54 protein-coding genes and 2 pseudogenes (1 of these 56 running past the window's edge) are annotated in these 56,477 nt (G+C 60.3%); 37 read left to right on the top strand and 19 right to left on the bottom strand.

Annotation, left to right across the window (positions count from 1 at the left end; translation table 11 throughout):
- The 7 genes from ROS217_RS05125 to ROS217_RS24875 form a co-directional block, all read left to right on the top strand.
- Nucleotides 1-596: the end of a phenylacetate--CoA ligase family protein gene (locus ROS217_RS05125; RefSeq protein ID WP_009816617.1), read on the top strand. Its footprint begins 709 nt before the window's first position; 596 of the gene's 1,305 nt are visible here — the last part of the coding sequence; its start codon lies off the left edge, out of view; the stop codon is at nucleotides 594-596.
- Nucleotides 593-1,354: an enoyl-CoA hydratase/isomerase family protein gene (locus tag ROS217_RS05120; RefSeq protein ID WP_009816616.1), complete on the top strand. Its 762-nt coding sequence runs from the start codon at nucleotides 593-595 to the stop codon at nucleotides 1,352-1,354. The genes ROS217_RS05125 and ROS217_RS05120 overlap by 4 nt, the downstream gene beginning before the upstream one ends.
- 49 nt (nucleotides 1,355-1,403) lie before the next feature.
- Nucleotides 1,404-2,069: a CDP-diacylglycerol--glycerol-3-phosphate 3-phosphatidyltransferase gene (gene pgsA / locus ROS217_RS05115; RefSeq protein WP_009816615.1), complete on the top strand. Its 666-nt coding sequence runs from the start codon at nucleotides 1,404-1,406 to the stop codon at nucleotides 2,067-2,069.
- Nucleotides 2,069-2,314 (top strand): molybdopterin converting factor subunit 1, encoded by a 246-nt coding sequence (moaD, locus tag ROS217_RS05110; RefSeq protein WP_009816614.1) that lies wholly within the window; start codon nucleotides 2,069-2,071, stop codon nucleotides 2,312-2,314. The genes pgsA and moaD overlap by 1 nt, the downstream gene beginning before the upstream one ends.
- Nucleotides 2,315-2,317: 3 nt before the next feature.
- The gene (locus tag ROS217_RS05105) at nucleotides 2,318-2,761 is read left to right on the top strand and encodes a molybdenum cofactor biosynthesis protein MoaE (protein WP_009816613.1); all 444 of its coding nucleotides are present in this window, start codon (nucleotides 2,318-2,320) and stop codon (nucleotides 2,759-2,761) included.
- A gap of 127 nt (nucleotides 2,762-2,888) precedes the next feature.
- Complete coding sequence (locus ROS217_RS05100) at nucleotides 2,889-3,122, top strand: hypothetical protein (protein WP_009816612.1); 234 nt, start codon at nucleotides 2,889-2,891, stop codon at nucleotides 3,120-3,122.
- Nucleotides 3,098-3,184 carry an SCP2 sterol-binding domain-containing protein gene (locus ROS217_RS24875; protein ID WP_368072256.1) on the top strand — a complete coding sequence of 29 codons (87 nt, stop codon included), beginning with the start codon at nucleotides 3,098-3,100 and terminating at the stop codon, nucleotides 3,182-3,184. The genes ROS217_RS05100 and ROS217_RS24875 overlap by 25 nt, the downstream gene beginning before the upstream one ends.
- Nucleotides 3,185-3,262: 78 nt before the next feature.
- Here ROS217_RS24875 and ROS217_RS05095 read toward each other — a convergent pair whose 3' ends face one another.
- On the bottom strand, nucleotides 3,263-3,766 hold the full coding sequence (locus tag ROS217_RS05095) for a hypothetical protein (RefSeq protein ID WP_009816610.1): 504 nt from the start codon (nucleotides 3,764-3,766) through the stop codon (nucleotides 3,263-3,265).
- A gap of 215 nt (nucleotides 3,767-3,981) precedes the next feature.
- On the opposite strand from ROS217_RS05095, the gene ROS217_RS05090 reads away from it, so the two are divergent.
- On the top strand, nucleotides 3,982-4,977 hold the full coding sequence (locus tag ROS217_RS05090) for an asparaginase (protein WP_009816609.1): 996 nt from the start codon (nucleotides 3,982-3,984) through the stop codon (nucleotides 4,975-4,977).
- Between the two features lie 274 nt (nucleotides 4,978-5,251).
- A complete protein-coding gene (locus tag ROS217_RS05085) occupies nucleotides 5,252-5,503 on the top strand; it encodes an EF-hand domain-containing protein (protein WP_009816608.1) in 252 nt (83 codons plus the stop codon).
- Nucleotides 5,504-5,583: 80 nt separating this feature from the next.
- On the opposite strand, the gene serB is transcribed toward ROS217_RS05085, so the two are convergent.
- Nucleotides 5,584-6,450 (bottom strand): phosphoserine phosphatase SerB, encoded by an 867-nt coding sequence (serB, locus tag ROS217_RS05080; RefSeq protein WP_009816607.1) that lies wholly within the window; start codon nucleotides 6,448-6,450, stop codon nucleotides 5,584-5,586.
- A gap of 158 nt (nucleotides 6,451-6,608) precedes the next feature.
- On the opposite strand from serB, the gene ROS217_RS05075 reads away from it, so the two are divergent.
- From ROS217_RS05075 to ROS217_RS24040, 6 genes are all read left to right on the top strand, one after another.
- The gene (locus tag ROS217_RS05075; protein ID WP_040650365.1) at nucleotides 6,609-7,763 is read left to right on the top strand and encodes a phosphoserine transaminase; all 1,155 of its coding nucleotides are present in this window, start codon (nucleotides 6,609-6,611) and stop codon (nucleotides 7,761-7,763) included.
- Between the two features lie 86 nt (nucleotides 7,764-7,849).
- On the top strand, nucleotides 7,850-9,445 hold the full coding sequence (gene serA, locus ROS217_RS05070) for a phosphoglycerate dehydrogenase (RefSeq protein ID WP_009816604.1): 1,596 nt from the start codon (nucleotides 7,850-7,852) through the stop codon (nucleotides 9,443-9,445).
- Nucleotides 9,446-9,526: 81 nt separating this feature from the next.
- On the top strand, nucleotides 9,527-10,246 hold the full coding sequence (locus tag ROS217_RS05065; protein WP_040651123.1) for a metallophosphoesterase family protein: 720 nt from the start codon (nucleotides 9,527-9,529) through the stop codon (nucleotides 10,244-10,246).
- A 90-nt stretch (nucleotides 10,247-10,336) separates the two neighbouring features.
- A complete protein-coding gene (locus ROS217_RS05060; RefSeq protein ID WP_009816602.1) occupies nucleotides 10,337-11,512 on the top strand; it encodes an acetyl-CoA C-acyltransferase family protein in 1,176 nt (391 codons plus the stop codon).
- Nucleotides 11,513-11,598: 86 nt separating this feature from the next.
- Complete coding sequence (locus ROS217_RS05055) at nucleotides 11,599-13,539, top strand: ATP-binding protein (RefSeq protein ID WP_009816601.1); 1,941 nt, start codon at nucleotides 11,599-11,601, stop codon at nucleotides 13,537-13,539.
- Between the two features lie 3 nt (nucleotides 13,540-13,542).
- Nucleotides 13,543-14,322: a hypothetical protein gene (locus ROS217_RS24040; RefSeq protein WP_157046551.1), complete on the top strand. Its 780-nt coding sequence runs from the start codon at nucleotides 13,543-13,545 to the stop codon at nucleotides 14,320-14,322.
- A gap of 41 nt (nucleotides 14,323-14,363) precedes the next feature.
- Here the strand turns inward: ROS217_RS24040 and ROS217_RS24640 are convergent, their stop codons facing one another.
- Entirely contained in the window at nucleotides 14,364-14,564 is a 201-nt protein-coding gene (locus ROS217_RS24640) for a DUF6471 domain-containing protein (RefSeq protein ID WP_009816599.1), read from the bottom strand.
- 126 nt (nucleotides 14,565-14,690) lie between these two features.
- On the opposite strand from ROS217_RS24640, the gene ROS217_RS05040 reads away from it, so the two are divergent.
- A complete protein-coding gene (locus ROS217_RS05040) occupies nucleotides 14,691-15,653 on the top strand; it encodes an IS1595-like element ISRssp2 family transposase (RefSeq protein WP_009816598.1) in 963 nt (320 codons plus the stop codon).
- Between the two features lie 3 nt (nucleotides 15,654-15,656).
- Here the strand turns inward: ROS217_RS05040 and ROS217_RS05035 are convergent, their stop codons facing one another.
- From ROS217_RS05035 to ROS217_RS05025, 3 genes are all read right to left on the bottom strand, one after another.
- Nucleotides 15,657-16,070: a hypothetical protein gene (locus ROS217_RS05035; RefSeq protein ID WP_009816597.1), complete on the bottom strand. Its 414-nt coding sequence runs from the start codon at nucleotides 16,068-16,070 to the stop codon at nucleotides 15,657-15,659.
- Nucleotides 16,070-16,609 carry a hypothetical protein gene (locus ROS217_RS24035; RefSeq protein ID WP_157046550.1) on the bottom strand — a complete coding sequence of 180 codons (540 nt, stop codon included), beginning with the start codon at nucleotides 16,607-16,609 and terminating at the stop codon, nucleotides 16,070-16,072. The genes ROS217_RS05035 and ROS217_RS24035 overlap by 1 nt, the downstream gene beginning before the upstream one ends.
- Before the next feature lie 254 nt (nucleotides 16,610-16,863).
- Nucleotides 16,864-17,172 carry a hypothetical protein gene (locus tag ROS217_RS05025; protein WP_157046549.1) on the bottom strand — a complete coding sequence of 103 codons (309 nt, stop codon included), beginning with the start codon at nucleotides 17,170-17,172 and terminating at the stop codon, nucleotides 16,864-16,866.
- Between the two features lie 159 nt (nucleotides 17,173-17,331).
- On the opposite strand from ROS217_RS05025, the pseudogene ROS217_RS23415 reads away from it, so the two are divergent.
- Together ROS217_RS23415 and ROS217_RS05010 are read left to right on the top strand one after the other, a co-directional pair.
- Nucleotides 17,332-18,106: pseudogene (locus tag ROS217_RS23415) on the top strand (IS5 family transposase).
- 29 nt (nucleotides 18,107-18,135) lie between these two features.
- Nucleotides 18,136-18,402, top strand: a pseudogene (locus tag ROS217_RS05010) (response regulator); the annotation flags it as partial.
- On the opposite strand, the gene yaaA reads toward ROS217_RS05010, so the two are convergent.
- From yaaA to ROS217_RS04995, 3 genes are all read right to left on the bottom strand, one after another.
- Nucleotides 18,387-19,151, bottom strand: coding sequence for a peroxide stress protein YaaA (yaaA, locus tag ROS217_RS05005; protein ID WP_009816593.1), 765 nt, complete (start codon nucleotides 19,149-19,151; stop codon nucleotides 18,387-18,389). The pseudogene ROS217_RS05010 and the gene yaaA sit on opposite strands and share 16 nt — an antisense overlap.
- Nucleotides 19,152-19,183: 32 nt before the next feature.
- A complete protein-coding gene (gene recQ / locus ROS217_RS05000) occupies nucleotides 19,184-21,220 on the bottom strand; it encodes a DNA helicase RecQ (protein ID WP_009816592.1) in 2,037 nt (678 codons plus the stop codon).
- 79 nt (nucleotides 21,221-21,299) lie between these two features.
- Nucleotides 21,300-21,587: a YggT family protein gene (locus tag ROS217_RS04995; protein ID WP_009816591.1), complete on the bottom strand. Its 288-nt coding sequence runs from the start codon at nucleotides 21,585-21,587 to the stop codon at nucleotides 21,300-21,302.
- A gap of 130 nt (nucleotides 21,588-21,717) precedes the next feature.
- On the opposite strand from ROS217_RS04995, the gene ROS217_RS04990 reads away from it, so the two are divergent.
- From ROS217_RS04990 to mepA, 3 genes are read left to right on the top strand one after another with little or no spacing between them, the layout of a single operon-like run.
- Entirely contained in the window at nucleotides 21,718-22,263 is a 546-nt protein-coding gene (locus tag ROS217_RS04990) for an acyl-CoA thioesterase (protein ID WP_009816590.1), read from the top strand.
- Nucleotides 22,264-22,319: 56 nt separating this feature from the next.
- Nucleotides 22,320-23,699: an MFS transporter gene (locus tag ROS217_RS04985; RefSeq protein ID WP_009816589.1), complete on the top strand. Its 1,380-nt coding sequence runs from the start codon at nucleotides 22,320-22,322 to the stop codon at nucleotides 23,697-23,699.
- On the top strand, nucleotides 23,684-24,607 hold the full coding sequence (gene mepA, locus ROS217_RS04980; RefSeq protein WP_009816588.1) for a penicillin-insensitive murein endopeptidase: 924 nt from the start codon (nucleotides 23,684-23,686) through the stop codon (nucleotides 24,605-24,607). The genes ROS217_RS04985 and mepA overlap by 16 nt, the downstream gene beginning before the upstream one ends.
- Nucleotides 24,608-24,950: 343 nt before the next feature.
- On the opposite strand, the gene ROS217_RS04975 is transcribed toward mepA, so the two are convergent.
- Complete coding sequence (locus ROS217_RS04975; protein ID WP_009816587.1) at nucleotides 24,951-25,397, bottom strand: GNAT family N-acetyltransferase; 447 nt, start codon at nucleotides 25,395-25,397, stop codon at nucleotides 24,951-24,953.
- On the bottom strand, nucleotides 25,394-27,373 hold the full coding sequence (locus tag ROS217_RS04970) for a methylmalonyl-CoA mutase family protein (RefSeq protein ID WP_009816586.1): 1,980 nt from the start codon (nucleotides 27,371-27,373) through the stop codon (nucleotides 25,394-25,396). Before ROS217_RS04970 ends, ROS217_RS04975 begins: the two co-directional genes overlap by 4 nt.
- A 334-nt stretch (nucleotides 27,374-27,707) precedes the next feature.
- On the opposite strand from ROS217_RS04970, the gene ROS217_RS24030 reads away from it, so the two are divergent.
- The 4 genes from ROS217_RS24030 to ccrA all read left to right on the top strand — a co-directional run bounded on the left by ROS217_RS24030 (nucleotide 27,708) and on the right by ccrA (nucleotide 31,703).
- Nucleotides 27,708-28,406 carry a helix-turn-helix domain-containing protein gene (locus tag ROS217_RS24030; RefSeq protein WP_009816585.1) on the top strand — a complete coding sequence of 233 codons (699 nt, stop codon included), beginning with the start codon at nucleotides 27,708-27,710 and terminating at the stop codon, nucleotides 28,404-28,406.
- Nucleotides 28,387-28,785, top strand: a complete 399-nt coding sequence (locus ROS217_RS23140) for a hypothetical protein (protein ID WP_157046548.1) — start codon at nucleotides 28,387-28,389, stop codon at nucleotides 28,783-28,785. Before ROS217_RS24030 ends, ROS217_RS23140 begins: the two co-directional genes overlap by 20 nt.
- Before the next feature lie 119 nt (nucleotides 28,786-28,904).
- Entirely contained in the window at nucleotides 28,905-30,278 is a 1,374-nt protein-coding gene (locus ROS217_RS04960) for a 1-acyl-sn-glycerol-3-phosphate acyltransferase (RefSeq protein WP_009816583.1), read from the top strand.
- A 138-nt stretch (nucleotides 30,279-30,416) separates the two neighbouring features.
- Nucleotides 30,417-31,703 (top strand): crotonyl-CoA carboxylase/reductase, encoded by a 1,287-nt coding sequence (ccrA, locus tag ROS217_RS04955; protein ID WP_009816582.1) that lies wholly within the window; start codon nucleotides 30,417-30,419, stop codon nucleotides 31,701-31,703.
- 71 nt (nucleotides 31,704-31,774) lie between these two features.
- On the opposite strand, the gene yihA is transcribed toward ccrA, so the two are convergent.
- The 7 genes from yihA to ROS217_RS04920 form a co-directional block, all read right to left on the bottom strand.
- Nucleotides 31,775-32,425 (bottom strand): ribosome biogenesis GTP-binding protein YihA/YsxC, encoded by a 651-nt coding sequence (gene yihA / locus ROS217_RS04950; protein ID WP_009816581.1) that lies wholly within the window; start codon nucleotides 32,423-32,425, stop codon nucleotides 31,775-31,777.
- Entirely contained in the window at nucleotides 32,425-33,168 is a 744-nt protein-coding gene (locus ROS217_RS04945) for an MOSC domain-containing protein (protein WP_009816580.1), read from the bottom strand. Before ROS217_RS04945 ends, yihA begins: the two co-directional genes overlap by 1 nt.
- Nucleotides 33,165-35,000, bottom strand: a complete 1,836-nt coding sequence (yidC, locus tag ROS217_RS04940) for a membrane protein insertase YidC (RefSeq protein ID WP_009816579.1) — start codon at nucleotides 34,998-35,000, stop codon at nucleotides 33,165-33,167. Before yidC ends, ROS217_RS04945 begins: the two co-directional genes overlap by 4 nt.
- A gap of 112 nt (nucleotides 35,001-35,112) precedes the next feature.
- Nucleotides 35,113-36,624, bottom strand: coding sequence for a putative bifunctional diguanylate cyclase/phosphodiesterase (locus tag ROS217_RS04935; RefSeq protein ID WP_157046547.1), 1,512 nt, complete (start codon nucleotides 36,622-36,624; stop codon nucleotides 35,113-35,115).
- Nucleotides 36,625-36,665: 41 nt separating this feature from the next.
- Nucleotides 36,666-37,535 carry a tRNA 2-thiocytidine(32) synthetase TtcA gene (gene ttcA / locus ROS217_RS04930; protein ID WP_009816577.1) on the bottom strand — a complete coding sequence of 290 codons (870 nt, stop codon included), beginning with the start codon at nucleotides 37,533-37,535 and terminating at the stop codon, nucleotides 36,666-36,668.
- Between the two features lie 264 nt (nucleotides 37,536-37,799).
- The gene (locus tag ROS217_RS04925) at nucleotides 37,800-37,982 is read right to left on the bottom strand and encodes a hypothetical protein (protein ID WP_009816576.1); all 183 of its coding nucleotides are present in this window, start codon (nucleotides 37,980-37,982) and stop codon (nucleotides 37,800-37,802) included.
- 135 nt (nucleotides 37,983-38,117) lie between these two features.
- Complete coding sequence (locus tag ROS217_RS04920; RefSeq protein WP_009816575.1) at nucleotides 38,118-38,684, bottom strand: TlpA family protein disulfide reductase; 567 nt, start codon at nucleotides 38,682-38,684, stop codon at nucleotides 38,118-38,120.
- 24 nt (nucleotides 38,685-38,708) lie between these two features.
- On the opposite strand from ROS217_RS04920, the gene argH reads away from it, so the two are divergent.
- From argH to ROS217_RS04895, 5 genes are read left to right on the top strand one after another with little or no spacing between them, the layout of a single operon-like run.
- Nucleotides 38,709-40,100 carry an argininosuccinate lyase gene (gene argH, locus ROS217_RS04915; protein WP_009816574.1) on the top strand — a complete coding sequence of 464 codons (1,392 nt, stop codon included), beginning with the start codon at nucleotides 38,709-38,711 and terminating at the stop codon, nucleotides 40,098-40,100.
- On the top strand, nucleotides 40,097-40,279 hold the full coding sequence (locus ROS217_RS24025; RefSeq protein WP_009816573.1) for a hypothetical protein: 183 nt from the start codon (nucleotides 40,097-40,099) through the stop codon (nucleotides 40,277-40,279). The genes argH and ROS217_RS24025 overlap by 4 nt, the downstream gene beginning before the upstream one ends.
- Nucleotides 40,276-40,596, top strand: coding sequence for a DUF2834 domain-containing protein (locus tag ROS217_RS04905; protein ID WP_009816572.1), 321 nt, complete (start codon nucleotides 40,276-40,278; stop codon nucleotides 40,594-40,596). Before ROS217_RS24025 ends, ROS217_RS04905 begins: the two co-directional genes overlap by 4 nt.
- 36 nt (nucleotides 40,597-40,632) lie before the next feature.
- Nucleotides 40,633-41,898: a diaminopimelate decarboxylase gene (lysA, locus tag ROS217_RS04900; protein WP_009816571.1), complete on the top strand. Its 1,266-nt coding sequence runs from the start codon at nucleotides 40,633-40,635 to the stop codon at nucleotides 41,896-41,898.
- A 37-nt stretch (nucleotides 41,899-41,935) separates the two neighbouring features.
- Entirely contained in the window at nucleotides 41,936-44,539 is a 2,604-nt protein-coding gene (locus ROS217_RS04895; protein WP_040651109.1) for a TIGR02302 family protein, read from the top strand.
- Nucleotides 44,540-44,623: 84 nt separating this feature from the next.
- On the opposite strand, the gene ROS217_RS04890 is transcribed toward ROS217_RS04895, so the two are convergent.
- On the bottom strand, nucleotides 44,624-45,568 hold the full coding sequence (locus ROS217_RS04890) for an ABC transporter substrate-binding protein (protein WP_009816569.1): 945 nt from the start codon (nucleotides 45,566-45,568) through the stop codon (nucleotides 44,624-44,626).
- A 331-nt stretch (nucleotides 45,569-45,899) separates the two neighbouring features.
- Here ROS217_RS04890 and ROS217_RS04885 point away from each other — a divergent pair, with 331 nt between their 5' ends.
- The 7 genes from ROS217_RS04885 to ROS217_RS24315 form a co-directional block, all read left to right on the top strand.
- The gene (locus ROS217_RS04885) at nucleotides 45,900-47,201 is read left to right on the top strand and encodes a DUF2793 domain-containing protein (protein ID WP_009816568.1); all 1,302 of its coding nucleotides are present in this window, start codon (nucleotides 45,900-45,902) and stop codon (nucleotides 47,199-47,201) included.
- Between the two features lie 10 nt (nucleotides 47,202-47,211).
- Complete coding sequence (locus tag ROS217_RS04880; protein ID WP_040651108.1) at nucleotides 47,212-47,529, top strand: hypothetical protein; 318 nt, start codon at nucleotides 47,212-47,214, stop codon at nucleotides 47,527-47,529.
- Nucleotides 47,519-47,881: a hypothetical protein gene (locus tag ROS217_RS04875; protein WP_009816566.1), complete on the top strand. Its 363-nt coding sequence runs from the start codon at nucleotides 47,519-47,521 to the stop codon at nucleotides 47,879-47,881. The genes ROS217_RS04880 and ROS217_RS04875 overlap by 11 nt, the downstream gene beginning before the upstream one ends.
- 263 nt (nucleotides 47,882-48,144) lie before the next feature.
- On the top strand, nucleotides 48,145-51,096 hold the full coding sequence (locus ROS217_RS24870; protein WP_009816565.1) for a choice-of-anchor L domain-containing protein: 2,952 nt from the start codon (nucleotides 48,145-48,147) through the stop codon (nucleotides 51,094-51,096).
- A gap of 162 nt (nucleotides 51,097-51,258) precedes the next feature.
- Nucleotides 51,259-53,793: a calcium-binding protein gene (locus tag ROS217_RS04865; protein ID WP_009816564.1), complete on the top strand. Its 2,535-nt coding sequence runs from the start codon at nucleotides 51,259-51,261 to the stop codon at nucleotides 53,791-53,793.
- Nucleotides 53,794-54,015: 222 nt separating this feature from the next.
- Nucleotides 54,016-55,851, top strand: coding sequence for a matrixin family metalloprotease (locus tag ROS217_RS04860; RefSeq protein WP_050766417.1), 1,836 nt, complete (start codon nucleotides 54,016-54,018; stop codon nucleotides 55,849-55,851).
- A 130-nt stretch (nucleotides 55,852-55,981) separates the two neighbouring features.
- Nucleotides 55,982-56,477: hypothetical protein (locus tag ROS217_RS24315; protein WP_009816562.1), on the top strand; the 496-nt coding region annotated here is incomplete at its 3' end.

The following is a 56,477-nucleotide window of genomic DNA, read 5'->3' as shown; positions in this document are numbered from 1 at the left end:
ATGCCAATTACGGCGTCTCGGATGTGTTCTGCAATTTCGCGGCGCAATGCACACAGGACACGCGGCTGCACTACATGGCCGCCGACGTGCTTTACCCTGAACTGATCGACCCTGACACCGGCGCGCCTCTCCCACTTGAGGCGGGGCAGACGGGCGAGTTGGTGCTGACCCATCTCTTGCGCGATTGTCAGCCGCTGGTGCGGTTTCGCAGTGGCGATATCATCGCGGTGGATGAAACCGCGCCGTGCACCTGCGGGCGCACCGGGTTTCGTTTCCGGGTGGTGGGGCGGTCGGATGACATGGTTGTCGTGCGCGGACTCAACCTCTTTCCCACAATGGTTGCGGCGGTCATCAATGAATTCGTCGAGTTATCAGGGGATTACCGGATCACGCTCGATGCGCCGCCGCCTTATGACGCCTTGCCGGTATCTGTGGAACTGGCCAAGGGGCAGGGTGCGTCGGACGGATTGGCCGACGCTATTGCGTCCGGGATCAAGGCCAAACTCGGGGCAACAGCGCGGGTCAAAATCGTGCCACATGGGACATTTCCACTGACCGAGGGCAAGACTAAGCGTGTGGTGAGGTCCCATAAATGACTGATTTTATGTATGAAACTGTGCTTAGCGAAATCTTGGAGGATGGCGTCCGCTGTATCACGCTGAATCGTCCCGGCAGTCTGAATGCGATGAACCGCCGGTTAATCGACGATGTGGCGCGGGCGTTTGAGGATGCGAATGCCGATTCCAAAACACGCGCGATCATTTTTACCGGGGCAGGCAAGGCGTTTTGTGCCGGTGATGATCGGCGCGAACACGTGCATCCGACCTGTGAAGAAGAGGCGCGCGATCTGGTTTGCGCGATCCAACGTGCCACCTATGCCATTGTTTTAAATAATAAACCTGTCGTCGGCGCGATCAACGGATGGGCCGTGGGAGGGGGGTTCGAGTGGGCAATCAACTGTGACTTTCCGATATGGGCCGAATCGGCGCGTGGGTTCTTTCCCGAAGTGTCGCTCAATGTCTTTGTCACCGGCGGGGTGAGCAGTCTGCTGCCCGCGCTGGTCGGTCTTAACACAGCGCGCGAAATGCTGTTCTTGGGACGCCGCTACGATGCGACCGAGTTGCGGACGATGGGGGTGGCATGGAGAACCGTTCCAGATCAAGATCTTATGAAATTATCACTGGATACAGCCCGGCGTTTGGCCGCTCTGCCGCCCCTGTCGGTGCGGGCTATGAAACGTGTCTTGAACGCCACTGCATTAACCGATTTGCGCCGCGCGATGGATCTGGAAACAGAGGCGACGATCGCCGGATTCATGGACCCGGAAACCACCCGCAGGCTGAGTGATTTCTAGGTGCCAAGGGCGCTTTCCCTCCGCTCTGTGACAGGATAGAACAGTGGCCATGACGTGGACCTTGCCCAATATCCTGACCACGCTCCGCCTGCTCGCCGCCCCGGCAGTTGCGGTCATGTTTCTATATTTTACAAGACCTTATGCTGATTGGTTTGCCCTGATCCTGTTCGTCAGCGCCGCAATCACCGATTGGTTCGACGGCTATCTGGCGCGCAGCTGGAAGCAAGTGACCAAGCTGGGCACGATGTTGGACCCGATTGCCGATAAGGCGATGGTGGTGATCGCGTTGATGGTGATCGTGGGTTATTCGAGCATGTCGCCATGGTTGGTGCTGCCAGCCACGGTGATTCTCTTTCGCGAAGTTTTTGTGTCCGGCTTGCGAGAATTTTTGGGTGATACTGCCGGGACGCTCAAAGTGACGCAATTGGCCAAGTGGAAAACCACTGCGCAAATGGTTGCAATTGCAGTCTTATTTGCCCAAGGCGTGTTCGAGCACTACTTTGGAATGTCGGTCTTCGGCATGGATGATCAACTGGTGATCTCTATTCTGGATGGGCGTGAAGATGACATTCACGGACTGATGTGGAAATATACCGGCATGGTCTGGGCCGGGCATGTGGGCATCTGGCTATTGTGGTTCGCGGCGGCCTTGACCCTGCTGACGGGGTTTGATTACTTCAATAAATCAATCCCTTATCTAAAGGATGATGCATAATGGATGTGCTCTATTTTGCCTGGGTGCGGGAACGGATCGGCCTTCCGAAAGAGCGGATCGACACGCCGCCTGCGACGGTGATGGATTTGGTTAACGAGTTGCGGGCCCGCGAAGAGCGGTATGAGGCGGCCTTTGCCGATCTGGGCGCGTTGCGCGTGGCGGTGGATCAAGAGTTGAGCGATTTTGACGCCCCTCTTGCTGGAGCGCGGGAAGTGGCGTTTTTCCCACCGATGACAGGGGGTTAGCCTATGGATGTCCGGGTGCAGGAGGCTGCCTTTGATCTCGGTTCCGAAGCCAATGCATTTGTGGCGAAACAATCCGGTATGGGCGCGGTCGTGACCTTTACCGGGATCGTGCGAGACCTCGATGGGGCGCGGTTGAGCACGATGGAAATCGAGCATTATCCCGGTATGACCCAGAAGGCCTTGGATACCATTGCCAATGAGGCCGCAAGTCGTTGGAATCTTGGGGATATTTTGATCATCCATCGCTACGGCATGTTGCATCCCGATGATCTGATCATGATGGTTGCCACCGCAGCGCGGCATCGGGCGGACGCCTTTCAAGCGGCTGAATTTCTTATGGATTTTCTGAAATCCCGCGCGCCGTTCTGGAAGAAGGAAGTGACCGAGGCAGGCACGGATTGGGTTGCCGCGCGGGACGAGGACGAAGACGCGCTGTCACGCTGGTGAGAGGTGTACAGGGCGTACCTTTTGTACGCGGCTATTGTACACAGGGCGACTGACGCGCGGTTCCGCTTGCGTAGGGCGGCGTTCCGGGAAAGATCACCCCCGCGAGCAACCACACAGAGAGCATCCCATGAGCGCGATCATCGACGACTATGTTACCACCCTGACCCCCAAGGCGCGCGGCCGGATCAAGGGGCTGGCCAAGCTGGTGATCACGGATCACGGCAGCGTCATGTTGAGTGAAAAGGGCGCTCAGGCCGGTGATGACGCGGCCGATGTGGTTCTGAGGGCGAGCGATGAGGTCTTTCGCAACATTCTGTCGGGGCGCAGAATCCGATCATGGCCTATATGTCGGGCAAATTGAAGGTTGAGGGCAATGTGCAACGTGCGCTCAAGGTCAGCGCGATCCTGACGGACGAGGCATAGCGCGGCATACCCGAAAAAAGAAGCGGCGGTGCCAATGTGGCCCGCCGCTCTGATCAATGTCCAGAAATCCCGGATCGTTTACTTGCAGCGTTTCTCAGCCTCTTCGACCGCCGCCGTATAGCCCAAGAGCGAGAACGTATCCTTGGTCACTGTGCCACGCCCGGATCGGGCGGTCAGCACGGCGTCGGCCCCGCGCTTCATCGCGGCGAGAACCTTGGCGTCATCGTCGGTGCTGGCGGGCCATGCCCATTCACCTTCGGTGAAAAGCTCGAATTGGCTACCGCCGATATTGAGGTTGACGGTAGACCCCCCGGCAAAGGGATAGCCGCCCGTAAAGGTGATCTGCCCCTGAACGCCGGCACCGGGGCGGAAAAAGGTCATCAAAAGGACATCGCCCCGCCGAACCGCAACGACGCGCCCGTCTTTGGTGTTGACCGACTCTGTCGGCGCTGACACGGCCCAGCATTCCCGGGGATCGTTATCCTCGAACACGCTCCATGCGGTGCTTGTTGCCACCTGATTGGTGCTTGTGCCCTGCGCCTGCGCAGCGGGTGTGACCAGCATAGCCAGTGCGATGGCCATGCTGCCTGCAATTCGTGATACCATATGTCCAGCCTCCAAGCTGTCCTGAGCCTCAAATTCATGGGTCGCCAGTCACCCTTTACGGGAATATTTTTATATGCGACCAGTCCCGTCTCGACATTGCAATATTAGCCTGAAACAGGCGAGAAGTGAAAGACGCAATTGGCGGATTTTCGCACATCCCGCCCAGACCCTCGTTATGCCGGAGCAAACCAATGAGCCAACCTGTCCCCTTGACCGAAATCTGGCGCGGCCCGATGGCCGAAAGCGTGCACTTGGGTCATGCGGTGATTTGTGACGCAGGCGGTTCTATTGTCGAGGCCTGGGGCAATCCCTCTGAGACGATCCTGCCGCGGTCGTCCTCCAAGATGATCCAGGCCCTGCCCTTGATCACCAGCGGTGCGGCGGATGCGCAGGGTCTGACGACTGAGCAACTGGCGCTTGCCTGCGCGTCGCATAACGGGGCGGCGATCCATACCGGGCGCGTCGCTCGTTGGCTGTCGGATCTGGGTTTGACCGATGATGATTTCCGCTGTGGCGCGCATGATCCGCAGGACAAGGAGGCGCATAAGGCGCTGCTGTGTTCCGGGACGTCGCCCTGTCAGGTCCATAACAACTGTTCCGGTAAACATGCCGGGTTTCTGACGCTCAACCGCCATCTCAGCGGCGGGCCGGAGTATATCGCCCCTGACCATCCGGTACAAAGAGCGGTGCTGGAGGCGTTCGAGACGGTGACGCGGGAAACCTCGCCCTTTTATGGAATTGACGGCTGTTCCGCGCCCAATCATGCCAGCAGCTTGCACGGCATGGCCCGTGCAATGGCATGGTTTGCCGGGGCGTCCGAGAGCGGCGATGTGGCAGAGCGGGCGGCGGTGCGCCTCTGGCAGGCGATGGTGGCCCATCCGGCGCTTGTGGCCGGGGAGGGGCGGGCCTGCACCGAATTGATGCGGGCCTGTTCCGAGCCTGTGGCGCTCAAGACCGGGGCCGAGGCGTTCTTTATCGCGATCCTGCCGCAGCGCAAGCTGGGCGTGGCGCTCAAGATCGCCGATGGCGGCACGCGCGGGGCGGAATGTGCGATTGCCTCGATCCTTGTACGGTTGGGGGTTCTGGACCCGGCGCATCCAGCCGCGCTCAAGTATCGCAATGCACCGATCGTCAATTGGCGCGGGGTCGAGACAGGTATGATCCGGCCTGCCGCTGCCCTCGCCTGACCCGACTCGGCTCTGGTTCGACTGGAGCCCGTCCGATCCCCGAGTGGCAACCGGTTCGGCGCGGCATTGCTCAAACGGGGTCCGTGCATGCGCCACTTCTCGCCAGCCCTTGGGGAGCGGCGTAGGTCCGCGCATGCAACCCCCTGAGTCTGGCTGAATTTCGCGCCTTTTGGCCCGGTTTCAATCACCCCCGCGACAGCGCGGCAACGTGGTCCCATCTTAGGGCCATGGCGGCGCAACCGCGCCCCCTAAACCTGAAAGAAGGAAGATCGACATGACCAAGGAATTCGTTGCAGCCAGTTTCGCGATTGCCATGAGCCTGCCCGCTGTGGCCCTCGCTGGCGAATTTTCGTCGATGGATGCGGACGGAGATGGCTATGTAACCATGTCCGAGTTCCAGCAGGCGATGCCTGAGGCGACGGCGGATACCTTTACGGCAGCGGATGCCGATGCCGATGGCGCGCTGACCGAAGACGAAATCGCCGCTGCCAAGGATGCGGGCGTATTGCCCGCCACGGAAGGGTGATCGGGGCCTGAGCGCCTCTCCTCTTCCCTTCTCGAGGCGGGGGCCATCAACCCGCCTCGGGATACCCTGGATTTATTCGATCAGGCAAATTCGTCCCGCACATAGCCTTGGATATAGAGCAGCGCCGTAAGATCCCCGTGATTGATGCGGATGTCACATTCAGCGGCGACGCTCGGCTTGGCATGGAGCGCCACGCCTGCACCAGCGCGCCCCAGCATACCCAGATCATTGGCCCCATCCCCGACGGCGAGAACGTCGGTTTCGGTGATTCCGAGCCGCGCACTGATCTCTTCCAGCGCCTGCACCTTGGCCGCGCGCCCGAGGATGGGCCGGGCGACATCGCCGAGCAGGCGGCCATTCTCGGCCAAAAGCGTGTTGGCGCGGTTCTCGTCAAATCCGAGATGTCCCGCGACCGATTGGGTGAAGGCGGTAAACCCCCCCGAGACCAGCGCGCAATAGGCTCCGGTGGCGCGCATGGTTGAGACCAAAGCGGAGCCGCCCGGCATATAGGTGATCCGGCTTGTCAGAACGTCCTGGATCACCGTTTCGGGCAGATCCCGGAGGAGCGCCACACGCTCGATCAGCGCGCCCTCGAAATCCAACTCGCCATTCATCGCGCGCGCGGTGATGGCGCGGACATGCGCGCCGACGCCGGCGACCTCGGCCAACTCATCAATGCATTCCTGCTGGATCATGGTGCTGTCCATGTCGGCGAGCAGCATTTTCTTGCGCCGCCCCTCTGTCGGCTGAACCACCAGATCAACGGCTTGGTTTTGCAGTTCGGCCCAGATTTCCCATCGGTTGCCCGGCACCTCGGGCATGTCGAACTCCGCCGCCTCGTCGGGGGCCAGCCAGTGTGCAGAGCCGCCACCCCAAGCGTTGCGCAGCGCCTCGACCAAAGCCGGTTGCAGCGCACCGGGGGCTGCGATCAATGTAGTGGTGAACATGGGGCAGGTTTCCGATCGTAGGCGCGCTGTGTCGCAATTTCTCACTCAAGCGGCGTTCTAGCGTCATTTCTGCACTTGCGAAAGACCCCGGTTGGCCGTAATCCCGTCAGTGGGACACCCCTCCCCAACGAGGGGCGCTTATCTGAGAGGGTAGCTAAATGGCTATTGAAGCACCGGCAACGCGGCCGGAAAATCCGCGTTTTTCGTCTGGCCCTTGTGCCAAGATCCCCACATTCACGCTCGACATGTTGTCTGACGCCCCTTTGGGCCGCAGCCACCGTGCCGCCGGGGGCAAGGCCAAGCTAAAGGCCGCCATCGAGAACACCCGCGCCATTCTGGGCGTGCCTGCCGATTACAAGATCGGTATCGTGCCCGCCTCTGATACCGGCGCCGTGGAAATGGCGATGTGGAACCTGCTGGGCGCGCGCCCCGTCGAGATGTTGGCCTGGGAAAGCTTTGGCGCAGGCTGGGTCACCGATGCGGTCAAGCAACTCAAACTCGACGCTGTGGTCAAGACCGCCGAGTATGGTCAGATCGTTGATCTGGCATCGGTCGATACCGACAAGGATGTGGTCTTTACATGGAACGGCACCACCTCTGGCGTGCGTGTGCCGAATGGCGACTGGATCAAGGCGGATCGTCAGGGTCTCACGATCTGCGATGCGACGAGCGCCGCCTTTGCGCAGGATTTGCCGTGGGACAAGCTCGATGTGACGACATTTTCCTGGCAAAAGGTGCTGGGCGGCGAGGCGGCGCATGGCATGCTGATCCTGAGCCCACGCGCGGTGGAACGGCTGGAGAGCTATACCCCCGCCTGGCCCCTGCCCAAGATTTTCCGCCTGACCAAAGGCGGCAAGCTGATTGACGGCATATTCGTGGGCGAGACGATCAACACGCCCTCGATGCTGGCGGTCGAGGATTACCTTGTGGCGCTCGACTGGGCGGCGTCGGTGGGCGGTCTGACGGGTCTGCAAGCGCGCGCCAATGCCAATTTGGCGGCGGTTGAGGATTTCGTGGCGCAGAACGATTGGCTGGCATTTCTGGCGACTGATCCGGCGATCCGCTCAAATACGTCGGTCTGCCTCACCTTCGAGGATGCCCGGATCAGCGATGGCGCGAGCTTTGCCAAGGCGGTTGCCAAGCGGCTGGAAACGGCAGGTGTCGCCTATGACATCGGCGCCTATCGCGATGCGCCTGCCGGTCTGCGGATCTGGTGCGGTGGCACGGTCGAGACCGCCGATGTAGCGGCGCTGATGCCGTGGATCAAATGGGCGTTCGAGACCGAGATCGCAGCGCTGTCCGTATCGGCGTGATCCCGATTTCTTGAAAAGAAATTGATCCGGACTCTGTTCAAGAGTCCGGGTCTCACCCTCAAGACTTTCAGTCAAGGAGCCCAGCAATGGCCCCCAAGGTTCTCGTCTCTGACAAACTCTCTGAAACCGCCGTCCAGATCTTTCGTGATCGGGGCATCGAGGTGGATTTCCGCCCCGAACTTGGCAAGGACAAGGATAAACTCGCCGAGGTGATCGGTGAGTATGATGGTCTCGCCATCCGGTCCGCGACCAAGGTCACGGAAAAGATCCTCGCCAATGCGCATAAGCTCAAGGTGATCGCGCGCGCGGGTATCGGCACTGACAATATCGACAAGGAAGCGGCGAGCAAGAAAGGCGTGATCGTGATGAACACGCCCTTTGGCAACATGATCACCACGGCAGAGCATGCCATCGCGATGATGTTCGCTGTGGCGCGGCAACTGCCGGAGGCCTCTGTATCGACCCATGCTGGCAAATGGGAGAAAAACGCCTTTATGGGCGTGGAGCTGTTTAACAAGACGCTTGGCGTCATCGGCGCGGGCAATATCGGCGGCATCGTCTGTGACCGGGCGCGGGGCCTCAAGATGAAGGTGATCGCCTATGATCCCTTTTTGGGACAGGAAAAGGCCGACAAGATGGGCGTGGAAAAGGTCGAGCTTGAGGAATTGCTCAAGCGGTCCGATTTCATCACGCTGCATGTGCCGCTGACCGATCAGACCCGCAATATCCTGAGCCGCGAGAACCTGGAGAAAACCAAGAAGGGCGTGCGCGTCATCAATTGCGCGCGTGGCGGTCTGGTGGATGAGCAGGCGCTCGCGGACCTCTTGAAATCCGGCCATGTGGCGGGCGCGGGCTTTGACGTGTTTACCGAGGAACCGGCGGTGGACAACCCGCTCTTTGGTTTGCCCAATGTGGTTTGCACGCCGCATCTGGGGGCCGCCACCACCGAGGCGCAGGAAAATGTCGCCCTGCAAGTGGCGGAACAGATGTCCGACTATCTGCTCACAGGGGCTGTGACCAACGCGCTCAACATGCCGTCGGTGACGGCGGAAGAGGCCAAGGTGATGGGGCCGTGGATCAAGCTGGCGGATCATCTGGGCAATTTCATCGGCCAGATGACCGACGAGCCGATCAAGGCGATCAACATCCTCTATGACGGGGTGGTGTCCGAGATGAACCTTGGCGCGCTCACCTCTGCCGCTGTGGCGGGGATCATGAAATGCGTGAACCCCGAGGTCAACATGGTCTCGGCCCCGGTGGTGGCCAAGGAGCGCGGCGTCAAGATCAGCACCACCAAGCAGGACAAATCCGGCGCTTTCGAGGGCTATATCAAGATCACGGTCGTCACGGACAAGCGTGAGCGCTCGATTGGTGGCACCGTGTTCTCGGATGGCAAACCGCGCTTTATCCAGATCAAGGGCATCAATATCGACGCCGAAATCGGTCGTCACATGCTCTATACCACCAACGAGGATGTGCCGGGCATCATCGGCACCTTGGGGATGACCATGGGCGAGAACGGCGTCAACATCGCGAATTTCACCCTTGGCCGGTCGGATGCGGGGGGCGAGGCGATTGCGTTGCTCTATGTTGATGCGCCAGTACCTGAGGCGGCGATCAAGGCGCTGCATGCCACTGGAAAATTCCAGCAGATTCGCGAGTTGAAGTTCGACGTTGCCTAACGCGTGAAACGGGCCGCCCTTCGGGGCGGCTTTTTGCTAATCCTTCTGGACATCCACGGCACGCAGGAGTTCAACGGGACCATGACAGATCCAATCTATGCCATCCCCGATATTCACGGGCAGGATGCCTTGCTCGAGGCCGCGCTCGATCTTGTCGCGCGGGATGGCGGGGCGGAGGCGCGCATCGTTTTCTTGGGGGATTTGGTCGATCGTGGCCCCAATTCCCGTGCCGTGATCGAGCGATTGCGGGTGGCGCAGGCGCAGGGCCGCCCCTGGACCGTGCTGCGCGGCAATCACGATCAGATGTTCATGGACTTCCTCGATACTGGCGTGATCAAGTCACCGCATATCCGTTCTGGCCTGTCCTGGCTGCATCACCGTTTGGGCGGGGCCACGACATTGGCCTCCTACGGGCTCGACGTGACGGAAGACGCGACCGCGTGGGAGGCCGCCCGGCGTGCCGTGCCGCAAGCGCATCGCGACTGGCTGGCGGGTTTGCCGCTCTGGCAAGAGGTGGGCGAGTTGCTCTTTGTTCATGCGGGTATCCGGCCCGGCCTTAGCTTGCCCGCCCAAGATCCCGCGGACCTGATGTGGATCAGGGACGGGTTTCTCGACCATGAGGGTGCGCACCCCTGGCTTGTCGTGCATGGGCACACCGCTCTTGAGATGCCCACCCATTTCGGCAACCGCATTGATCTGGATGGTGGTGCCGCCTATGGCCGTCCGCTCTGGCCAGCGGTGTTCGAGGGGCGCGAGGCGTCGCTCTTGACGGAAACGGGCCGGATCGCGCTCTGTCCGTGAGGATTGCGCCGTCTGACGACACGTCCCCGTTGCCATGAGCGTGCCGCAGCCGCTAGGCTCGCCGCAATGTAACCCGGGGGGAGGATACCCATGACCGACATCGTGATTCTGGACGGCTGCCGCACGGCGATTGGCACTTTTGGCGGCGCGCTTGCGGGCTCGCCACCCACCACGCTTGGGGCCATCGTGGCGCGCGAGGCCTTGGCGCGGTCCGGTGTCGAGGGCGGGCAGATCGGGCATGTGGTCTTTGGCCATGTCATCAACACCGAACCGCGTGACATGTATGTGAGCCGCGTGGCCGCGATGGAGGCAGGGATTCCGGATACGGCACCGGCGATGAACGTCAACCGCCTCTGCGGTTCGGGGGCGCAGGCCATTGTCTCGGTCGTGCAATCCCTGATGCTGGGCGATGCCGATTTCGGCCTTGCAGGCGGGTCCGAGAACATGAGCCGCTCGCCCTTTATCATCCCCGACCAACGCTGGGGTGCAAAGATGGGCGATGTGAAGACGCTCGACATGATGCTGGGGGCGCTCAACTGTCCCTTTGGCACCGGACATATGGGTGTCACCGCCGAGAATGTCGCGGCAGAACATGGCATCAGCCGTGCCGATCAGGATGCCTTTGCGCTCGAGAGCCAGCGGCGTGCCGGTGCGGCGATCAGCGAGGGGCGGTTCAAATCCCAGATCGTGCCGGTCGAGGTGCGGGTGAAACGCGACATGGTGGCGTTTGACACCGACGAGCATCCCAAGGCGACCACCGCCGAAGCGCTTGCCGGTCTCAAGACCGTGTTCCAGAAGGATGGCACCGTGACCGCCGGTAATGCCAGCGGCATCAACGATGGGGCCGCCGCCCTTGTGCTGGCGCGTGCCGATGCCGCAGAGGCGGCTGGCCTTAAGCCACGCGCGCGCATCCTTGGCTATGCTCATGCCGGGGTGCGCCCTCAGGTGATGGGTATCGGTCCGGTGCCTGCGGTGGAAAATCTGCTCAAGCGGATCGGCCTGGCAGCATCGGATTTCGATCTGGTGGAGTCGAACGAGGCCTTTGCCGCGCAGGCGCTTGCGGTCAACAAGGGGCTTGGTCTTGATCCTGCCCGGGTCAATCCCAATGGGGGGGCCATTGCGCTTGGCCATCCGGTTGGGGCGACCGGTGCTATTCTCACGGTCAAGGCGCTCTATGAGTTGGAGCGGACCGGGGGTAAGCGCGCGATCATTACCATGTGCATTGGTGGCGGTCAGGGGATTGCCTTGGCGATTGAACGGCTCTGAGCCGGTATTTTCAGCGGCCTTAACCGCTTGTTCACGACGATGCCGGATTGTGGGACGATCACGATCCGGCATGTCGGAGCACGGGCATGAGCCTCGCGAATAAGTTGGCAGAAGAACGGCGCGCCAGACTGGCCGCTGAACGCCTGCTGGAACAGAAACAGGCCGAATTGCAGGCCGCCAATCGCAAGCTGGGTAAGCATGCGCTTGCCCTGTCGCATGAGATCCATGAGACGCGGGCCGAGGTGCAGACCGTCCGCGACGAGAACCAGCGCGTCAAATCCGATTTGAATGACGCCTATCAAAAGGTCGAGATTGCCGAACGTCGGCTCTGGCATTCGATCGAGACGATTCAGGATGGCTTTGCCTTCTTTGATGCCGACAGTCGGATGATTGCGGCCAACAATGCCTATCTCGCGGTGTTCGACGGGTTGGAAGCCGTCAAGCCCGGCGTGAGCTATATCGAGATCCTGCAATTCATCACAGAAGAGGGGGTCGTCAATATCGGCGCGCTGAAACCGCATGAATGGCGGGAGAAGATGCTGGATCGCTGGCAGAGTTTCGCGCCTGAACCAGAGGTGATCCGGCTCTGGAATGGGCATTATATCAAGCTGATTGATCAGCGTGGACATGGTGGCGATATGGTGAGCCTTGCGCTCAATATCACAGATACGATCCGGCATGAGAAAGAATTGACCGAGGCGCGGCGGCGCGCAGAGGCGGCAAACCGGGCGAAATCATCGTTTCTCGCCAATATGAGCCATGAAATCCGCACGCCGATGAATGGGGTTGTGGGCATGGCAGAACTGTTGATGGAAACCGATCTGACCGAAGAGCAGCGGCTCTTTGCGTCGACCATCAAGACTTCCGGTGAGGCGCTTTTGGTGATCATCAATGATGTACTGGATTATTCCAAGATCGAGGCCGAAAAGCTGGTGTTGCACGCCGAGCCGTTTGATCTGGAGCGGTGTATTCACGAGCTGGTGACGCTGATGCAGGTCAATGCCCGCGATAAAGGGCTAGAGTTGCTGGTGGATTACGATCTGTTTCTCCCCACGCGGTTCGTCGGTGATCCGGGACGTATCCGGCAGATCATGACAAACCTTCTGGGCAATGCGGTGAAGTTCACGGAATCGGGCCATGTTCTGGTGCGGGTGACGGGCGTTCATCCTGATGCCGAGGGGCGGGCGAGCGTGCATGTGACGGTCGAGGATACCGGCATCGGGATTCCGCCGGATAAGATCGACCATATCTTTGGCGAGTTCAATCAGGTCGATGACGAGCGCAACCGCAAGTTCGAGGGGACCGGCCTTGGCCTTGCCATCTCGCAAAAGCTGATCCGGCTGATGGGCGGCAAGATCTGGGTCGACTCTGAGCCGGGCAAGGGGTCGACCTTCGGCTTCTCGGTGTCCTTGCCAGTGGCGGAGATTGTCGAGGCGGATATGCCCAATCTGATCAACGGCCAGTTCAGGGCGCTGATCGTCGAGCCGCAAGCGACTAGCCGGGCCATCCTGGAACGCCAATTGGAGCAGTTGGGCGTCGCGGTGGTCAGTTGCCAGAACGCGGCAGAGGCCTTGGTGCAGGTGGGCGCGGGTTTTGATCTGGTGGTGAGTGATCACAATATGGTCGGGATGGACGGGCTGGAGCTGGCCGAGGCGCTGCGCGATGCAGGGCATGGCATGCCGTTTCTCCTGCTGAGCCACAACACCGGCTATGCCGAGCAGGACCCGGCCCGCGTGCATGTGCAGGCGGTGCTGCAAAGGCCTGTGGCGCGGCGGGATCTGTTTGGTGTGCTGGCCGCGTTGATGCCATCAGACCCTGTGCAGGCGCGACCCATGCGGGTGTTGGCGGCTGAGGATAACAGGACCAACCGCCTTGTGTTTTCCAAGATGGTCAGGGGGTTGGATATCGAGTTGAGCTTTGCCGAGAATGGGCGTGAGGCGGTGGAGCTCTATCGCGCGCTCGTGCCGGATGTGGTTTTCATGGACATTTCCGGCCTTATGTATCAAACGCACCAACCCGAGGGCTGAGCGATGATTAGCACATTGGCACTATGCGTTGCGGTTTCCATTTGTGATTTGGAAGATAGGAACAACAGCCATGTTTTCCCTGTTTATAGTTTTCACTCTGTGATTAACGCTTCCAAACTCGCGAATAACACCGTCATTCTTGAAAACCGTTTTGCTGGAAATACACACGTAAACCGTGAACGAAACGTACCCCTTCACCTCGAACGGCTCCGCGAAAAGAATATCGACATTCTTTTTGTCCCCGCTCGCAATATCACCAATCTGCTTTGGCTTAGAAAAGAGGTCAACCGAGATATCCGCCTCCACTCTGACGTCAGTTACGCGGAGATTCACATTTCTGGCCGGAGAGTTACCGCTGTTGTGGATAGTAAGCCTTACATAATTATGGCCTTCACGTCCGGGCCTTCCATTTCGGAAGTATTTTGCACCAGTGATACTAAGATATGCCCTAGTTTGCGCTTGGCCGATTTCCCTGGTGTCAGTGGCCATTCTTTGGGTGGCCTTGAGGGTTTGCCAAACAAAGATTACACCAAGGCCAGTAATCAAGGCCACTATTACAGTGGCTACAAGCATCCAAAAAGCCCACAGGGCCATTTCCGTTTGGGCCTCAAGGTCATCCTGAGCGCGTTGGTCCTCGTTGGTGGAGTTTATAATTTCGGCTACGCATTTAGAAAAATTGGACAGGTCACTAATGAGGCAGGATTGCTCTATTTGATTAGTGGCATGTGCGGCATAGCGGCTGGTGTGATAGGCATTCTTGGCTTTGGTTTCGCCCAATTTTAGACCAGTAGCATAGACGCCCCATCCAATCGCTAAAATTACTGCTAGTCCAAGTGTAACTGATATGATCCAATAGCGTTTAGGCATTGCAACATAAACGCCGCCGAAAACTTCCCTCGGGATAGCTTGTTGCGGACGTTCACTTCCTTTTCACTGATTCCAATATTTGCCAGCTTTTCAACTAGCTGAGCATAAGTCACGCCTTTCCGCTTCAGCTCTGCTTTTAGAAGGTTTGCGGCCTTCATTTCCCATTCCGTTTGTGTCGGCATGTATCACCTTTATGTTTAAAAGTATCATATTTATTACTTATGCCCTTGCATGGGATACGTCAACGCACTATATACGTTACATAAGAAACGGATGTAGTGACAATGGCCCAGCATTTTCTTCTCTCAGCAGCATCACGCACACTCAGCCTTCGCCAGATCTACAAGGCAGGCGAAGACGCGGCTTACCAGACGTTCTGCGAAATGCGCTGGTCTGAGACAAATGGCGAGGCAGTTTGCCCGCGGTGTTCGAACCATGAGACCTACAAGATCACCACGCGCCGCAAGTTTAAGTGCAAGGCATGCGCGCACCAATTCAGCGTGACGAGCGGCACGATCTTTGCCAGCCGCAAGATGGATTTTGTAGACCTTCTGGCCGCGATCTGCATCATCGTGAATGGGGCCAAGGGCGTTTCCATGATCCAGCTTTCCCGCGATCTGGACTGCCAATACAAGACCGCTTTCGTTCTGGCGCACAAACTGCGCGAGGCAATGGCGCAAGAGGTCCAGACAGGCGAAGTGCTGCAAGGCCACGTCGAGATTGATGGCGCATACTTTGGCGGCCATATTCGCCCTGAGAACGCCAAGGCAGACCGCAAGGACCGCCGCTTGAAAGCACACCAGACCGGCAAGCGCCGCGTGGTTATCGCCATGCGTGAGCGCACTGGCCGCACCCTGCCCGTTGTAGGCATGTCTGAGGCCGAAGGCGTTGCACTGGCAAACGAGAACGTGTGCCGCATGGCCACCATGTCAGCCGATGAGGCAAGCCATTGGGATGAGTTGCACATGGGCTGGTCGGTTGACCGCGTGAACCACAGTGAGATTTACAGCGACCACGGCAAGCACACCAACATGGTTGAAAGCTATTTCTCGCGCCTGCGCCGCATGGTGACAGGCCAGCATCACCACGTTAGCCCGCAATACCTTTACCAGTATGCGAACCACGCTGCATGGCTTGAGGACAACCGTCGCTTTGACAACGGCGAACTGGCACACCGTCTGGTGTCTAACGCAATGGACGCGCCAGTTAGCCGTAATTGGAAAGGGTATTGGCAGCGCGCGGCTTAATGTTCACGCTGCCATTTTATATTCTGACACATCGAGCGTCACGTTGTCGCTTTCTGACAACTTATAAGCTTTCTTGTACGCAGACCTCTTCGCGTTATCCGAAATTAGGGCATCGCCAAATTGGGAAACAAGAGCAATGAAGATGTCACGGACATGAACGAAGTCACTGTCGGTGAGTTGAAGCGTGGGCTTTATTTTTTTAAGAAATACGTTCTTCAAGCCCTTTAGCCGGAAACCCACCATCTCCCCGTCTTCATCATAAGTTATTGTCAAAAACTGATCTATACGATCCGAAATTGTAAGGGTATCCCGTTGTACATAGTCGATGTAATCCATGCTGGGGAAATACACGGCTACTTTAGAAAACTCCTTGCCTTCAACGGGCTGGAAGTCCGTCGATTCAACATGTTTTGTCATTACAGCCTCCAAACTTGCACCTTGTATCTGACTTCTGCCTCATAAGGAACGGTTGGCGCGTTTTCGTCGTTCTTTACCCATTCCCACGAAAGGATCATACCACTTGAGCCAGCAGATGTCTCTTGCTTATAACGACGAACATAGCAAGCGAAAACGGCATTTTTAGGACTTGGGCATGATTTTGCAACGCAAACCATATGCGGTACATACCTATAGAAAGTACTCGGGCTGGATATAAAAACATACACCTCTTCTCCATTGTCGGACCCATCAATTGGTCGCTCCAATCCACGGTAAACCGCATGAGAGGCCAGCATACCTTTCAGAACAACCTTTCTGCCATCTTCGTGATATCCAATATTGTTTACGGGCGGCGCGCACCCTTTAACACACGTCCAAAAATCCATTAAGGATTGTCGGCGCAAGTGGATTGCGTTTTGCTTCACCCAAGATGCTGAAACATCAAGCTTCATCATTTCATTTTGATCATCAAAATGAGGTGCCGCAATTGTGTAATCTTCTATCTCAGCGAAAACCATGCTCGATTATTCCTTGTTGATGGGGTTATCGAGCATTGACTGTTTGTCCATTCTGTGGGACATATGTTGTGTGTTTGCGTTGCTCGACAACGTGGTTTAGAGGGGGTCCGCTAGAATTAGCGTGACCCCTTCCTTTTGACCATAGGGCATGTGCCGCTCAGAGTCCATAGAAGGGCAACTGGAGTTGCGTCTTTTAAATTCGGGGAATGGGTAGTCAAAAAAAGAAATCGGCACTGTGCGGGCCTCTCTGGCTCTCATATGGGAAATTGCGAAGTTCCCCATAGCGCTCCGTTACGTTCCACCCAGCCTTTGCGCCGCAGATTGTGCAGCGCCTGATACATGCGCCCGCGCGCTTCCTCATAGGTCATATCAGTGACTGATGCGGCATAGAGCGACACTTCCTTGCCAGTCTTAGGACCGCTGCGCAGAGCGTCCATTGCCAGTATCGACGTATCACGCCTCTGAGCGATCTTGCGGGGAACTGCATGCGCAGACAGATCAACACCGCGCATCACAAGCAACGCCTCTACATGCTCCAGACCGTCTAGGCTGTCGCGGATCATCTGCGCTCGAAGGTGCAGCAATGCGTTTGTGACTGTCTTATCCAACATACCCGCATTGTGATTCACATGGGCGCGAAAATCAGCTAGGCAGCACACTCATTAATTCTTGTTTAGAAGCATAAGTTTGTGATTCACTCTCGCACAAAACTGGGCGGGAGAATGCAAATGGCGCGATCAGATATGAGCGATCTGGAATGGGAGTTCATCAAAGCTGTCTTGCCCAACAAAACACGTGGCAAGAAGCGGGTTGATGACCGCCGCGTGATCAACGGCATTTTCTACGTCCTGCGCACCGGCATCCCTTGGGCTGATCTACCAGAGCAATACGGCCCACCGACCACGGTCTACAACCGCTTCAACCGGTGGAGCTATGCAGGCCACTGGGACCGGATCATGGAGGCCATCGCCGACGCGCATAACGTTGACATGGTGATGGTCGACGGGACCAGCGTGCGTGCGCATCATTCCGCCACCACGCTCAAAAAAAGACCCACGCCGCTGTTTAGGTCGTTCACGGGGCGGATTAGGGACGAAAATACATGCACTTACCAATCAGGATGGGCTGCCGATCCGATATGAATTGACACCCGGTCAAGCCCATGACGCGCCGCCGTGCAAGACGCTACTGGACAACTTGCAACCTGGACAACATGTGCTCGCGGATAAAGCATATGACGCAGACTGGATCAGGGATATGATCTGGGAACAGGGGGCTATCGACGTGATCCCTCCCAAGGCCAACCGTAAACTACCCGCCGAATTTGATGCTGAAATCTACCGGGAACGCAACAAAATCGAGCGCTTCTTTGGCAGGCTGAAAGCCTCGTTCCGCCGTATCGCAACCCGATACGAGAAGACCTCACGCAATTTCCTGTCGATGATCAAACTGGCATCGATCAGGCTGTGGATCGAGTTTTATGAGTCGGCTGCCTAGATTGTTGGTGCGTTTGATACATAAGGCCGGACATTTCCATGCCGGAAATGGATGGCAAGGAGGCCACGCGCGCCATTCGCGGGATTGAGGCGCAGAGTGGGCGGCATGTGCCCATCGTGGCGATGACCGCCCATGCGATGACCGGGGATGACGCGCAAATTCTGGCGGCCGGGTTGGATCACTATATGACCAAACCGCTGCGCAAGGAGATGATCCTTGCTCACATCATTGCCGCTTGCCCCAAAGGCGCACGCGCGCCTGAGGGGGCGGTTGAGCCGGTTCAGGCGGTCGGGTGATCGCGCAGGAACACCGGCTGATCGGGTTTTGACAGGCTGGCGTCATGGCGATAGCCACCGCTGTCAAAGTCAAGGATCGCATCGGGATCTGTCAGGCGGTGCTGGATGATGAACCGCGCCATCGCCCCGCGCGCACGTTTCGCGTAAAAGCTGACGATCTTTGGCGTGCCTGCCTTGTCCTCCATGAAAACCGGCGTGACGACCCGCAGGGTCAGCGCAGCGCGATTCACCGCGCCGAAGTATTCCTGGCTGGCACAGTTGATGAGCGTCTCGGTGCCAAGGGTTTGGGCCTGTGTATTCAGAGCCTCGGAAATCTGCGCGCCCCAATAGTCATAGAGCGTCTTGCCACGCGCGGTTTTCAACCGGCTGCCCATTTCGAGGCGATAGGGCTCTATCGCGTCAAGTGGGCGCAGAACACCGTAGAGCCCGGACAGAATGCGGAAATGCTCCTGCGCCCAGGCCATTTCCTCGGGGTCGAGCGACCCGGCCTCGAGCCCCTGATAGGTGTCGCCAGCAAAGGCAAGCGCGGCGGGTTTTTCCGCCATCTGCCCGAAATCGGCAAAGCGGTTGACGTTGAGGCGCGCAAGACTCTCGCTGATATGCATCAGCTTTTGCAGGTCGCCCACGTTCAGCCCCTGCGCCACCTGCGCCAACTCCCCGGCCTCGTGGGTGAATTGGGGCCGGGTGGGCGTGATCCCCTCGACCGGGGTCATATCCAGTTTCTTGGCGGGGGAGACGACGACGAGCATTCAATGATCCTTTGTGCAGCGCTTTGCGTGATCTAGGACGCGGCGTGCAGAACGTCCAGAAAGGCAGCGCCAAAACGGTCGGCATATTTTTCGCCGAGCAAGCGCTGCATCTCTTGCGCGGTGCGGGGTTTCTGGCTGGCGACTTTGGCGACCAATGACGCAGAGCAACTGAGGGGGCGGTCGATGCCGGTCTCGCCCCGGCTCAGATCGGCCTGTGCCTGCATCAGCCGGTCGTAAACCTCGCCTGCGGTGCTGCCGGCGAGTTTGCGGCGCGTGGGATGCACGGGATCGGCCGCCCCGGTGATCACTTCGAGGAATTCCGCGCCATACCGCTCTAGTTTCTTCGCGCCGACGCCGCTGATCCGGGCCATTTGATCGAGCGTTTCGGGTCGGGTTTCGGCCATCTCGATCAGCGTCCGGTCGTTGAAGACGATATAGGCGGGGACGCTGGCGGCCTCTGCCAATGCACGTCGCTTGGCCTTGAGGGCCGAGAGGAGTGGTGCGTCTTCGTCTGACACAAGGGCACGCACGGCGGGGCGCGGGGTGTGGTTGATCGTGTCGCGGCGCAGGGTGACGCTGTCTTCGCCGCGCAGGATCGGGCGGGCGGTCTCTGTCATCACGAGCGCGCCATGGCGTTCGCGATCCGGGCGGATCAGGTCGCGCCCCATCATCTGACGAAAGACGCCTTGCCAACCGCGTTTGTCCATGTCGCGCCCGACGCCAAAGGTGGGGAGCGTCTCATGCCCACGTTGGCGTATTTTGTCGGTGGCGGTGCCGGTGAGAATGTCGATCAGATGGCCTGCGCCAAAGCTCTCGCCGGTGCGCAGGATCGCCGAGAGCGCCTTGCGCACCGACTCGGTGCCGTCAAAGGTTTCGGGCGGGGTGTCGCAGAGATCGCAATTGCCGCAAGGGGTGGCGGTCTCTCCGAAATAGCGCAAGAGCGTGGCGCGGCGGCATTCCAAGGCCTCGGCCAGACCCAGAAGGGCGTTGAGCCGCCCGTGATCGGCCATGCGCCGGTCGGGCGGGGCCAAGCCTTCGTCGATCTGCGAGCGGCGCAGGCGGATGTCATCGGGGCCAAAGAGCGTCAGCGTTTCGGCAGGCGCGCCATCGCGCCCGGCGCGACCAATTTCCTGATAATAGCCTTCGATGGACTTGGGCAGGTCGGCATGCGCGACCCAGCGGATATCCGGCTTGTCCACGCCCATGCCAAAGGCGACGGTGGCCACGACAATCAGCCCATCCTCGCTGCTGAAGCGCCCTTCGACGACGCGCCGGGCCTCGGCCTCCATCCCGCCGTGATAGGCGCAGGCGGAATGCCCGGCGTCCAAGAGCGCGCGGGCGAGGGTTTCGGTCTTGGCGCGGGTGCCGCAGTAGACGATGCCCGACTGCCCCTTGCGGGCGGCGGCGAAGGCCATGATCTGCGCGCGCGGATTATCCTTGGCGGCAAAAGCCATGTGGATGTTGGGCCGGTCAAAGCCTTGCAAGAAAATCTGCGGTGCCTGCCCGTCAAACAGTTTCTCGACGATTTCGTCGCGGGTTTCGGCATCGGCGGTGGCGGTAAAGGCGGCAAGCGGCACGTTGAGCGCGCGGCGCAACTCGCCGATGCGCAGATAATCGGGGCGGAAATCATGGCCCCACTGGCTTACGCAATGGGCCTCATCGACGGCGATGAGGCCCACACCGATGCGGCGCAGCATGCCAAGCGATGACCCCGCCGCAAGCCGTTCCGGTGCGATATAGAGCAGGCGCAGGCGCCCCGCCTCAAGCGCCTGCCAAACCTCGGCGGTTTCTTCCTCGGTGTTGCCGGAGGTGAGGGCACCCGCCTCGACGCCTGCGGCTTTGAGAGCGCGGACCTGATCGCGCATCAGGGCAATGAGGGGGGATATGACAACCGTTACACCCTCGCGCATCAGCGCAGGGATCTGAAAACACAGGGATTTTCCACCCCCCGTGGGCATGATGGCCAGCGTGTTGCAGCCGGTGGCGACGGTGTGAATGATCTCTTCTTGCCCGGGACGAAAGGCATCGAATCCGAACACATCGCGCAAAAGCGTGGCAGCGCCTGGCATGGGAGTTTCCTGTAAGATTTATCTATCTGCTCTTACAGAAAGTTTTTCATACTAAGATTCGGTGAACAAGCCCCGGACATCAGTAAAATGCGGCAGCGTTGTTGATCAGCACGATCCGCAGCGCATAGACCGCAACCAGAACAACCAGCGGGGCCAGATCAATGCCGGACATCGGCGGCAGGATGCGGCGGACGCGGCTATAGATCGGTTCCAGCAGGCGATTGAGACCATACCAGACCTGCGCCACGAATTGCTGCCGCAGGTTCAAGACCTGAAAATTGATCAGCCATGACATGATCACATGCGCGATGATGAAGAACCAAAGGATATCGAGCAGGAGCATCAGGATTTGGAAAAGCGATTGCATGGGTGGGCGTCCTCTGGGGGCTGAGCCACTATGACCTATTAAACGCCATCGCAAAGCGCAAGTCTGACGCGTGGTCGCGGTTGACGCCTGCTGGCGGGGATGCCAAGCCGCCCGGTGAAGGAGAATGCCGATGTATCCCGTTCTGCGCCTGATGTGGCAGTTGTTTCTCTATCGCAAATCCCCGCGCCTGCCGCTGACGGGAATGCATGTGTCGCACCATATCTGCATGCCATGGGACATTGACCTGTGGCGCGAGTTGAACAATGGGCGGACGCTCACGATTTTTGATCTGGGGCGGATACCGCTGGCGGGGCGTGTGGGGCTGATTGGCGCGCTCAAACGCAATCGCTGGGGGCTGGCGATTGCCGGGGCGAGTGTGCGCTATCGCCGCCGGATTACCATGTTCGAGCGGATCGAGATGCGCTCTCGGTTGCTGTCATGGGATGATAAATTCGTCTATGTCGAGCAATCCATGTGGAAGGCGTCGGGTGAATGTGCCAACCACATCCTGCTGCGTTCCGCCATCACGGGGCGCGACGGGATCATTGCGCCGGATCGCGTGGTGGCCGAAATAGGACAGGACATGAGCGCGCCCGCCATGCCTGATTGGGCCGCCGCCTGGGTTGCGGCGGAGTCCACACGTCCCTGGCCGCCCATGCAGGATGCTCAGGAATAGCTTGCGCAAACGGCGCAACGGTTGTCATATCCCTTTGAAACCAAAGGGGTTGGGGCATGACAGGCGTATCGCGGCGCAAGCGGATCTGGGGCTGGTATTTCTTTGACTGGGCGAGTCAGCCGTATCACACCCTGCTGGTGACCTTTGTCTTTGGACCTTATTTTGCCACGGTCGCGTCCGAGTATTTCATCGGAACGGGTCTTGCTGAAGACGTGGCGGATGCTCGTGCTCAGGCGATGTGGTCGTGGTGTCTGACGGTGACGGGGCTGATCATCGGGCTGGGCGCGCCGATCATGGGGGCCTTTGCCGATACCTCGGGGCGGCGGTTGTCGTGGATTATCGTGTTTTCCATGATGTATGTCGTGGGGGCCACGGCGGTCTGGGGCACGATGCCGGACGGATCGAACCTCTGGTGGGGGCTGATGGCCTTTGGGTTCGGGTTCATCGGCGCGGAATACGCGCTCATTTTCATCAATTCGCAGCTTCCCTCCTTGGGGACAGCGGAGGAGGTCGGAAACCTGTCCGGTTCCGGCTTTGCCTTTGGCTATGTCGGCGGGGTGGTGTCGCTCTTGATTGTTCTGGCGCTGTTTGTCGAGCAATCGAACGGCAAAACGCTGATCGGGCTTGATCCGGCCTTTGGGCTGGATGCCACGCTGCGTGAAGGCACGCGGGCGGTGGGGCCGTTCACGGCGCTGTGGTATTTGATCTTCATGGTGCCCTATTTCCTCTGGGTGCGTGACACCGGCCCCAAGGGGCATGGCCGGGGCGTGTCGGATGCCCTTGCGACCTTGCTCATGACCCTCAAGAGCTTGCGGTACCGGCTGAGTCTGAGCACCTATCTGGGATCGTCGATGTTCTACCGCGACGCGCTCAACGGGCTCTATGGCTTTGGCGGGACCTATGCCATTCTGGTGCTGAACTGGTCGATCACCTCTGTCGGCGTGTTCGGGATCATCGGTGCGATTGCCGGGGCGGTGTTTAGCTGGGTCGGAGGCAAGGCGGACAAGCGGTTTGGCCCCAAGCCCGTGATCAAAGTGGCGATCTGGGCGCTGATGGCGGTTTGCGTCATTGTTGTGGGCATGGACCGGAGCCAGATTCTAGGGGTGCCGCTGGCCGACGGGTCCAAGCTGCCGGACGTGGTTTTTTTCGGCTGTGGCGTGCTGATCGGTGGCTTTGGCGGGGTGTTGCAATCGGCCAGCCGGTCGCTGATGGTGAGGCACACAGATCCAGCCTTACCCACTGAAAACTTTGGGCTTTATGGTCTTTCAGGACGGGCGACGGCGTTCATGGCTCCGGCGTTGATCGGGATGGTGACAACGCTGAGCGGGTCGGCGCGCATCGGGGTGTCACCGGTGATTTTGCTTTTCGTGATTGGCCTCGTTCTGTTACGTTGGGTCAAGGCGGAAGGGGACAAGGACACATGGGTCGGATCATAGTCATCAGCGCGCTTGTGCTTGGGTTGGCAAGCTGTACGCCGTCCAAACCAGAACCCGAGCCAGCCGGTATCCTGTCGAGCCAGAGTATCCCGGCGGCGATGCAAGGGGTTCAGGCCAAGCGACTGTTCGGCGCTGAGGCGCGCGGGTCTGAACACAGTCCCGCAGCCTATGGCAGCTATGCCAAGGGCTGTCTGGCAGGGGGTGTCGCCTTGCCCGAGACCGGACCGACTTGGCAGGCGATGCGGCTCAGCCGAAACCGAAATTGGGGGCACCCGGAAACCATTGATCTTGTTCAAAAACTGTCGCGCGTCGCGGCGCAGCAGCCGGGGTGGAGCGGCCTGTATGTGGGGGATATCAGCCAGCCGCGCGGCGGGCCGATGCTGACCGGGCATGCCAGTCACCAGATGGGGCTGGACGCGGACATTTGGCTGAGACCGGCAGACAATCTCAATCTGACGGCGGTTCAGCGAGAAAATATCTCTTCGATTTCAATGCAAAGGGCGAATGGCGCCTATACCAACAGCAGCTGGACCCGCACCCATCACGAGATTGTCAAAGCTGCCGCGAAAGACCCACGCACAGCGCGAATTTTTATCTTTGCCGGTGCCAAGGTGCAGATGTGCAGGGATGAACAAGGCGGTGACAGAGCGTGGTTGGGCAAGGTGCGACCATGGTACGGGCATCACTATCATTTCCACGTCAGGCTGAATTGCCCTTCTGGGGCAAGGGGTTGCGTACCGCAGGATGCGCCGCCATCGGGGGATGGCTGTGCCGAAGCGGAACAGTGGGTGCGTAATATTCTGAATCCACCGCCGCCTGATCCCAACGCGCCCAAGCCTGTGCCCAAGCGGGAATTGACCATGGCGGATCTGCCCGGACAGTGCGTGGCGGTGTTGCAGGCTGATTAAATCAGCATGCTGCGGATTATTTTGCATGGACCACATGATTTTGTTTTGACAACCGCAAAATCTGTGGCAACCTGTGGATAAGTTCAACAAGCGAAAGGAGGTGGTCCAGTGTCTACAGAGGGATTGGAGCGAGGTGTCGGAACAGTTTGGGAGATGATCGCCTAGGGCAGCCCCGAGGCGAAAGCCAACCAGATTGGTGCGCCTAACCGGCCCACCTCCGCGACTTCTAGAGGGCCGTTTCCGCGAGGAGCGGCCCTTTTGAATGTGCAGTTCTATAAGGTTTGTGAGGGTGTGTTGTAACGTCGGATGTCGCGCTCATCCACGCGGCCCTGTCCTGACAGAGTCAGCGGGAATATTTGATGAACGGCGTCACAGTGGCGATGCGATCGTAAAGCTGGCGCGCGGTGGTGTTGAACTCTTGCGTCATCCAATAGACCGCCGGGCGGCCATCGGCATCGGCGCGGGCATAGACCGCCTCGATCAGCGCGCGGCCAATACCAAGACCCCGCGCCTCGGGGGCGGCGTAGAGATCCTGAAGGTAGCAGACCTGTTCGACGCGCCAGTTATGGGCGTGGTAGATGTAATGCACCAGACCCACGGCGCGCCCATCGAGAAGTGCGATCAGCCCGTTCTGATCGGGATGATCGGGCGAGAGGAGCCGGGCAAAGGTCGTGTCATAGACCGTTTCCGGCAGGGTGGTTTCATAGAAATCGAGATAGGCACGCCAGAGGTCGCCCCAAGCGGGGCGATCAGCGGCTTCTATTGGGCGGATGGTGAGGGCGGCGGTCATTCCGCCGCGACCGCCTGCGGATCGACCAGGGTAACGATATCCATCATGATGGTGTTCAGCTCGAAATCCTTGGGCGTATAGACGCGGGCCACGCCCATTTCGCGTAGGCGGCGGGCGTCATCCTCGGGGATGATGCCGCCGACGATCACCGGCACGTCGCCAAGGCCAGCCGCGCGCATCCGCTCCATCAGATCCTCGACCAGCGGCATATGGCTGCCTGAGAGGATCGAGAGGCCGACGACATGGGCGCGGTCCTCGAGTGCGGCGTTGACGATCTGTTCCGGGGTGAGGCGGATGCCCTCATATCCGATGTCCATGCCGCAATCGCGGGCGCGGCAGGCGATCTGCTCGGCCCCGTTTGAGTGACCGTCGAGACCGGGCTTGCCCACGAGGAATTTGAGGCGGCGACCAAGCCGGTCCGAGACCGCGCTGACGGCATTGCGAATGTCATCCAGCCCTTCCGTCCGGTTCGAGGGGTTGGCGGAGACGCCAGTCGGCCCGCGGTATTCGCCAAAGACGGCGCGCATCTGGGCCGCCCATTCGCCTGTTGTGACACCGGCGCGGGCGCAGGCGATGGAGGGTTCCATCACATTGCGTCCCTCGGCGGCGGCGGCGCGCAGGGCGGCAAGGGTCGATGTGACGGCCGCGGTGTCGCGAGCGCGGCGCCAGTCAGCGAGGCGGCCGATTTGTTCAGCCTCGACCGCAGGATCGACGGTCATGATGCCGCCATCCTCGGTTTGCAGGGGCGAGGGTTCGCCCGTCTGCCAACGGTTCACGCCGACGACGACGGTCTCGTTGCGCTCGATCCGGCCAAGGCGGTCGGCGTTCGAGTCCACGAGGCGGGATTTCATGTAGTCGATGGCGGAGACAGCGCCGCCCATGCTGTCGAGATTGGCGAGTTCATGGCGTGCGCCGTCCTTGAGCGCCTCGACCTTGGCATCGACAGCGGGGTTGCCATCAAAAAGGTCGTCAAATTCCAAGAGGTCGGTTTCATAGGCGAGGATCTGTTGCATGCGCATCGACCATTGCTGATCCCAGGGGCGCGGCAGGCCGAGCGCCTCGTTCCAGGCGGGCAATTGCACCGCGCGGGCGCGGGCGCGTTTCGAGAGGGTGACGGCCAGCATTTCGATCAGGATGCGGTAGACGTTATTCTCGGGCTGCTGTTCGGTGAGGCCAAGGGAATTGACCTGCACGCCGTACCGGAAGCGGCGGAATTTGGCATCCGCGATCCCGTAGCGGTCGCGCAGGATTTCATCCCAGAGATCGACAAAGGCGCGCATCTTGCACATTTCGGTGACAAAGCGGATGCCGGCGTTGACGAAGAAGGAAATCCGCGACGCCAGCGCCGGGAAATCAGAGGCGGGGACGCGGGGGCGCAATTCGTCGAGCACGGCGATGGCGGTGGCAAGGGCAAAGGCCAATTCCTGTTCCGGTGTGGCACCTGCCTCTTGCAAATGATAGGAACAGACGTTCATCGGGTTCCATTTGGGGACATGGGTATAGCAGTATTCGGCCACGTCACCGATCATCCGCAGGCTGGGTGCGGGCGGGCAGATATAGGTGCCGCGGCTGAGATATTCCTTGATGAGATCGTTTTGCACCGTGCCTTGCAGGGCGGTGACATCGGCCCCCTGTTCCTCGGCCACGGCGATGTAGAGCGCGAGGAGCCAAGGGGCGGTGGCGTTGATCGTCATCGAGGTGTTCATCTGGTCGAGCGGGATATCCGCGAAAAGCGTGCGCATGTCGCCCAAGTGACAGACCGGCACACCCACCTTGCCCACTTCGCCTTTGCTGAGGATATGGTCGCTGTCATAGCCCGTCTGGGTGGGCAGGTCGAAGGCCACCGAGAGGCCGGTCTGCCCCTTGGCGAGATTGGCGCGGTAGAGCGCGTTGGATTTCTCGGCGGTGGAATGGCCCGCATAGGTGCGGATGAGCCAAGGCTTGTCCTTGGGGCGGTCTTGCTGCGGCTGCGACATATGGGGCCTCGTGAATCAGGGTGCGCAATTTTGTTACGTTGAGAGGCAGGGTATAGGCAAGAAGGTTGCGCTGTCAATTCGCTGCGTTGCGGCATGAGGGGTGGGATGTTTGCGGGGACAGGTTCAGACTGATTTAACCTATCGGGAGGATACTATAGGGCACGACAGGCGGGCAGGAGAGATGGATCACCTCTATTATGGCGACAACTTGGGCGGGCTGTGCGATAGTATCAAAGGGAAATGTTGGATGCCGTATGCGGCTTGCTTAATTGAACGATATGATTATTTCTACCTATGCCAGCCTTTGTAGCGCTGTGACCAAGGAAACACCGTAATGGCACTCGATGGATCAATCTTTGGGGAAGGCATTTATAAGCCGCGCGAAGCAGCTCGGTTAATTGGAGCTAATCCGCAAGATATTATTCGTTGGACACGCGGTAGTGGAGTAAACGAGCCCATTTGGACTGCTCATTACCAGTTTATTGAAGATTCGAGTGAGATTTCTTTCCTTGACCTAGTCGAACTACGCGTAGTCCGCGCTTTGAGGTCGAACGGGATTTCACTTCAGGCAATTCGCTATGCGATAAATTTTGCAAAAGAAAAGTTCTCTATCGAGCGTCCTTTGTCCGCGTTAACTTTCAAAACTGATGGCCCAGAAATTCTCGTCGATGCCCTCGAGAATGATGGAGATTTAGTCAGTCTTTCAAGAAAGCGCCCAGGTCAAAAAGTATTCAAAAAGATCATCGACCAATCTGTGTCTGGCCTTGAGTATGATGGTAAGACGCCGAGTAGATGGCGTCCAGAAACCGCAAAACATGTGGTTATTGATCCCAGCCGTGCTTTCGGCTCGCCATTGATCGATGAAGCAGGAGTTTCCACTCAGATTCTTTACCGGGAATGGGACAGGCATCGTGATTTCAAGTATATAGGGCGCATCTACGACCTTGATGTAAGCCTAGTGCGCGATGCTGTTCAATATGAACAGCGTTTGACAGAAGCTGAAAGTGCAGTAGTTGGTCAAAGTATTATTTGACCACAATATGCCACCCCTAATCGCAAGGGCATTGCACGAGATTGTGTCTCTTGACGGACACGCAGCATACGCTCTGAAAGATAGATTTCCTGTAACCATCACTGACATCGAACTGTATCAACATCTTGGGCGAGCAGGTGAATGGGTCGTAATTTCTAAGGATGTTGCACAAGCTAAACGGCCGCCTGAGCGTGCGGCAATACTCAACTCTGGCGTGGTCGCAATATTTTTAGCCCCTTCAGTCGAGAAACTTCCTGTGTATCAACAGGCGGCTACGATCCTTTGGCAGTGGGGTGCGATCATCAGGCAGCGGGAGACACAAGCGAATGGATTATTTTTGTTACCTATGAACAAGGGGTCTAAGTTTCGAAGCCTGTGACCAACCTAAGCAAGGTATAGGTTCATTTTGATTTTAAGCGTAAGTGTCACAGCCTGCTTCCTTTGCGCGACAGTGCACCAGCCATTTACCAAAACCCGAAATCCTGATTTGGTGAGACCATGGGACAGACCGTGGAAATGCCCCTCTGGGTGCTGGTGTTGCTGGTGGGGTTTGCGGCCGTCACCTTTGCCAGTCATTTTCTCTTTCCCTCGGTGCGGTGGTTTCTGCGGCGCAGGTTGGAGCGGGTGGTGGCGCGGCTGAACACGCGGTTGCAGCGCCCGATTGAGCCGTTCAAGCTGGCGCGGCGCTATGACATGATCCAGCGCTTGATCTATGATCCCGAGGTGAGCCGCGCGATTGCCGCCCATGCGCAGGCCGAGGGCATCCCCGAGAACGTGGCCTTTGAGCAGGCCAAGCGCTATGCGCGCGAAATCGTGCCGAGCTTTTCCGCCACCGCCTATTTCGGCATTGCGATCCGTCTGGCGAAATGGCTGAGCCGGTCGCTCTATCGCGTGCGGTTGGGGCATTTCGACGAGGCGGCGCTGGCGGCGGTGGACCGTGAGGCGACGGTGGTGTTCGTGATGAACCATCGCAGCAATATGGATTATGTGCTGGTGACATGGCTCGCGGCGGAGCGGTCAGCGCTGAGCTATGCGGTGGGGGAATGGGCGCGGGTCTGGCCGCTGAGCCGGTTGATCAAGGCGATGGGGGCCTATTTCATCCGGCGCAAATCGCGGGGCGATCTCTATCGGCGGGTACTGGCGCGCTATGTGGGCATGGCCACGGATGGCGGCGTGACGCAGGCGATGTTTCCCGAAGGCGGGCTGAGCCTAAGCGGAGCATTGCAGCAGCCCAAGCTGGGATTGCTGAAATATCTGGTTGAGGAGCGCAGCCCCGGTGGGCGTGACGTGGTCTTTGTGCCGGTCGCGATCAATTATGATCGGGTGTTTGAGGATCGGCTGTTGGTGGCGGCAGGAGAGGCGGGCGGGCGAAAGTTTCCGGCGCGGATCAGTGTGGTGACGGGGTTCGTGCTGCGACAGCTTTGGTTGCGGCTGCGCGGGCGGTATCATCGCCACGGCTATGCGGCGGTAAGTTTTGGTGCGCCGATGTCGCTGGCGGAGTTTGAGCGTGATCATCCGGCGGCCGGGCTCAAGGGGCTCGCGCGGGCCCTGATGGCGCGGATCGGCGCAGAGGTGCCGGTGTTGCCGGTGCCCCTGGTGGCGCGGGCACTGATGCGGGCCGAGGGGCCGCTGACGCGCGACGGGTTGGATGCGGCGCTGGCGTGCATGCTGAAAGAGGCACCGCGCGCGCATGTGCATCTGCCGCGCAAGGATTTGTGCCATGCCGCGCGGTTTGGCATTCAGGTGCTGCGGAAACGCGGTATGATAGAAGAGCACAATGGAGCCTTTGAGGTGACCGAGGCGGAGCGCGCGGTTGTGGCCTATTATGCAGCGTCGATTGACCATCTCTTTCGCGAGCGCAGCGGGGAGTGAGAGGACTTTCTGCACCCGCTCGGTTATAAAATTACAAAATTGATCCAAATGCTATTGCAATATTACCAAGCGGTTTGTATTCCGGGGCAGACGCGCGCGATTCTGCATCGCGGCAATTGCTGAGACAGGAGGTTTAACATGGCTCTGGATACCAAAACGGGCATCGCGCCCTATGACGCACCCGAGAAAGACCTCTATGAGGTCGGTGAGATGCCACCTTTGGGCTATGTCCCCAAGCAAATGTACGCCTGGGCCATTCGCCGCGAGCGGCATGGCGAGCCGGATGTATCGTTTCAGAAAGAGGTGGTCGATGTCTGGGATATCGACAGCCAGGAGGTTCTGGTTCTCGTGATGGCGGCGGGCGTCAATTACAACGGCGTCTGGGCCGGCCTGGGCCAGCCGATCAGCCCCTTTGACGTGCATGGGCAGGACTATCACATCGCCGGGTCCGATGCCGCAGGGATCGTGTGGAAGGTGGGCGACAAGGTCAAGCGCTGGAAGGTCGGCGATGAGGTGGTGATCCACTGCAACCAGGACGACGGCGACGATGAGGATTGCAACGGCGGTGATCCGATGTTTTCGCCCACACAGCGGATCTGGGGCTATGAGACCGGCGACGGGTCTTTTGCGCAGTTCACTCGCGTGCAGGCGCAGCAATTGATGCCGCGACCCAAGCATCTGACATGGGAAGAGAGTGCCTGCTATACGCTGACGCTCGCCACCGCCTATCGGATGCTGTTCGGCCACGCGCCGCATGATCTCAAGCCCGGTCAGAATGTGCTGGTCTGGGGGGCGTCGGGCGGTCTGGGCTCTTATGCGATCCAATTGGCGAATACGGCGGGGGCCAATGCGATTGGCGTCATCTCGGATGAGAGCAAGCGGCAATTCGTGCTGGATCAGGGGGCCAAGGGCGTCATCAATCGCAAGGATTTCAATTGCTGGGGTCAACTGCCCAAGGTGAATACGCCGGAGTATAACGACTGGCTCAAGGAAGCGCGCAAGTTCGGCAAGGCGATCTGGGAGATCACCGGCAAGGGTGTCAGCGTTGATATGGTGTTCGAGCATCCCGGCGAGGCGACATTCCCGGTGTCATCGCTGGTCTGCAAAAAGGGCGGCATGGTGGTGATCTGTGCCGGCACGAGCGGGTTCAACTGCACCTTCGACGTGCGCTATATGTGGATGCATCAGAAGCGGTTGCAGGGCAGTCACTTTGCCCATCTCAAGCAGGCGGCGGCGGCCAACAAGCTGATGGTCGAGCGGCGGCTTGATCCCTGCATGTCCGAGGTGTTCCCGTGGGATGAGATCCCGCAAGCGCATGTCAAGATGCTGCGCAACGAGCACAAGCCGGGCAATATGGCGGTGCTGGTGCAGGCACCGCGCACCGGGTTGCGTACGGTCGAGGATGTGATCGAGGCCTCACGTTAAGGCGCGTCCGGTAGAGGGAGGAGCGGCTCGTGGATCAGGAGGGGTCCGCGGGCCGATCTATTTTGCGGCGGTCATTCCAGCGTGGCGATGGTTGCGCGCAGAGTGGCCAGACCCTCGGATTTCTCGCTTGAGGTGAGGATCAGTTCGGGAAAGGCGGCCGGATGGGGCGCGAGTTTGCTGCGCACCTGGTCCAGCACGCGGTCGCGGTCGGCGGCGTTGATCTTGTCCGTCTTGGTCAGCACGCATTGAAAGGTCACGGCGGCGCCATCGAGTAGGGTCATTATCTCTTCGTCCACCGTCTTGATCCCGTGGCGGGCATCGACCAGCACGAAGGCGCGGCGCAGGGTCTGGCGGCCTGACAGGTATTGTTTCAAGAGCGCCTGCCATTTCTGGACCACGGCGAGCGGCGCGTTGGCATAGCCATAGCCGGGAAGGTCCACGAGATAGTGGCTCTCGCCCAGTGCGAAAAAGTTGATTTCCTGCGTGCGGCCGGGCGTGTTCGAGGCGCGGGCCAGAGCCTTGCGCCCGGTGAGGGCGTTGATCAGGCTCGATTTCCCGACATTTGAGCGCCCGGCAAAGCAGACCTCCAGCCGATCGGCAGGCGGCAGGCCAGACATGGCGACGACGCCCTTGACGAACTCAACCGGTCCGGCAAAGAGCTTGCGCCCCTGTTCGGAGGTGAGGTGATCGGGTTCTTCGGAAATGGGGAAGCGCAGTTGCATCACAGCACCTCGAGCCGGTCGTCGAGGGCGATGTCACCGCCGGTGATCACCTCGGCGTAGATGCCGAAATCCTGATGGTCCCAGTTTTTATTAAGGGCCGCCAGCGTATCGAGATCGCGTCGGCCTGTCGCCGGATTGGCCGTGGTGGCCAGACAGCGGCGGATCGCTTCGCGCACAATCATTTCGGCACTGCCGAGGCGCAGCGTCTTGCCGATCAGGTCAAACTCTGCCCAAGGGGCCAGCCCGTCGAGATGGATATTGCAGCGCCAGCGCAGGGGCGAGACATCGGCCCCCATCTTGTCAGCCAGATCGGCGTTGGAGGCAAGATTGAGCAGGCTCACCGACGGGTAATCGGTATCGGTAAAGCCGCGCCCGTCGAGCCGGTAGAGGCGCGTTGGTTGCGTGCTTTCCGCAGGGATCAGGGGGCGCACCCAGTCGAGAAACGCCTGGCTGTCGTGATCGGGACGAAAGGTCAGATCGGGGCGGTCGGGATGGGTGAGGGTGACCGTCTCGGAGGTCTCATCCAGCGCAGCATTGATCGCCATGATCGCGCCAGTTTTGGACCCGCGCGAGAAGTTGACGCAAGGCCCCCATTCGCCGTCAGTCAACCGGGCGATTTCAAGCGCCACGGCCCAGAGGCGGTCGCCGGGCATCGCCTGCCCGGCGGTGAGCGTGACGGCGGTCAGCGCTTCGCGCCCATGGCTCTTGATCGGATGCCGCCAGAGGGCGCGAACCTCTGTCATTTTTTCTTGGGCGTTGCTTTGGGCGCGGGTTCCGGTGCCGGCTTCTTGCGTTTGAAGCTGGAGAGGATATTGCCAAACACGTCCGGTTTATGGCCATGCGAGCGCATGATCACGTATTGCTGGCTGAAAGTGATCACGTTGTTCGCGATCCAGTAGATCACCAGACCCGAGGCAAAGCTGCCCAGCATGAACATGAAGACCCAAGGCATCCAGGCAAAGATCATCTTTTGCGTGGGATCGGTGGGCGATGGGTTCAGCTTTTGTTGCAGCCACATGGACACGCCGAGGCAGAGCGGCAGAATACCAATGAAGATCAGCGCCAAGACTGAGCCCGGCTCTGGAGCCGCCCAGGGCAGAATGCCCCAGAGATTATAGAGCGACGAGGTGTCGGGGGCCGAAAGATCCTTGATCCAGGCCACCCATGGCGCGTGGCGCAATTCGAGCGTGACGAAGATCACCTTGTAGAGCGAGAAGAAGATCGGGATTTGCAACAGGATGGGCAGACAGCCCGCCGCCGGATTGACCTTTTCCCGCTTGTACAGCTCCATCATTTCCTTCTGGAGCTTTTGGCGGTCATCCCCGGCAGTCTCCTTGATCTTCTCCATCTGCGGCTGGAGTTCCTTCATCTTGGCCATGGAGACGTAGGATTTATAGGCCAAGGGCAGCACGAGCGCCTTGATCAGCAGAGTCAGCGCTATGATCGCCCAGCCCATGTTGCCGATGATCGCGTGCAGCCAGTGCAGCGCCGCAAAGATCGGTTTGGTCAGGAAAAAGAACCAGCCCCAGTCGATGGAGTCGAGAAAGCGGTCGACGCCCTGCTCGTTCTGATAGGCGCGAATCGTGGCCCATTCCTTGGCCCCGGCAAAGAGGCGGGTGTCGGCGGACGCGGTTTGACCCGGCTCGACCGTCTGGGTCGGTTGCACGGTTTCGGTCTGAAAGATGCCGCGCTGCGGATCGAATTTGCTCACGGATTTGAATGGGTTGCCCGAGGCGGGGATGAGGGTGGTCATCCAGTAGTGATCCGTAAAGCCGATCCAACCGTTCTCGGTCACTTGCGTCACCTCGGCGGGCGCGCCCTCGCGGGCGTTGAACGGATATTCTTCGACATCGTCATACTTGATTTCCGACAGGGTGCCATCGGCCATCCCGATCAGCCCTTCATGGAGAATGAAGAACTTCTTGAGATCTGCGGGTCGTCCGTGGCGCGCAAGGATGCCGTAGGGCGCAAGGCTCACGGCGCTGGCCCCGGTATTCTCGACCGACTGGCGGACCGAGAACATGAAATCCTCGTCCACGCTGAGTTCGCGGCGGAAGATGAGACCAGCGCCATTGTCCCAAGACAGGGTGATGGGCGAGGTCGGTGTCAGGGTCTCGCCGCTCTCGATTTGCCAGAGCGTGTTGGAACCGGGGACCTGATCGGCGGTCAGACCGGCACCGGGCGCCCAACCGTAGAGGGCGTAATAGGGGGCCTCGCTTCCGACCGGGGCGAGCAGGCGCACGATGTCAGAGGCGGGATCAATCGTTTCGCGATAATTCTTGAGGAAGAGGTCATCGATTCGGCCGCCCTGCAGCGAGATCGTGCCTTGCAGGCTGGGTGTGTCGATGTTCAGGCGCGGGGCGTCCGGCTCTGTTGCGGGGGCCGCTGTCTGGGTTGTGGTCGCATCGGCCGTGCTGTCCGCAACTGGCGCGGGCACGCTCTGTGTGGCGCTCGGGACGGGAGCGTTGGGGTCGACTGCCGGGGACTCCGGGGGGGGGAACATCACGAACCAGACCAGAATCACAAGGAAACTGAGCGCAGTTGCAAAGATTAGGTTCTTGTTCTGATCATCCATCGCCGATGGCCATCCGTCTGTTACATGTCAGGGCGGTTCAACAGAGTGCGGGCCCAAACGTCAAGCGGAATCCGGGAATTTGCGCCGGTCGCGCGGGGATATATCGCAGCGCTCACCCCTTGGCGCGGATAATCCGGGGCAGGTGGGCGAGTTTGGCGCGATGGGCCGCGATCCAATCCGGGGTCGCATCGAGCGGCATCGGGCGACCGATGCCAAAGCCCTGAACATGGCCGCAGCCGAGCTGGGCGAGCATCGCGTGTTCGCCTGCAGTTTCGACCCCTTCGGCCAGAGTGGCGAGGTCCAGCCGTTCCGCCATGGAGAGGATGGCCGCGACCATGCGCTGTTGTTCGGGGTCGCGGTCGATTTTGGTGACAAAGGAACGGTCGATCTTGAGCCGCCCTACAGCAAAGCGTCGGATGGTCGAGATCGAGGCATGGCCGGTGCCGAAATCGTCAAGATCGATCAGGCAGCCCATATCCGCCAGCGCGGCGATGTTGCGGGTAATGACGTCATCGGGTGAGGTGGCAAGGACGGTTTCGAGGATTTCGACCGCCAGTCGGGTGGGCGGCAGATTGCAACGGTCCAGTTCCCATGCGATTTTGTCCGCAAGCTGTGGATTGCGCAGCTCTTCGGGCGAGAAGTTGACGCCGACATGTGGGATGTCGAGGCCAAGATTGTCCCATGTCTGGAGCGCGCGCAGGGCGTTGCTCAGCATGGCATCGCCCAGCACCTCCATCCGACCAGAAGCGGCGAGGAGTGGCAGAAATTCCGCGGGGGTGATGAGGCCGGCGGTGGGATGCTGCCACCGTGCCAGCGCCTCGAATCCGCTGATTTCGCCTGTATTGGTGCAGATTTGTGGCTGAAACCAGCTGATCAACTGGCCGGTCTTGAACGCCTGTTGCAGATCCTCTGCAATGTGCTGCGGCATTTGGACCCTCGCGCGCAGGTCGCGGGAAAAGGCGCGAATCGCGGAAGGCCCATGGCGGCGGGCCTCGTCCAGCGCGGTGAGCGCAGCGTCAAAGAGCGCGTCGCTTGTTTGGGTGGGGGCGTGGGTGGCAGGGCAGAACCCAAGCGAGGCGGAGATATAGACGGTCGTGGCACCCAGCGTGATCGGTTCCTCGACGGCGGATTGCAGGCGGCTGGCGAGCGTGAGGAGCGGCTCCAATTCTAAGGTATTGATCGGAAATAGAAAAATTCCGATGCGGCCTGCGCCGAGGTCAAAGAGCTGATCGGCAGCGCGGAGCGCGCGGGCGAGGCGATCGAGGCTTTGCACTGTGACGCGGTCTGTCGCGGATCGACCGTAACGCTCTGATAAGATGTCATAATCGTCGATCTGGAGGATGAAACAGGCGGTGCGTTGACCCGTGCGGCGCGCCTCTGACAGGGTGCGGTTGAGGTGGGCGCGCATCGCAACGCTGGCACCGTCCCTCTGGGTGCGGGACTGTTGGCCGAAAAGAGTGATTATGATCAATAGGATAGGTGGGGAAAGCAGGAGTGCGGGGAGGCCAAACCACTGCGTTGCAAGGCCCGCCGAGGCGAGAAAGACCAGCGATTTTGGCCCGCGACCGACCTGAGGCAAGTCTGCCAAAAACGCGCCAAACCATTGTTTTGATTTGTAAAACATCCGAAATCCCATAGCCCGGTCTTGAGCCTAGCGCAGAGGGGTTAACGGAGTTTGGGCAATCCCTCGGGATTTGCGTTGGATTTTATCGATTCGGTTGTCAGGCCCGCGAAATCGAAGAGTTTGGGATCGAGCAGATGCGAGGGCCGCGCGTTCATCAGGGCGCGGAACATGACCTGACGACGACCGGGGGCATTCGCCTCCCATCCGTCGAGGATCTGTTTGACCTGTTGGCGTTGCAGCCCGTCTTGCGAGCCGCAGAGATCACAGGGGATGATGGGGTAGTTCATGGCGCGCGAAAACCGCTCGCAATCCACCTCGGCGACATGCGCGAGGGGGCGGTAGAGGAAGAGATCACCCTCCTCATTCACCAGCTTTGGCGGCATGGTGGCGAGCCGCCCGCCATGAAAGAGGTTCATGAAAAAGGTCTCAAGAATGTCGTCGCGGTGATGGCCGAGAACAACCGCCGTGCAGCCTTCTTCGCGGGCGATGCGGTAGAGATTTCCCCTGCGCAAACGGGAACATAGCGCGCAATAGGTGCGCCCGGCGGGCACCTTGTCCATGACGATGGAATAGGTGTCCTGATACTCGATCCGGTGGGGCACCTGCATGCGATTGAGGAAATCCGGCAGGACGGTGGCCGGGAAACCGGGCTGGCCCTGATCAAGATTGCAGGCCAAGAGATCGACCGGCAGAAGGCCGCGCCATTTCAGCTCATGGAGCACCGCAAGGAGGGTATAGCTGTCCTTGCCGCCCGAGAGACAGACAAGCCATTTGCCGCCCGGCTCGATCATGGCATATTGCTCGATCGCCTCGCGGGTGTGGCGGACAATGCGTTTGCGCAGCTTTTTGAATTCGGTGCTGCTGGGCGCCCCGTGAAACAGCGGATGGATCTCTTCGGTCTCGTCTAGCATGGGCTGGCTTTAGGGGTTTTGCGGGGAGCAGGCAAGGGTGTGTGAGGGGCTGTCAAGCGTGCGGTGGGGTAAGGATTGGGCGGGGGGCGAACTCTTTAAAAGGGTCCGGTTCGTTCTCTATCCTAGAACGCGATTGGTACGGTTGTGCGGTTGGACCGTACGTTTTGGGGTAAGGGAGGGGGGCGCTGCCCCCGTCGCTGCAAGCAGCGACTCCCCCGAAGTATTTCGGGCAAGATGAAATGGGGGGTGGGGGGTGAGCCAATGTCAGTCGTAGACCACGCCAGGACCTAGAATCTCGAAGCCCTTAATTTCGAACTCATACATGCCCGATTGGTCAGCCTTTTCGGCCCTGGCCATCAGTTTGCCATCGGAGTCCCGAAACACTGCGTGGGCAGAATGAATTGCCCGATAGCAATGCGTTCCGTCAGGATAGATATACTTCAGCATCACAGGGTCCCCAATTCGGTTTGCGGTTGGTTTGTTGGCGCAAAATGTTTCCCAAATGTTCCAAGCTCAGCGCAACCTGTCAAGGGCCGCTGCGTCCGCATAGCCACCACCCTGTGTCTAAAGCAACGCCGCCTCTCAGCTCTCGCCTTTTCCCTCAACCAACGCCTGAACAATCGCCTTGGCGCTGTCGCTGTCCCAATGCGCATCGCCGAGGAGGCGGGCGATTTCATGGCCCTCGGGATCAAGGATCACGGTGATGGGCAGTCCAAAGATGCCCATGGCGCGGGCGAGGGCGCTTTTGGGGTCGGTGTGCAGCGGCAGGTTGTCGACGCCGATCTCGTCAAAGAATTTGGCCATCGCGGTGGGGGCGTTGCGGCCTGTGGCGATGGTGACGACCTCGAAGGTGTCGCCGCGCATCTCGGTTTGCAGGGTCGAGAGCGTCGGCATTTCGGCCCGACAAGGCGCGCACCATGTGGCCCAGAAGTTCAGCACGACATACCGCCCCTGAAAATCGGCAAGGGTGCCTGTGGAGCCATCGGCGCGGGTGAATGCGGTTGTGGGGGCGGGTGTCGGCGCAGAGTGGAAATTCAGTTTCTTCATGTCGCCGTCGCGCAGCGCCTCAAGTGCTGCGGTATCGGCGTGGGCAGTATTTGCACCAAGGGCCACGGCCATATAAAGGACGATCTGACGAATGATTTTCATAATTCCCTCCGAAGGGCCAAAGACATGACTGACACAACCTCGAACCAGATGTGGGGCGGCCGCTTTGCCGCCGGGCCGGATGCGATCATGGAGGCAATTAATGCCTCGATCTCATTCGACAAGCGGATGGCGGCACAGGATATCGCCGGCTCGAGGGCCCATGCCGCGATGCTGGCGGCAACAGGTATTGTCAGTGATAGTGATGCGGCGGCGATGAGGGAAGGGCTGCTCACGGTCTTGTCAGAGATAGAGGCGGGGGAATTCACCTTTTCCACGGCGCTTGAGGATATTCACATGAATGTCGAGGCGCGGCTCAAGGATTTGATCGGCGCGCCTGCCGGGCGGTTGCACACCGGGCGGTCGCGCAACGATCAGGTGGCGACGGATTTCCGGCTCTGGGTGCGGGATCAACTGGATGCCGTGGATCAGGCCTTGCAGGCGTTGATGCGGGCGCTGGTGGCGCAGGCCGAGGCGGGGGCGGACTGGGTGATGCCGGGGTTTACCCATCTCCAGACCGCGCAGCCGGTGACATGGGGGCATCACATGATGGCCTATGTCGAGATGTTTGGCCGTGATCTGAGCCGGGTGCGCGATGCGCGGGCGCGGATGAATGAATGCCCCTTGGGGGCGGCGGCGCTGGCGGGGACATCCTTTCCGATTGATCGCGAGATGACGGCGAAGGCGCTGGGCTTTGACCGCCCCTGCGCCAATAGTCTGGATGCGGTGAGTGACCGGGATTTTGCGCTGGAGTTTCTGGCGGCTGCCAGTATTTGCGCCATGCATCTGAGCCGGTTCGCGGAGGAATTGGTGATCTGGTCCTCGGCACAGTTCCGGTTTGTGGCGCTGTCGGATCGGTTCTCGACCGGATCGAGCATCATGCCGCAGAAGAAGAATCCCGATGCGGCGGAGTTGATCCGCGCCAAGGTCGGGCGGATTTTCGGGGCCAATGTGGCGCTGATGATGGTCATGAAAGGCCTGCCGCTGGCCTATTCCAAGGACATGCAGGAAGACAAGGAGCAGGTGTTCGACGCCGCCGACAACCTGATGCTGGCGCTGGCCGCGATGGAGGGCATGGTGCGCGACATGGCGGCGCGGACGGATCATCTGGAGGCGGCCGCCGGGTCGGGATTTTCGACGGCGACCGATCTGGCGGATTGGTTGGTGCGGGTGCTGGATATGCCGTTTCGCGAGGCGCATCATGTCACCGGGGCCTTGGTGGCCAAGGCGGAGGCCAAGGGCTGTGATCTGCCGGACCTGAGCCTGACCGAGATGCAAGAGGTGCATGGCGAAATCACCGCGTCGGTCTATGATGTGCTGGGGGTGCATAATTCGGTCGCCTCGCGGGTGAGCTATGGCGGCACCGCGCCCACACAGGTGCGCGTGCAGGTGGCGCGGTGGAAGGAGCGGTTGGGATGATACGGCTGGGTTTTGCTGTGCTGAGCCTCACGGTGCTGATGGGGTGCGGCGTCGACGGAGAGCCGGTGCGCCCCACGGCGGGGATGAACGTGGGCGTGGGCACACATGGCGTCACGGTCGGCGTGGGTGGCGGCGTGCGCGTGGGCGGCGTCAATGTCGGCGTGGGGGTGGGCCTGTGAGATGGGTTTATGCCGCGCTGGCCATCTGGGGTGCGATTCATCCGATGTATTGGTTCCTGCACTGGTTCGGGCAGAACGGCTATGACCTGATGGGCATGGTCGATGCCTGGCATGCCAATGCCGCAAGTTCCGGTCTGGTCTGGGATCTGACGATTGCTGCGGTGGCGCTGACGGTCTGGGTGGTGGTCGAGGCGGTGCAGAACCGGCACTGGCTGGGTCTGATTGCGATTCCGGCGACATTCGGTATCGGGGTGAGTTGCGGTTTGCCGCTCTATCTGTTCTTGCGGGCGTCGCGGGGCGGTGCGCGCGGGATTTGAGTATTTTTGGCAAGATGAAACGGGACAGGACGCTGCGTGGATCATTTTCTCTATCATAATGGCGTGTTGCAGGCCGAGGATGTGCCGCTCTCGGAGATTGCCGAGGCCGTGGGCACGCCGTTCTATTGCTATTCCACCGCGACGCTGGAGCGGCATTTCCGTCTGTTTGACGAGGCGCTGACGGGGATGGATCATCTGGTCTGTTACGCGATGAAAGCGGCGAGCAATCAGGCGATCCTGAAAACACTGGCGCGCTTGGGCGCTGGGATGGATGTGGTTTCGGGTGGGGAATATGCCCGCGCCAAGGCGGCGGGTGTGCCGGGTGAGCGGATCGTATTCTCGGGCGTGGGCAAGACCCGCGAGGAAATGCGTCTGGCGCTGATGGGCGGTATTCGCCAGTTCAATGTCGAGAGCGAGCCGGAAATGGGCGTTCTGAGTGCCGTGGCGGTGGAACTGGGTCTGCGTGCGCCGATCACCATTCGGGTCAATCCCGATGTGGATGCCAAGACCCATGCCAAGATTGCCACCGGCAAGAGCGAGAACAAGTTTGGCATCCCAATTGCGCGGGCGCGCGAGGTGTATGCGCAGGCTGCGGCCCTGCCGGGGCTGGAGGTGATCGGGATCGACGTGCATATCGGTAGCCAACTGACCGATTTGGCGCCGTTCCGCCTTGCCTATGAAAAGGTGGCGGAGCTGACTCAGGTTCTGCGCGAGGATGGGCACGACATTCGCCGCCTCGATCTGGGGGGCGGTCTGGGGATTCCCTATACCCGTTCGAACGAGGCCCCGCCGCTGCCCACGGAATATGGTGCGCTGATCCGCGAGGTGCTGGGGCATCTGGGCTGTGAGATCGAGATCGAGCCGGGGCGGTTGATTGCGGGCAATGCGGGGATTCTGGTGAGCCGGGTGATCTATTTGAAATCCGGTGAGGGGCGGGATTTCCTGATCCTTGATGCCGCGATGAACGATCTGATCCGACCGGCGATGTATGACGCGCATCATGACATCGTGCCGCTGGTGGAGCCCGCGCCGGGGGTCGAGCAACAGCCCTATGATGTGGTCGGGCCGGTCTGCGAATCGGGGGACACATTTGCCAAGGGGCGGATGTTGCCGCCGCTGGCCGAGGGCGATCTGGTGGCGTTCCGCAGTGCCGGCGCGTATGGCGCGGTGATGTCGAGCGAGTATAACACGCGGCCTCTGGTGCCCGAAGTTCTGGTGCATGGGCGTGACTTTGCCGTGATCCGGGGCAGACCGACCTTTGACGAAATGATAAATCGCGATACCATCCCTGAATGGCTCTGACGCGATGGGCGCGCGGGGCCGAGATGAGGTGCCGCGCATGGCTGCGACCGAAAACCCCCTGAAAGCTCTGACCGCGCGGTTGCGGCGGCCTCTTCTGCTGACATGGGCGGGGTTGATTGCCGAGCGTCTGGTGCGCGCATTCTGGCCGATGTGGAGCGTGATTGCGGCGGGGGCTGCGGCGCTGATGCTGGGCCTTCACGATCTGGCAGCGGTCGAGGTGGTCTGGGGCACCGCCATGCTGGCCGCGCTGGCGGTGCTGGTTTACGGCGTGCTGGGGTTTGTGAAGTTCCGGTTTCCGCGTCGGGCCGAGGCCTTGGCGCGGATGGATGAGGCGATGCCGGGCAGGCCACTGGCGGCGCTGGCGGATGTGCAGGCGATTGGCGCGGGCGATGCCGGGTCGGCGGCGCTCTGGCGGGCGCATCAGGCGCGGATGGCGGCACGGGCAGCGGGCGCACGCGCAGTCGAGCCGGATTTGCGGCTGTCGCGGCAGGATCCGTTCGGGCTGCGCTACATCGCCCTCTTGGGTTTGGTAGTGGCGTTGCTCTTTGGCTCGATCTGGCGGGCCGGGTCGGTGGCGGAGATGGTGCCGGGGGGCGCGCGTGGCGCGGCGCTGGCCGCTGGCCCGACATGGGAAGGCTGGATCGAGCCACCCAGCTACACAGGACTTCCGAGCCTCTATCTTGCCGATCAGGGTGAGGTGATCGAGGTGCCGGAAGGCAGCCGGATTACCCTGCGATTCTATGGTGAGGTGGGGGCGCTGAGCCTGACAGAAACGGTGTCGGGTGAGGGCGCAGAGGCCGCAAGCACCGATCCTGAGCAGCAGTTTGAGGTCGCGCGCGCCGGCGAAATGCGGATTGACGGTCCGGGGGGGCGTAGCTGGGCCGTTGCGGCGCTGGCAGACGCAGCCCCGGAGGTCGAGGTGGTCGAGCGCGATGCGCGCACCGCCTTTGATGGGCAGATGAGCCAGCCCTTTGCCGCGCGCGACGATTACGGCGTGGTGAGCGGCGGGGCGGTCTTTGCACTGGATCTGGCGCGGGTGGATCGGCGGTATGGTCTGGCGGTGGAGCCGGAGCCGCGCGAGGTGATCCGGCTGGATCTGCCGATGCCCTTGGCCGGGGATCGGACCGAGTTTACCGAGACCCTGGTCGAGAACCTCTCGGAGCATCCGTGGGCGCATTTGCCTGTGACGCTGAGGTTGCAGGTTGCGGATGCGGCGGGGCAAGAGGGGCAGTCCGAACCGTTCGTGATGGTCCTGCCCGCGCGGCGGTTTTTTGATCCGATGGCGGCGGCGGTGATCGAGCAGCGGCGCGATCTGTTGTGGTCGCGGCAGAACGCCGGGCGCGTGGTGCAGGTGTTGCGGGCGGTGTCCTACAAGCCGGAGGGGCGGCTCTTTCGGTCTGAGAAAGCCTATTTGCGGTTGCGGGTGATTGTGCGGCAGTTGGAGGCGATGACGCAGAGCGAGGGGCTGGACGAGGCCGAGCGCGATGAGATCGCGCAGGCGCTCTGGGATCTGGGTGTGTTGCTGGAAGATGGTGACATGGGCGACGCGCTGGAGCGGATGCGCGCGGCCCAAGAGCGATTGAGCGAGGCGATGAAGAACGGCGCCAGCGAGGAAGAGATCGCGCGGCTGATGCAGGATCTGCGGGATGCGACACAGGATTACCTGCGCCAGAAGATGCAGCAAGCCGAGCGCGAGAACCCCGAGGAAAGCGATCAGCGCAGCGCTGAAAACATGATGCAGATGAACCAACAGGATCTGCAGGACATGATGGACCGCATTCAGGAGTTGATGGAACAGGGCCGCTATGCCGAGGCGCAGCAGGCGCTCGAAGAGTTCCAGCAGATGATGGAGAACATGCAGGTCACCCAAGGCCAGGGCCAGCAGGGTCAATCGCCGGGCGAGCAGGCGATGGAGGGATTGGCCGAGACATTGCGGGAGCAACAGGGCCTGTCGGATCAGGCGTTCCGCGACTTGCAGGAACAGTTCAACCCCGGTGCGCAGTCGGGCCAGTCGCAGAATAATGAGGGTCGCAGCGGTGGCGAAGGGCGCGGCGAGAGCCATGATGGTCAGCAGGGTCAGGGCGGACAGGGCGGCGAGCAGCAGGGCCAAGGCGGCGAGGGCCGCGAACAGGCCGAGGACGGTCAGACCGGCGAGGGGTCGCTGGCCGAGCGGCAGGACGCGTTGCGGCAGGAATTGGAGCGGCAACGGCAGGGTCTGCCGCAACTCGGCGGCGAGGCGGGAGAGGCCGCGCGCGAGGCGCTGGAGCGGGCGGAACGGGCGATGGAAGGTGCGGAAGAGGCGCTGCGCAGTGATGATCTGGCCGGGGCGATCGACAATCAGGCCGACGCGATGGAAGCGCTGCGCGAGGGCATGCGCAACATGGGTGAGGCGATGGCCGAGCAGCAAAATCCCGGTGGCCAGGGCGATGCCGAAGGTCAGCCGGGGCAGGCGCAGGCCGATCCCCTCGGGCGCGAGGCCGGACAGGGGCGGCAGGCGGGCACGCAGGACAGTCTCTTGCAGGGCGAGGATGTCTATCGGCGGGCGCGGGAATTGCTGGACGAGATCCGTAAACGGTCCGGCGAGGGCGAGCGCCCGGATGTGGAGCTCGACTATCTGCGGCGGTTGCTGGAACGGTTCTGAGGCGCAGGCCGGGAACCGACACGCAGGGCTCGGGTGATCCGGACGGGGCAGGATTGGCTAACCCTGCCCCGCTCTGGGTGACGATCAGTTGATGGCACCGTTGACCATTGGCCGCCAGCTGTCTTCATTTGCGGCAGCCCATTCGGCAGCGACGTCGGCCACGGGGCGACCATCACGCGCGACTGCGACCATCAGCGCGGCCTGTGTTTCATTGGTGATCTGGAAATCCTCAAGAAGAAAATAGGCGGCGGGCCAGCGGGTCTTGAACCCTTTGATCACAGATTTGACGGCGCTCAGGCTCGGGACTCCGCAATCGCCCACGGCCTTGGGGTTCGGTCCCCAGCTTGCGTCTTCGTAGCAGGCGGCCTCAGCCTCGGGCAGATCGACAAAACGCAGGTCATGGACGGCGCCGGCCCAATGCGGTTGCCAGAACATCGCGAGTGCCGGGGTGCCGTTGGTGCTTGCGCTGACGAGGGCATCGACCAGCGCCTGTTCGGACGCGGCGGGAGAGGCGGTGAAGGGCAGATCGAGGGCGGTCATCAGATCGGCCCCCGGTGACTCCCAATCGGTGGGATAGTCGATTAGCACAGGCGCGCCGCCATCGCTGGCAAAGGCTGTGGCGCAATCACGCAACGCCGCGAGCGCGGGCAGGCCGGGGCAGGCGGTCTCCATATGGGCGGGATAGGCCAGCCCCTCTGTCATGGAAAGGCCCAGGTCTCCGAGATCGACAAGGCTCCGCTCCATCATCATATCGCGATAGGACGGTGCGGCATTGGCGGGCCAGATTTCGAGGTTGGCGTCGATATTGCCCCGCCCCATCTGGCGGAAAACGGCCATGTCATCAACCGGGACGAATTCGACTGTATAGCCTGCCGCCTTGAGCAGTTCGCCCGCGACATGCGCGGTGATCTGAGCCTCGGTCTGTTGGGTGAGCGCGAGCTTGATTGGCTCATCCGACTTGCCCAGATCCGCCGCAGTCACGGGGAGGGCAAAGGCGCAGAGCGCGAGCGCGCAGCAGGTGGATTTCATAACAAACTCCTTGGTCAAAGAGAGGGCCTGCGGCCCCCATGCGTGTCAAACGGTCAGATCGGGAAACGTCATGCTGAAATGGTGGCTGTGAGTAATGGTGGGCTGCGTCCCGTTTCCCGGCACACGATACCATGTCCGGCGTGGGCTGCATCCCTTTTCGCGCGATTACACGAGAGGGTGTTTGATGTTTCATCGCGGGGCTGCGGGGATCGGTGGTGTCAGTGATTATGTTTGTAATCAGAGTCTAATCTGGCTTGCGTCCGCAGTCTTAACGAACTGGCAAGGGTGTTTGACCGAGTTTGTCGCCTGCGCAACCGTTCTGGAGAGACCGATGTCGGATTTATCAGCCCGCCTTGACCTGCCGTTTATCGCCCCGTCACAGGCGCAAAAGCATGTGACGCATAATGAGGCTGTGCAGCGGTTGGATCTGTTGGTTCAAATGGCGCTGGACGGGTTCGAGGCGACGGAGCCCCCTGCCGCGCCTGAGACCGGCGCGCGATTTGCGCTGGGGACGGGGGCGACGGGCGTCTGGGCGGGGCAGGATGGCAAGATCGCCGCGTTTCTGGGCGAGGCCTGGATGTTTGTGACGCCGCAAGAGGGCTGGATTGCGGCGGAGCGCGGCGGCACCGCGGTGCGCATTTACCGCGATGGGGGGTGGCGCGGGTTCCCGGACCGGACCGATGCCCTGGGGATCGCGACGCAGGCCGACGCCGTCAACCGATTGAGCGTTGCGGCGGCGGCCACCCTGCTGAGCCATGCCGGATCGGGACATCAGCTCAAGATAAACAAGGCGCAGAGCGATGACACCGCGAGTTTGGTGTTTCAGTCAGGGTTTGCGGGTCATGCCGAGATGGGTCTGGCGGGCGATGACGATTTCTCCATCAAGGTGAGTGCGGATGGCACGACATGGACCGAGGCTCTGCGGGTCGATGCGCAGACGGCGCGGATCAGCGGTGCGGCGGTTCAGTCCGCACCGACCGACAATGCCGCAGAGCGATTGCTCAAAGTGGGGGCGTTCGGGCTTGGCACCGCGATCAGCCTGACCGCCTCTGACGGGCTCGATACCCTGGTCTTGTCCGGCCTCTATTATAATCCCACGGCTGGAAATACCTCGGGCAACTCCTATCCGATTTCGTCTGCTGGGGCGCTTTTGGTGATTGCGCGCTCTGCCACGAATGTTGTGCAGGAGTTCACGTCTTATGGGGGCACCTCAGCGGCTTCGGCGCTGCGGAAATTCGTCAGATCCTGGGGCACGGGCGGGTGGACACCCTGGCTTGAACTGTATCACAGCGGGCGCGTGATGGGCCCGGTGTCCCTATCGGACGGAGTGCCGACCGGGGCGATCATCGAGCATCAGTTTGTGGGCGGGAACGGGGAATATACGCGGTTTGCCAATGGCACGCAGATTTGCGGAACGACAGTGGCGCTCTCGACCTCTGGCGAAACGACCTGGACTTATCCGGCGCAGTTCTTCACCGCGCCTCGCGTTGCGGCGGTCTTGACGGGCAGTCAGGCCGCCTTTGCGCGCACCCTCAGCAATTCCAACCTGAGCATTCAGATCGGGGGGTTCAACACGTCTGGCACACGGGTGAGCGGCTTTGCCTATCTCCTTGCAATTGGCCGGTGGATTTAAGGAGATGACCATGCAGATCAAATTCTCACCAATGCGCCGGGATCTAAGGCTGGCGCTGGTCCGGTCGGGGGACACTCTGACGATCAACGGCGAGGCGTTCGATTTTTCACCGCTTCCAGAGGGGGCTACCTTGCCGCGGGAGGCCATGGACTCGGAGTGGTTCGCCGGACCGGTTGAGCGGGAGGGCGGTGTGTTGCACCTCAGCCTGATCCTGCCCCATGGACCAAATCCGCCGCTTGAGACCCTCATGGCCGAGCCCGTCATTGTGACCGACGACGGGCCTGTGACCCTGCCGCCCTATGATCAGGAGATCCCCGATGCAGATTGATTTCAGTCAAATGATCACCGCCGAGGCCAAGGCGGTCATCGCCGCGTCGGTACGGGCCGCTGACATCAAGGCCGAATGCCGGGCGCGCATTCTGGCAATCGGCTCTGAGACCACGCAGATGAATATCGCACAGGCCGGAATTGTGTTTACGGCGGCGGTGCTGGACGGCGCATCGCGTGAGGTCGCGTTGAAGGCGTCCGGGCTGCGCGAAGGGGATCTGGGACTGGCCCGCGATTGGAAAGCATGGGTGACGTCGATGCAGGTCGAATGTCGGCGCTCGATTGAGAGCGGCGATGATGCGGTCTGGCCAAAGGTTCCCGACGGTGTTGTCGGCCTTGCGGCACGGTTTTGACCTCACCGGTCGTCCTGTCCCGGAGGTGGTCGTGCTATGGTTGTGTTCTGAGCGCCCCGATGGGGCGCTCTCTTTGTCAGGCTTGCGATAAATATCTATGAATAGCAGGGTCTTGCCGTGGCGCAGACCCTGTCTGAGACGTCAATTGTTGATCTGTTGCGTTTTGTGGTTACCATGTGCCGAGCGGAATCAAGTCAATTCACCGTGACCTTGAAGAGACCCGCTTTTAAATTCTGAAATTTATGCGGCTTGGGAGATCAGAAATGGCAACACTTTTCACGCTCACAGGGTTCCAGTTTATCGCGTCCGGGGTGAGTATTTCTGGTCTTGGACCAGCAACGCTCGAGGTTCTGGGCAGTGATGATCTGGAGTTTACCTATACGTCAACAACCGTCGATCCGACTGATCCGCAGGGTGAGCTTGATGCAACGTCGGGTGATTTGTTTGAAGTGCGATTGGACGGCGTTGACCCGCTTGTCTTTGACAACGTGTTCGAAGGCATTATGGCCGAGGTCGAATTTGACGGGCAGATGGCGCAGTTTGTTGGATTTACCAACCCGTTCACCAACGAGACATTCTTGTTTCAACTGGACAATGTGCCGATTTTTGCGGGACCGGTTCCGACCGAAGCCGAACTGACCGCTATCTTGGGCAGCGCGTCGCTGAGCGACATCCCGGCCGGCGGGCCGTTCTCGCCGGGCGTGCCCTTTGCGCTCACATCGGTTCCGGGCGTCACGACAGCGGAGGTCGACCTGTTTTCCCCGACCGAAGGCAATGACACGCTGACCGGATTTGGGTCGAATGATGCCATCGACGGCCTGGGCGGCGATGATGAGATCAGTGGTTCGGGTGGTGCAGATACCCTTCTGGGCGGCACCGGCGATGATAGATTGTTCGGCAATGATGGCAGCGACCTGCTGATTGGTGGACCGGGGGCAGATACGGTCGATGGTGGTCTTGGGCTGGACATCCTGCAGGGGACATCTGCGGAGCTGAATGGCGATACGCTTGTGATTGGACATGGCGATGAGATTCGGATCACCGGGCTGACGCCGTCGTCAAATGTCATTATTGGCGAGGATGGTCTGTCCGTCTCGATTGATGCGGATGGCAATGGATTGACAGAGTCGAGCTTTGCGGTCGAGACCAGTGAATCCGGTGCGACGCTGGTGCAGTCTATTGTGAATGGCGCGACCGTCCTGAGATTGGGCGAGACACCAACAGCCGGGATCGGCGTGCCGATTTCCGGCGCGTCAGGGTTTAACGAGATTCAGGACGTGCTCGTTTCTGACCCCAATCTGGTTCTCAACGATTTGGTGTTCACAGGGGGGATCGAGGGTGTCGCGCTCTTGCCTGAGGGGTTCACGATCAACCGGCTGGTGGATACCAATGAAGATGGCATCGTCGATAGCGTGACCCCTGTGGTGACCCTTGACCGTGGCGTCTTTCTGACCACGGGCGGTGGTCCCGGTACGAGCAACACGCAATCGAGTTTTTCCGTTTCTCTGGGAGAGCCGGGCGATCCGGATCTGGACCGGGCCGCACGTGATGCGTTTTCCGGGGCGGGGGAAACCAATGACGCGTCGGTCATTACCTTTACCTTTGACGCGACCGATCTGGGGAGCGCTCCTTCGGTGTCCTTCGATCTGTTCTTCGGGTCGGATGAATTCCCGGAATTCGTTGACAGCAGCTTTGTCGACATTGCCGCTGTTTTTGTAAACGGGCAGAATTTTGCGCTCTTCAACAATGATCCCGGTCAGCCGTTGTCCATCGTGGGCGAGAGCATCAACACGCCGGGCAACTTCTTTTCCAATAACGGCATCAATGATCCGGCCAACGCCTTTACCGGGGCATTCGATACGGAATATGACGGGTTCTCGCGTGTTATCACGGTGATTGCGCCAATTCAGGCCGGGGTGAACGAGGTCAAGATCGGGATCGCCGATACGGGCGACTTCATTTTCGATTCTGGTCTCTTCATCGGCAATATGCAGGCCTCCAACTTCAATTCGAGCGGGAGCTTTGTGAATGTTAGCGGCACGTCGGGCGCGGATCAGATCAATGCGACGGGTGCGCCGGAATTGATCACCCTCGGCGCGGGCGCGGACACGGTGTCCGGAACGGCGGAACAACTCGACGGGGATATCATCGACGACTGGGGCGATGACGATCTGCTAGAGTTCCTGGATGCGGTGTTCGGTCTTGAAGACATCGTTGTTACCCTTGGGTCCGCTATTCTGGATGTCGATACCGATGGCGATGGCATTGCCGACAGCACGGTCACGTTGGAAGGCAATTTCACCAATGCGACCTTTAATGTCGAGACATCCGGAGGCAATACCCAGATCACCAGCGCTGGGGCGCTACCGAATATCAACATCGTGAACGGAACCGCCGCGTCAGAGTTCCTGCCCGGCACGCTGGGCGATGACAGCATAACTGGCGGGGGTGGAAACGATTCCATTCCGGCATCGGACGGCGATGATGTGGTCAACGGCGGGGCTGGCAATGACAATATCGGCGGCGGTTTTGGCAATGATACGATCAACGGCGGTGACGGCGATGACATCATGGGCGCGGGCTTTGGCGATGACAGTGTCGTGGGGGCTGCGGGCAATGACGTGGTTGCGGGTGGCGCTGGCAATGACACGCTTTCGGGCGGGTCTGGCGATGACAGCATGTCCGGCAGCTTTGGCAATGATCTGATCAACGCCGGGGGTGGGGCCGATGACATCGGCGGCGGCGCCGGGCAGGATACGATCAACGCCGGGGCTGGCAATGACCAGGTCGGAGGCGGCGAAGGCGATGACGTTATCTCTGGCGGTGACGACAATGATTTCCTTGCCGGCGGCGGGCGCAATGACATCATCGACGGCGGCTCTGGCGATGACACGATCAACGGCGGGGCTGGCAATGATCAGATGACGGGGGGCACTGGCGCGGATCAGTTCGTGTTCTCGGCCTTTGTCGCCGGTGAGAGCGATGTGATCGGCGATTTCGAGGATGGCATCGACAGCTTCTTCATCCGCATCATCAACCCGGATACGGGTGCGGAGAATATCAACAACGGTGGCAACGGGATTGCGGGTTTCGTGGCGGCTTTGGGGATTGTGGACACAGCGGGAGGCGCGCAGTTTAACGTCAACGGCCATCAGGTTCTGGTCGAGGGCGTCGCCGCGGCGGATCTGACGGTGGACGACTTCCAGTTCCTCTAAGCCGGACCAAAAGCAACGAAAGGGGCGCCATCAAGCGCCCCTTTCTGTTACGCACAACCTTTGCGTGTTTATTGAAAACATTACAAAAAACCTTGATCACAGGATGTCGTGATGCCAAGGTCCGACTAGAAAAATACAGATAGATTGAGAAAGGACATTGCCATGAACCTGTTTACAGTTTCGGGGATTCGCGTGCGTTACGACGATACGCCCGAGGGCAATCCGACCGAAGTAACCCCTGCGGAATTCGAGCTTGCGATCACAGGTGATGTGCTCAACTACAGTGTCTTGGGATTCCCTGAGCCGGACTCGCTTTTGCCGGAAATCTCATTGAACAATGACGCCAATCTGACAGTCGCGCGCCTTGATGGGCTGGACCTGACCGGACCGGCTGGAGAGCCATTCGAGTTAACCCTTGGGTTTGTCTCGACCTCGGCGGGGACGCTGATCATTCTGGGGCTTTTTGATGAGACCTCCGATACGGACTATATTTTCCAGATTGGCGGCGATGCCGGCGTGACATTGCCCTCGACCCTGGCCGGGTTCAATGCGCTGGAAGACTCGATTACTGGCGGCGGGGCCGTTACCTCTGGCGAATTTGCCCCGAACCAGAACATCCCGCTGAGCGGGTTTGACAATACGGTGGTGTCCGTGCTGCCGGATGGGGAGCTGTTCACGGGAACGCCTGGGAACGACGACCTTCTTGGCGGAATTGGCAATGACATGCTGAACGGGCTGGATGGCGATGACCTGCTCGACGGGGCGGGCGGCAATGACACGCTGGATGGCGGTGCTGGCAATGACCAACTGACCGGCGGCGCAGGCAATGACCTGATCCGGACGGGCGAGAACAATCCCGATTTTGGCGATGTCGTGATTGGCGGCAGCGGCAATGATACGGTCGATTTCGGCGGTCTCGTCGATGGCTTTGTCGAGGTCAGCTATGGAGGTCTGGCGACACCGATCATCGCAACCGTCGATGGCGTGGCCAATACCGGCACCGTCACCAAGGGCGCGCTGGGCACCGATACATTCGTCGATGTCGAGAACCCGATGTTTTCGGGGTTCCTGAACGGCGGGCTGCGTATCCGGGGCACCGCTGGCGATGACATCTTCAGTTTCAACACGGCCTCAAACCAGTGGATCAGCGTCCGCGGCAATGGCGGCAGCGATACGTTCAACCTGACCGGCGCGGGCCTGGTGCAGCTTGATTTCAGGGGTACGGCGGTCACGGCTGATTTCGTGGCGGGCACCGTGACGCAGGGCGGTAATATCAGCACCGTCAACGGGACCGTGTTCGAGATCCGCACCGGCAACGAATCCGACTCGCTCCTTGGCAGCGCAGCGGATGAATCCTTTCGCGTGGCGGGTGGCAATGACACGGTCGATGGCGGGGCCGGGTTTGACCGGCTGCGCTATGACGATTTCGGGGTCACGCAGGTCAACGCCAACCTCGCCACCGGCATCGTGACGGGCACCGCCAATGGTCTGGCCTTTACTGATACGATCGCCAATATCGAATGGCTGCGCGGCAGCACTGGCGATGACATCCTCATCGGGGACGATGCCGCCAACCGGCTTCAGGGGCGGGCAGGCGATGACCGGCTTGTGGGCGGTCTCGGGAATGACACCATCGACGGCGAGGGGGGCACCGATACCGCCGTGCTCGCCGTGAACCGCGCCGACACGCAGGTCTCTGCCATCAACGGCGGCATCCGCATCATCTCGAGCGCGGGCACGGATTTCTTTACCTCGGTCGAGCTGTTTCAGTTCGACGATGCGCTGGTCAGCGCGGCCGATCTCATCAATGGGGCGGGCATTCCCGGCGAAGAGATCGTGGGCACCGATGGTGACGACTCGCTGATTGGCACGGTCAACGACGATACACTTGCCGGGGGCGCCGGGAATGACAACATCGACTCGGGCGGCGGCGGCAACAACAACGTCTCCGGCTCGGATGGCAATGACACGCTCTTTGGCGGGCCGGGCGATGACAGCATCGGCGGCGGCTTTGGCGATGACACGATCTTTGGCAATGACGGCAATGACGTGCTCGGCGCGGGCGTTGGCAATGACTTTGCGTCCGGCGGCAACGGCAATGACGTGGTTGCAGGCGGCGCAAACGACGATACGCTCGAAGGTGGCGAGGGCAACGACAGCATGTCCGGCAGCTTTGGCAATGACCTGATCTTTGGCAACGGCGGCGCGGATGACATCGGCGGCGGCACCGGGCGCGATACGATTGACGCGGGCGCGGGCGATGACAGCGTTGGCGGCGGCGAAGGCGATGACAGCATCCTTGGCGGCGATGGCAGTGATTTCTTGGCTGGCGGCGGGCGGGACGACATCATCGACGGCGGGGCTGGCAATGATACGATCAACGCGGGCGCTGGCAACGATGTGATCACTGGTGGCACCGGCGTGGATCAATTCGTGTTCGCGTCCTTCTTTGAGGGCGAGGCGGATGTGGTCACCGATTTCGAGGATGGTATCGACAGCTTCTTCATCCGGCGGGTGGACCCTGATACCGGCGTTGAGAATATCACCAACGGTGGCAACGGTCTGGCCGGATTCGTGGCGGCTATGAATATCGTCGACACCGCAGCGGGCGCACAGATGACCGTCAACGGCAACACGATCCTCGTTGAGGGGATCGCGGCGGCGCAACTGACAGTGGACGATTTCCAGTTCCTGTAAGGCTGGTGTGGAAGGGCCCGGCCTTTTGGGTCGGGTCATTCCATCCGCCTTTGCGATGTCGAGATCATGCGGGACCAGTTGCTCATCCTTAGAGGTGAGACATTTTGTTTGCTTCTCAAATCATCACCTTACCCATAAGGATAGACCTCGTAAGGATATCTGGTGTTGGGTCATGCCCGCGTTGTATCCTATCCGCTCAACGCAATTATGGAGCGCGCTGCCATGCCTAACCTGAACGGCGCCAAGTGGGGTTCCCAAGGCGTGGGCACGCCCGGCGGTGTCGTGACATGGAGCATTGTCGCCAGCGGGCAGGACATATCCTGGTTTGAGAGCGAGCCGGATGGCAGCCAGCTCTCGGTCGACCCAGAGTCGGTTTATACATTCGATCTCGAAGCCGAGTTGCGTGCGGCCTTTGCGGAGTGGTCGATATATGGAAACATCGAGTTCTTGCAGGTCAGAGACCCCGGTGGTGCCGCTGGCGACATCTCAACCCCTGACATTCGGATTTTCTTTGCGCCGATTCCGGGCAACACCCTTGGGTTTGCGTTTTTCCCCCCGTTTCTGGAGTATGCAATTGCCGGGGATATTCTGCTGGATGTGGACAGTTCCCTGAATTTCGATGTTCCGCTGTTTCGGGGATTGGCCGTGCATGAGATCGGTCATGCGCTTGGGTTGGAGCATATCGAAACGGTCAATGCGATCATGAATCCGATCCTGACCCAGCCCGATATTCTGGCGGATGACATCCAAGGTATCCGGCAAATCTATGGCGCGCAGGATAGCGCCCCGGTGGTCTATACCCTGCCTGCGGATCTGGAGTCCGTGACCATCCTGCATAATCCTGAGGTTTTGACCGTCAACGGCAACGCGTTGGGCAATCTGATCATCGGCACCGGCGCGGATGAGACAATCAACGGGTTGGGTGGAGATGACACGCTAGAGGGCGGTGCCGGAAATGATCAGCTGAACGGGGGGGCCGGCACGGATTGGGCCAATCTGGACGGGGTGACACGCGCGGCGGCCACGGTCAGCATGATTGCGGGCGGGTTACGGGTGGTCTCTGCGCTTGGGACGGATGAGTTGATCCAGATGGAATGGGTCACATTTGCAGATGAGGTCGTCGGCATTTCGGCTTTGATCGAAGAGATCAACGGGCCTCTTGGCCAATACCTGACGGGTGGCGGGCTGGCGGATCGTCTGAATGGCACCGATGACAGCGACACCTTGATGGGTCTTGGCGGCGATGACATTCTGGCGGGTGGTCTTGGCAATGACAGTCTCGACGGTGGCAGCGGCAACGATTCCATCTCGGCCTCTGACGGCAATGATGTTGTTGTCGGTGGATTTGGCCATGACCAGATCGGGGGTGGTCCGGGCGATGACGTCATAGACGGTGGCGATGGCAATGATGTGATCGGTGCGGGCCTCGGGGTCGATCTGGTGTCGGGCGGCAATGGCAATGACGTGGTCGCGGGCGGCGCGGGCGATGACACGCTCGACGGTGGCGCGGGCGACGACAGCATGTCCGGCAGCTTTGGCAATGACCTGATGTTTGGCGCGGATGGCACGGATGACCTTGGCGGTGGGGCGGGACGCGATACCATCGACGCAGGCGCAGGCAATGACCGGGTTGGCGGCGGTGAGGGCGATGACAGCATCCAAGGTGGCGATGGCCACGACTTTCTCGCAGGTGGCGGGCGCGATGACATCCTTGACGGCGGCGCGGGCAATGACACGATCAATGGCGGTGTTGGCAACGATCTTATGACTGGCGGTTCGGGCGCGGATCAGTTCGTGTTCAGCGCGTTCAATCCGGGGGACGCGGATGTGATCACCGATTTCGAGGATGGCATCGACCGCCTCTTCATTCGCATCCTGGACCCGGATACCGGAGCGATCAACCTAACCAACGGTGGCACTGGGCTTGCGGGTTTTGTCGATGCTTTGGGGATTGTGAACACGGCGGCGGGTGCGCAGCTCACTGTGAACGGGCATCAGATTTTGCTCGAAAACTTTGCGGCGACGGACCTGACGGTGGCTGATTTCATCTTTCTCTAAGAGGGTTTCCCGCCCAGAGACCGGACCGATTTTCCTTTAACTTTTCGTAAATGCCGCGAGGCAGCCATATTTCGTTAAGGCCATGGCAGTCTTGCAGCGGCACTCTGTTTCTTGCGTGGGGACGCGGGAAATGGGTGGGACGGGGATGCCGGTCAGGCTGGTGCATGTCGGGACGAGTCATGCGGCGAACTTTGAGGTCGCGCGCGCAGCGGTGGCGATTACGGCCCTGTCCGATGGGGGATTTGTGGTCGCGGACTACGGTGCGGGCCTCAGCCGGGTGGTGCGGGTTGGCACGAGCGGGCCAGTGCTGGAAGGGCAGTGGTTTCACGAAGAAACGGCGCGCGTCGCGTTCAATGTGATCGGCACGCCGGGGGCACTGCCACAGGCTCTGGTGGGCGATCTGTTCGAGGCTTGGGATGCGGGGGCGCGCAGTGGCACTCTGGGGTTCTTGGGTCAAGGTGGGGTGCAGACGGAAGCCGCAAGCCTTTTGGCGGCACGGGTCGAGGATCAGGATTACCTGATTATAGCCGCGGCCGACGGTCAGGGCCTGTCGGTCTTTGCTCTTGGGTCAGATCAGACGGTGCAGACAGTCCGCTCGCAGGCGGATGCGGCGGATCTCTATTTGC

The organism is Roseovarius sp. 217 (assembly GCF_000152845.1).
GTDB lineage: Bacteria > Pseudomonadota > Alphaproteobacteria > Rhodobacterales > Rhodobacteraceae > Roseovarius.
Note: the sequence above shows the minus strand (reverse complement) of the source record. Positions and strands in the feature narration are given on the sequence as shown.

Coding starts and splice junctions, on each gene's coding strand:
- yaaA (WP_009816593.1), bottom strand. CDS start 19,151: ATGCTCGTCGTCGTCTCCCCCGCCAAGAAACTGGATATGACCCCGGTC.
- ROS217_RS04895 (WP_040651109.1), top strand. CDS start 41,936: ATGGCTGCGACCGAAAACCCCCTGAAAGCTCTGACCGCGCGGTTGCGG.
- ROS217_RS05055 (WP_009816601.1), top strand. CDS start 11,599: ATGAGCCTCGCGAATAAGTTGGCAGAAGAACGGCGCGCCAGACTGGCC.
- yihA (WP_009816581.1), bottom strand. CDS start 32,425: ATGCAACTGCGCTTCCCCATTTCCGAAGAACCCGATCACCTCACCTCC.
- ROS217_RS05025 (WP_157046549.1), bottom strand. CDS start 17,172: ATGATCCGCGACAGCCTAGACGGTCTGGAGCATGTAGAGGCGTTGCTT.
- ROS217_RS04860 (WP_050766417.1), top strand. CDS start 54,016: ATGCCTAACCTGAACGGCGCCAAGTGGGGTTCCCAAGGCGTGGGCACG.
- ROS217_RS05100 (WP_009816612.1), top strand. CDS start 2,889: ATGAGCGCGATCATCGACGACTATGTTACCACCCTGACCCCCAAGGCG.
- mepA (WP_009816588.1), top strand. CDS start 23,684: ATGGGTCGGATCATAGTCATCAGCGCGCTTGTGCTTGGGTTGGCAAGC.
- ROS217_RS04865 (WP_009816564.1), top strand. CDS start 51,259: ATGAACCTGTTTACAGTTTCGGGGATTCGCGTGCGTTACGACGATACG.
- ROS217_RS04970 (WP_009816586.1), bottom strand. CDS start 27,373: ATGTCGCAGCCGCAGCAAGACCGCCCCAAGGACAAGCCTTGGCTCATC.
- serB (WP_009816607.1), bottom strand. CDS start 6,450: ATGTTCACCACTACATTGATCGCAGCCCCCGGTGCGCTGCAACCGGCT.
- recQ (WP_009816592.1), bottom strand. CDS start 21,220: ATGCCAGGCGCTGCCACGCTTTTGCGCGATGTGTTCGGATTCGATGCC.
- ROS217_RS04935 (WP_157046547.1), bottom strand. CDS start 36,624: ATGTTTTACAAATCAAAACAATGGTTTGGCGCGTTTTTGGCAGACTTG.
- ROS217_RS04995 (WP_009816591.1), bottom strand. CDS start 21,587: ATGCAATCGCTTTTCCAAATCCTGATGCTCCTGCTCGATATCCTTTGG.
- ROS217_RS24875 (WP_368072256.1), top strand. CDS start 3,098: ATGGCCTATATGTCGGGCAAATTGAAGGTTGAGGGCAATGTGCAACGT.
- ccrA (WP_009816582.1), top strand. CDS start 30,417: ATGGCTCTGGATACCAAAACGGGCATCGCGCCCTATGACGCACCCGAG.
- ROS217_RS04920 (WP_009816575.1), bottom strand. CDS start 38,684: ATGAAAATCATTCGTCAGATCGTCCTTTATATGGCCGTGGCCCTTGGT.
- ROS217_RS24030 (WP_009816585.1), top strand. CDS start 27,708: ATGGCACTCGATGGATCAATCTTTGGGGAAGGCATTTATAAGCCGCGC.
- moaD (WP_009816614.1), top strand. CDS start 2,069: ATGGATGTGCTCTATTTTGCCTGGGTGCGGGAACGGATCGGCCTTCCG.
- ROS217_RS24870 (WP_009816565.1), top strand. CDS start 48,145: ATGGCAACACTTTTCACGCTCACAGGGTTCCAGTTTATCGCGTCCGGG.
- argH (WP_009816574.1), top strand. CDS start 38,709: ATGACTGACACAACCTCGAACCAGATGTGGGGCGGCCGCTTTGCCGCC.
- ROS217_RS04975 (WP_009816587.1), bottom strand. CDS start 25,397: ATGACCGCCGCCCTCACCATCCGCCCAATAGAAGCCGCTGATCGCCCC.
- yidC (WP_009816579.1), bottom strand. CDS start 35,000: ATGGATGATCAGAACAAGAACCTAATCTTTGCAACTGCGCTCAGTTTC.
- ROS217_RS05075 (WP_040650365.1), top strand. CDS start 6,609: ATGGCTATTGAAGCACCGGCAACGCGGCCGGAAAATCCGCGTTTTTCG.
- ROS217_RS05120 (WP_009816616.1), top strand. CDS start 593: ATGACTGATTTTATGTATGAAACTGTGCTTAGCGAAATCTTGGAGGAT.
- ROS217_RS05040 (WP_009816598.1), top strand. CDS start 14,691: ATGGCCCAGCATTTTCTTCTCTCAGCAGCATCACGCACACTCAGCCTT.
- ROS217_RS04925 (WP_009816576.1), bottom strand. CDS start 37,982: ATGCTGAAGTATATCTATCCTGACGGAACGCATTGCTATCGGGCAATT.
- ROS217_RS04875 (WP_009816566.1), top strand. CDS start 47,519: ATGCAGATTGATTTCAGTCAAATGATCACCGCCGAGGCCAAGGCGGTC.
- ROS217_RS05105 (WP_009816613.1), top strand. CDS start 2,318: ATGGATGTCCGGGTGCAGGAGGCTGCCTTTGATCTCGGTTCCGAAGCC.
- ROS217_RS24025 (WP_009816573.1), top strand. CDS start 40,097: ATGATACGGCTGGGTTTTGCTGTGCTGAGCCTCACGGTGCTGATGGGG.
- ROS217_RS04890 (WP_009816569.1), bottom strand. CDS start 45,568: ATGAAATCCACCTGCTGCGCGCTCGCGCTCTGCGCCTTTGCCCTCCCC.
- ROS217_RS05085 (WP_009816608.1), top strand. CDS start 5,252: ATGACCAAGGAATTCGTTGCAGCCAGTTTCGCGATTGCCATGAGCCTG.
- ttcA (WP_009816577.1), bottom strand. CDS start 37,535: ATGCTAGACGAGACCGAAGAGATCCATCCGCTGTTTCACGGGGCGCCC.
- serA (WP_009816604.1), top strand. CDS start 7,850: ATGGCCCCCAAGGTTCTCGTCTCTGACAAACTCTCTGAAACCGCCGTC.
- ROS217_RS04880 (WP_040651108.1), top strand. CDS start 47,212: ATGCAGATCAAATTCTCACCAATGCGCCGGGATCTAAGGCTGGCGCTG.
- ROS217_RS04945 (WP_009816580.1), bottom strand. CDS start 33,168: ATGACAGAGGTTCGCGCCCTCTGGCGGCATCCGATCAAGAGCCATGGG.
- ROS217_RS24640 (WP_009816599.1), bottom strand. CDS start 14,564: ATGAAGGCCGCAAACCTTCTAAAAGCAGAGCTGAAGCGGAAAGGCGTG.
- ROS217_RS05065 (WP_040651123.1), top strand. CDS start 9,527: ATGACAGATCCAATCTATGCCATCCCCGATATTCACGGGCAGGATGCC.
- ROS217_RS24035 (WP_157046550.1), bottom strand. CDS start 16,609: ATGGTTTTCGCTGAGATAGAAGATTACACAATTGCGGCACCTCATTTT.
- ROS217_RS24040 (WP_157046551.1), top strand. CDS start 13,543: ATGATTAGCACATTGGCACTATGCGTTGCGGTTTCCATTTGTGATTTG.
- ROS217_RS05035 (WP_009816597.1), bottom strand. CDS start 16,070: ATGACAAAACATGTTGAATCGACGGACTTCCAGCCCGTTGAAGGCAAG.
- ROS217_RS05060 (WP_009816602.1), top strand. CDS start 10,337: ATGACCGACATCGTGATTCTGGACGGCTGCCGCACGGCGATTGGCACT.
- ROS217_RS04990 (WP_009816590.1), top strand. CDS start 21,718: ATGTATCCCGTTCTGCGCCTGATGTGGCAGTTGTTTCTCTATCGCAAA.
- ROS217_RS04885 (WP_009816568.1), top strand. CDS start 45,900: ATGTCGGATTTATCAGCCCGCCTTGACCTGCCGTTTATCGCCCCGTCA.
- pgsA (WP_009816615.1), top strand. CDS start 1,404: ATGACGTGGACCTTGCCCAATATCCTGACCACGCTCCGCCTGCTCGCC.
- ROS217_RS05095 (WP_009816610.1), bottom strand. CDS start 3,766: ATGGCCATCGCACTGGCTATGCTGGTCACACCCGCTGCGCAGGCGCAG.
- ROS217_RS04985 (WP_009816589.1), top strand. CDS start 22,320: ATGACAGGCGTATCGCGGCGCAAGCGGATCTGGGGCTGGTATTTCTTT.
- ROS217_RS05090 (WP_009816609.1), top strand. CDS start 3,982: ATGAGCCAACCTGTCCCCTTGACCGAAATCTGGCGCGGCCCGATGGCC.
- ROS217_RS04960 (WP_009816583.1), top strand. CDS start 28,905: ATGGGACAGACCGTGGAAATGCCCCTCTGGGTGCTGGTGTTGCTGGTG.